Genomic DNA, 57380 nt, shown 5'->3' on the forward strand with positions numbered 1-57380 from the left:
AATAGATTTTGTGGGTATGATTACAATATAGGTGAAATTTTAATAAAGTTATTTATTATGTTATTATTTAATTATTGGATGTTTGTACCCCCCCCCCCCATAAGTCGCAAAATAAACGACTTTTTTACTAGCAACAAGCAGGAAAAAGTCACATGAATGGCGAATGACAAAAAAAGGGGAGGAGAACTCTTTGTGGTATACACCTTCGCATTGCTTGTCCACTGCTGTCGGAGCAATGGAAGAAGGGTATGCTTATGGGGTGTACATGTGTTCATAGAAGCTGGGCTGGGAGGTTCATTATGAAGCTGAAAGGAAAAATGCTCACGGGGATCGGCGTGCCGCTCCTCATCGTATTCGTCATCATGGGATTCGTCATCAACACGATGGCGACGGACGCTTTGTCGACATCTAAACAGAGGAGCATGAGCGAGCTTGGCTCGCGCTATGCGAATGCCATCGTCACGATCATTGAGTCGGCGCGCGTTGCCGTCAATACGACTGTCATGAATTGGACACAGAATCTGCCCGAAGGTGCCGCGATGCAGGAGTCCGTGCGCGAGATCGCCAAGATTGACGGCGTCGACAGCGTCGTTTTCGGGAATGCGGACGGCTCCTATGTGGCATCAAGTTCACTTGGCGCAGGCTACGATCCGAGGACGCGCGCGTGGTACAAGGAAGCGGCGGCACAGCCGGGAAAACTCATCGTCTCGAAGCCGTTCAAATCGGTCAAGGGCGATTCGGTCATCAGTCTGAGCCGCGCGATCGCGCAGAACGGCGAGGTGCGCGGCGTCCTCTGTGTCGGCATATCGCTTGAACCAGTGGGGAATCTGCTCAAGGACGTCAAGGTCGGCGAGACTGGCTCGGTCGTCGTACTCGGTCCCGATACCGAGTACATCTATCATCCGAAGTATTCGATCGAGGATAAGTTCAATGAGATTGACGGCGGCGCTTACAAAGATCTTGCTGCCAAATTGACGACGGGAAAGCCCGAGCAGATTGAAACGGAATATCAGGGTGTGCAGAAGTTCTATTCCTCCGTGCCTGTGGGAGAGACGGGCTGGACGCTCCTCGTGGCTCTGCCAGTCTCTGAGGCGAACTCCGCCGCTACGCACATGAGCTGGGCGCTGCTTGCAATTTGCGCCATAGCGCTCGCGCTTTTGCTGGCCATCACCTATGTCCTTTTGACGTCGGTGACAACGCCGATCGGTGCTCTTTCGGAGCTGATGGAAAAGATCGCGGACGGTGACCTCACGACGCATCTGACGAAGAGCGGCCGCAGCGACGAGATCGGCACGCTGCAGAACAGCTGCCGCGATATGCTCGAAGGTCTGCAGACGACGGTCAAGTCGACGAAGGCGGCCGCTGAGCAGGTGGCCGCGTCGAGTGAGGAGCTGACGGCGAGTGCTGCACAGACGGCGACGGCGGCGCAGTCCGCTGCCGAAGCTGTCTGCGTCATCGCCGAAGAGAGCGCAAACCAGAGCGGGATTGTCAATGCCGCGACGCAGAAGGTCACGGGCGTCAACCAGCAGATGAAGACGATTTCGGAGGCGGTCAGCACGGCGAAGCGCGCCGTGAACCTGACGGGCGAGGCTACGCAGGAAGGCGACGAGAAGCTCGACTTTGCCATCGAGGGTGTCGAGGGGCTTGCCAAGAGCGCGGCGACGGCGAGCGCGGCGGTCGAAAAGCTTTACGACGGTTCGAAAAATATCGCGGAGATCAACGAGGTCATCACCTCGATCGCAGGGCAGACGAAGCTCCTCGCCCTCAATGCCGCCATTGAGGCGGCGCGCGCAGGCGAGCAGGGCAAGGGATTCGCCGTCGTTGCTGAAGAGGTCCGAAAGCTTGCCGAAGAGTCCGAAGCGGCGGCGAAGGAGATCAGCGGCGTCATACAGAAGAACTCCGAAGAGATCGAGCATGTCTTCGAACTCACGCGGAATCAGCAGGGCGAGGTGCGTGAGAACGTCGGACAGGTCAAGGAAGCGGGCGAGAAATTCCATCGCATCATGGATCTCGTGGCAGAGCTGGAAACGAGTATAGAGAGCATCGTCGAGATCAGCGAGAAGGTGCAGGCCGACTGCAGCGAGACGGCGGCTTCCGTGCAGAAGATCAATGGCGTCTCGCATACAGTGCAGCAGAAAGCGACGGATGTCTCCGCCGTATCGGAAGAGCAGGCGGCATCGAACGAGGAAATCGCCGCCGCCAGCCAGACGCTCGCCGACCTCGCCGAACGTCTGCAGGCGGGCGTGGAAAAGTTCCGCCTGTGATGAGGATGAAAATCGCTCAAAGCCTTGAAAATAAAGGATTCGCGGCACTTGACAGGGGCGGATTCTGCGCTTATAATAAGCGGAAATGCGAGGATATGGACGCGGTCTGCTCACGGGGCGGATCGCCACCTGCGAGGAGGCGTTTGCCGCTTCGTTCCTCAAGGAAATCAAAGGATATATGGAGGTAACATCATGGGTGATCTTGGATTTGGCAAGCCGATTTTCTGGGTGGGTCTCGCTGCGGGCATCGTGGCGGGTGCGCTCGGCTATCGCTGCGTGCAGAAGCGCTGCGCGGCGAAGAAGGCGGCCGCACAGCCGCAGGCGTCGCTCGAAGAACTTCTGCAGCAGAAGGCGGAGATCGAGGCTCTGATCGAGGCGCAGCAGGCGTAAGATGGGCATTCTCTCGGCGTTGGGCATACCAACGAACAAGTTCGATCTCTTCCTGCGTTCCGTCGAGGTCTCGTCCTATATCCCCGGACGCATACGGCTGCACAGCAAGATGCTCGTCGGCAGCCCCAAGGTGGAGAAGGAACTTCTGACGTATCTTCGCTCGTATTCGGAGCTGAGTGAGGTGGAGACGAGCACGGCGACAGGCTCGATCCTCATCAAGTACACGCCGCAGCTTCTCCATACGAACGAGGAGCTGACGCGTGCGGAAGCGTACATCAAGGAGCACGCGAAGAATCGCAAATGAGCGGAAAAATCCGCCTGCCCCGCTGTATCGGACAGCGAGACGGGCGGATTTTTTTAGGAAGCGCTGATAAAATGAGATTGCCAAATCGGGCAGACGGACGGCCGCCTTTATTGTGCTCCCTCAATAGAGCTGCGCCTTCCAGTAGGCGAGGTCAGGCTCGTTCAAGGGCAGGTCGACGCTGTAGCCGTTGTCGTAGCGGATCTTGACGCGAACTTCATCGGCCTTCCTGAGGAGCGGAAGCAACTGGGGCGAGACGTTGAGGAAGAATTTGTTCGTGTTCTTCAGCGAGGTCTCGGGACTGTATTCCCTGAGATCGTAGCTCGGCGGTTCCTGCTTGACGATGGCGTCGATGTCCCAGGCGTCGCCATCGGCGCTTATGGTCACGAGCGGCTTTGGCTTCGCGCTGCTGTAGCGGTAGTCCCACATCGTGAGCGTCGCGCCTTCGACGCGGCCGCTTTCGTCGTAGGAGCCTTGGAAGTCGATCTTGCAGTAGGCGGAGAGGCTCTTCGCCGTACGGTGGTCGGCGGTGTAGGTGTAGCCGAAGCCGAAGGCGCCGCAGAGGATGAGGAGGAGGCCGAAGTAGAGGAAGATTTTCATAGGGGTTCTCCGTTCCGCCCGCGCCGCTTCTGCACGTCTTTCGGAGAGAGTTGTTCGCGATGCGGGCATGTTTTCTTCCTCCCATTATACTTTATGCGCCGCGCCTTGTCACTACCATTGCGCCCGTGCTCCTCCTGTGCTATAGTGGTAGGAACGATGTTCAATATTTTCGAGGATAGGAGTCCATGGAAGAAAATTTCATTTGCTTGGATATTGGCGGCACTTCGATCAAGTATGCGCTTGCTGCGGGAGGCAGGCTGCGCGAGAAAGGTTCTATGCCGACGGAAGGACGGACAGCGGGGGCGCAGGGCGTAGCCGAGAAGGTGCTCGCTATCGTCGATGCTTTTCGAGAAAGAGGCGTCGCGGGCGTCGCGATCTCGACGCTCGGCATCGTCGATCCGGTCGCGGGCAAGGTCGTCTATGCAGGACCGAGCATCAAGGATTACACGGGGATGTCGCTCAAGGATCTCGTCGAGGAAGCGACGGGACTTTCCTGTACGGTCGAGAACGATGTGAACTGCGCGGGGCTTGGCGAATACTGGCTCGGTGCAGGCCGCGGCGTGCGTTCGCTCGTCTGTCTGACGGTCGGCACGGACGTCGGGTCGTCCATTCTTTTCAACGGCAGGCTTTGGCGCGGAGCGAACTACAGCGCGGGCGAGATCGGCAGCATGCGGCTCGCGGGTGGCAGGCTAGGCGATCTCGCTTCCGTGCGTCGCATGGTGCAACGTGCGGCGAAGGCGCACGGCATTGCCGAGGAGCTTGACGGTGAGATGGTGTTCGCATGGGCGCGTGCGGGCGACGCCGATGCGGTGAATGCTATCGCAGGGTTAGTCGCGCCGCTCGCCGAGGGGATCGCGAATATCTGCTACATGCTCAATCCCGAGCGTATCGTCCTCGGCGGGGCGGTGATGGCGGAGAGGCAGTATCTGGCGCCGCGCATTCTTGCGGACTTGGAGGAGGCAGTGCCGCGCCCTTTCCGCTCCGCGACGCAGCTCACTTTCGCTGAGCTGGGTAACGATGCAGGGCTCATGGGAGCGCTCTATCACTTCCTTCAGCGTCGTAGGGATGCGCAGGAGAGGGCACAGAATCGAGAAACGGGGGAGGTGGGAAAGGTCAGATGAAGGCGATCATCAATGGACGGCTCTTGCTGCCGAACATGGAGGGAGATTTCCGCGTCATGGAAGACATGGCGCTTCTCTACGACGAGCGCATCGAGAGGATTATCGACATGGATGAGGTGGAGGCGGAAGCGGGCATCGACGAGGTGCACGATGCGCATGGGCTGTTCGTCTCGCCGGGCTTTATCAACGTGCATGTGCACGGCGCATGTGGCTGGGACGTGATGGACGCGGCGGAAGAAGCACTGCCGGCCATCGGCCGCTACCTCGCACGCACGGGCGTCGTCTCGTGGCTCGCGACGACGATGACGGCGGGCGAGGACGCGGTGCACGCCGCCTTCGAGCGCGTGCGCAGCGCAATGCGCATGACGCCCGAAGGCGCGCGCGTTCTCGGCGTACACATGGAAGGACCTTTCATCAGCAAGGCGTACAAGGGAGCACAGGCGGAGGAGGCGATCGTACGCGCCGACTACGATTGGATCGAGTCCTTCGAAGATGTCGTGCGCATCGTGACCTTGGCACCCGAGGAGCTGGACGGCAAGTATACGTTCATCGACCGCTGCCGTGATGCGGGCATCCTCGTTTCGATCGGCCATTCGAGCGCAGACTACGGGACGGCGCTTGAAGTCATAGAGAAGCATGGTGTCACGCACATCACGCACTGCTTCAATGCCATGAGCGGCCTGCACCAGCGTCATCCGGGCATTGTCGGCGCGGCGCTTGATACCAAGGCCAACTGCGAACTCATTGCTGACAATATTCACGTCGATCCTGCAGCGCAGCGCATCCTCTACCATGCGAAGGAGGGCAGGAACATCATCCTCGTGACGGATTCGATGCGTGCAGCTGGCATGGGCAGCGGCGTCTTCGAGCTGGGCGGACAGGAGGTCACGGTCAGGGGAACGCGCGCAGAGTTAGCGGACGGCACGCTCGCGGGCAGTGTGCTCGCGATGAACGAGGCGGTTCGGAACTTCGCGCGGACGACGCGCGCCCCCATCGAGCGCGTCGTCGAGATGGTCACGCGCACGCCCGCGGAGGAACTCGGCATCTATGAGGAGACGGGTTCTTTGGAGGAGGAGAAGCGAGCTGATCTCACGCTCTTTGATGATGAGCTCAACATCGCCGCGACGATCGTTGGCGGGCATCTCTCCTACATCGCTGCGCCCGACGCCTTAGATGGTGAGTGGAGGAACAGAGAGTAGGGGGAAGGCTTCAAGAAGCAAGGGAAGGGGTCTGGCGGATGGCAATACGCATGATTGTGACGGATATGGACGGCACGCTGCTCGATGTGAAGAATGGTATTTCCGAAGCGAACCGGGCGGCGCTCAAAGAGGCGACGGCAATGGGCGTCCATGTCGTGATCGCCACGGGAAGGATGTACCTCTCGGCCCTGCCTTACGCGAAGGAGATCGGCGTCACGGCGCCGATCATCTCTTGCAACGGTGCTCTCGTCAAGACGACGGCGGGCAAGGAGCTTTTCGCTTCGCCCATCGCACCTAACGTGGTGCGAGAAATTCTCAACTGTATGAAAGAGCGCGGCTGGTACGTGCAGATCTATACGGACGAGGGACTGTTCTTCTGCGAGCGTGACCGCCGTGCCTGCGCTTACGAGAAGAGTGCGGGTGTCGAGGGAAAGGCCGTTGGCTGGGATGGCCTCTATGCATTGAGGACGCGCGTCTTCAAGCTGTTGTCAATCAGTGACCGCGCCGAGGAGACGGCAGCGCGTGCGGCAGAAATCTCGTGTATGTTCGAGGGAAGGGTTCGAGCCGTGCGCTCGAAGGAGAAGTACATCGACATCATGGCTGAGGGCGTATCGAAGGCGGCGAGCATCGAACGCCTTGCTGCAAGTCTCGGGATCTCCCTGCGGGAGGTGTTGGCGCTCGGCGACTCGGACAACGACTGCGATATGCTCTCAGCCGCGGGCATCGGCATCGCCATGACGACGGGCACGCCTGCGGTGCGGGAGACGGCAGACTTTCTCGCAGAAAACGGAGCGGCGGACGGCGTGGCACGGGCTGTGTACACCTATGTACTTGAAGGAAAGGGAAAGAAAGCATGAGGGATAGCGGATGGCAATTCGGCTGATCGTGATGGATCTCGACGGCACGCTCTTGACTTCAGAAAAGATGGTGTCGGACTACAGCAAGGACGTCTTGCGACGGGCGATGGAAAAGGGCGTCGCCGTGACTCTGGCGACGGGGCGCATGCTGCTCTCGGCGAGCTACTTCGGCAGGATCATAGGGGCGAACGCGCCGATCATTTCGTGCAACGGCGCTCTGGTGCAGGCGCTCGATGCGACAGAGCCGCTCTTTTTGCGCGCCTTTTCGCCCGAGACGGTGGCGGAGCTTCTGACGTTTGCGCGGGAGAATGGCTGGTACGCGCAGTGGTACATCGGTGATGACATCTACGCTGAGGATTTCCGCCCTGAGTATTTCACCGCCTATCGTACGGTGCAGGGGTTCGCCGTGCACGAGGTTGGCGAGGATTTCTCACCGTATGTCGAGGGCGTTGCGCAGGTTGTTGTGCGCGACCTCGCAGGCGGCGTCGGCGCTATCGCCGCGTCGATCCGTGAGCGTTTCGCAGGACGCGTCGATCCGCAGCAGTCGAAGGGCTACACGCTCGATCTCGTGCCGACGGGTGTATCGAAGGCGACGGGCATCGAGGCGATTTTGCGTGCGACGGGCATCCGGGCGGACGAGGTCATGGCATGCGGCGACTCGGACAATGATCTTTCTATGCTGCGCCTTGCGGGTACGAGCGTCGTCACGGCGAACGGACAGGAGGAAGCGAAGGCGCTCGCGACATATCTTGCGCCGAGCTGTGACGAGGACGGCGTAGCAAGGGCGATTGAGAAGCTTGTTCTCTAGGGACTGAGTTTTTCAAGGGATTCTTATCAGTTTGCAGAGGTGGACAGCATGACGAAAGAGAAGGATTTCAAATTTATCATCGTGACGGGGCTTTCGGGCAGCGGTAAGACGCAGGCGTGTCGCTTTCTGGAAGACCTCGGCTATTTTGTGGTGGACAATCTGCCGCCGGTGTTCATCCCGAAATTTGCCGAGCTTTGCCGCCATTCGGCCGGACATGTGAGCCGCGTCGTGCTCGTCGTGGACACGCGGGGGCGCGAATTCTTCGACACATTCGTACATGTGCTTGAAGAGATGGATCAGGCAGGGACGCCCTATGAGATGCTTTTTATGGAAGCCTCTGATGAGGCGATCATCCGCCGCTACAAGGAAACGCGCCGCCGCCATCCGATGGCGGCGAACGCACGCATCTCCGACGGTATCCAGAAGGAGCGCCGCCGCTTGGAATCCGTGCGCAACAAGGCGACGTACATCATCGACACGTCGCAGCTGAGGAAAGTCGATCTCAAAGAAAAGGTCTGGCGGCTCTTTGGCAGTGAAGATGGACACAAGATGAGCATCAATGTCCTGTCCTTCGGCTTCAAGTTCGGCATGCCCTTGGATGCCGACATGGTGCTCGATGTGCGCTTCTTGCCAAATCCCTTCTATATCGAGGAACTGCGCAGGAAGAGCGGCGCTGTTCCGGAGGTCGCCGAATACATCGGCAAGTGGCCCGTGACGCAGGAGTTTGAGGAGAAGCTCGACGCCATGCTCGATTTCCTCATGCCGCAGTACATCAAGGAGGGAAAGCCGCAGTTCGTCATTGCCATTGGCTGCACGGGCGGCATGCACCGGAGCGTCTACATTGCCTGCCATATCTATCGTTTCTTGACGGCACGCGGCTTCCAAGTGGAGCTTGAGCATCGCGATCTCATGAAGAACGAGGTCGCCGAGCATCCAGGAGAGCTGCCTGAATAGATGGGCAACATTTTGCGCCGCCTTGTTTAGGAAAGGGTCGATCAGAAGAATGCATTTATTGAAATGGCTTTATCCGGGCATGCATTTCAAGCGTTGGATGCTCGTGTTCGGCGCGGGTGTCATGATGGTCAGTCTGGGGCTTGCCCTCGTCTTCAACTACAAGTATCTCGATATCATTGAGGAGGCCATCTTCCGCGCCGTCTACTTGTGGCGCGGAAGTTTCGATTATGTGATCACGACGATCGTCGGTCTTGTCATTGTCGTCCTGGGACTCGCCCTCATGCTCTTTGCGACGCGCTTCGTCATACGTTCCGTCATCAGCGTGCTCTTGCCCGACAACTCGGAAAAGCTTGTCGACATCATCTACGAGAAGCGTCGCCTCGACAAGGGGCCGCAGGTCACAGTGATCGGCGGCGGGCACGGGCTTTCCGTGCTCCTTCGCGGCATCAAGCAGGCGACGAGCAATGTGACGGCGGTCGTGACGGTTGCCGACGACGGCGGCTCTTCGGGAAGGCTGCGAGAGGAACTCGGCATCATCCCGCCGGGCGATCTCAGGAACTGTCTCGTCGCGCTCGCCGATACAGAACCTCTGATGGAAAAGCTCTTCCAGTATCGCTTTCAGAGCGGCACGGAACTCAAAGGACACAGCTTCGGCAATCTCTTCATCGCTGCCATGGCGGAGGTTACGGGTGATATGGAAGAGGCGCTGAAGAAGTCGTCGAAGGTTCTCGCTGTCAAGGGGCGCGTGCTTCCAGCATCGACGGCGCACGTGCGGCTCGATGCGGTCATGGAGGACGGCACGCTCGTTGAGGGCGAGTCGCATATCCCCGAGGTGCACAAGCACATCCGGCGCGTGAAGCTCTTCCCCGAGCATGTCGAGCCTGTGGAGTCAGCGCTTGCGGCGATCCGCGAGGCGGACGTCGTGATCCTCGGCCCCGGCAGTCTCTACACGAGCATCATGCCGAACCTCCTCGTCGACGGTGTGGCGGAGGCCTTGAAAAAGAGCCAGGCGCTCAAGATCTACATCTGCAACGTGCTGACGCAGCCAGGCGAGACGGATGGCTACACGGCTTCCATGCACGCTCGGGCGATTCTCGATCATGCGGGCAGGGGTGCGATCGACTACATGCTCGTCAATGCGACGCCGCTGCCACATGGGACGGCGCAGATTTTGAAGAAGGAGGGCATCGAACCCGTGGCGATCGATGAAGATGCCGTCAACGCGCTCGGCATCGGTGTCGTCAAGGCCGACCTCGTGAATGACGACGATGTTGCGCATCACGATCCGGAAAAGCTTATGAAGAGCGTGATGAAGATGGCGTACAAACTGCATCCCGGCATCGGCAAGTGAGGAGGGATTCCTATGGCGCAGCCATCGTTTTCAGCTGAGGTGAAGAACGATCTCGCGCGTCCCCTCGGGCGCAAGGCGTGCTGCCGTACGGCGGAACTGGCGGCGCTCCTGCGCATGGGCGCCGTCCTGACACTCGGGGCGAAGCGTGCCGTCGGACTCGCGTTTACGACAGAGAATGCTGCGGTCGCGCGCAAGGCCTTGATGCTTCTCAAAGGTTCGGCGGGCGTTCATACGGAATTGACGGTCAGCCGCTCACGCCGCTTGAAGAAAAACAATAGCTACCGCGTGCACGTCCTGCCGTCGCGCGAAGTCGCCGCTCTCATGGAGCGCATGGGGCTCATGCACGGATCGGCGCTCAACATGGGCACGGACAGCGCGCTCCTCAAGAAGGCGTGCTGCCGTCAGGCGTACTTGCGCGGCGCCTTTTTGGGCGGCGGCAGCGTTAGCCGCCCGGAATCTGGCTATCATCTGGAACTGGTGACGGAGAGCTACTCCTTTGCGGAGCTTCTGCTTTCGCTCCTTCGCACGATGGGGTATCCAGCGGGGCTGACCGACCGCAAGGAAAGCTATGTCGTCTACCTGAAGGAAAGCGACGCTATCATTGATTTTTTCTCTCTGCTCGGTGCGGAGAAGGCGGCTGAGGCATTCGAGGTCACGCGCAACTTGAAGGAAGTCAAGAACCAGGTCAACCGCCTCGTGAACTGCGAGACGGCGAACGTGCAGAAGTCGGTCGATGCCGCCGGCAGACAGATCGCGGCGATTCGCGCACTGAAGGCGGCGGATGCCGTTGCAGGGCTTTCTGCGGGACTCCGAAAGATGGCAGAGGCGCGCATGGAGCATCCGACGGCGACGCTCGCAGAGCTTGCGGGGCTTTTGGGCATAGGAAAATCGGGCGTCAATCATCGGTTGCGAAAGCTCGTCGCCTTGGCGGACGGGCAGGAAGGAGGAATCTGAGATGGCAAGGCGCATGATCTTGTATGCGGCAGGACTCGTTCTGCTCGTCGTCTTTTCGATCGCTGTTTACGCGCATTTTCATCCGGCGCAGGGTGTGCTCGTCCTGGAGTATCACCATATCGCCGACCGCGTGGACGATCCCGAGGGGGCATTGGTGGAGCGCTACTATGTGCCGACGGAGGACTTTGCCGCGCAGCTTGACTATCTGAAGGCCGAGGGTTACGAGACGATCACCATGCTGGAATTTTCCAAGGCGGCGAAAGGGAAGGGAACTCTTCCCGAAAAGCCTGTGATCGTCACCTTCGATGACGGCTACGAAGACAATTACACGCAGGCGCTGCCGCTCCTCGAAGAGCGCGGGATGAAGGGCGAGGTCTACGTGGTCACGAACTTCATCGGCAAGGAGGGCTATCTGACGTGGGACGAACTGCGCGACATGCAGCAGCGCGGTATCGAGATCGGCTGCCACACGGCCGACCATCTGCCGCTCGTCGGCATGTCCCGTGCCGAGCAAGAGGATCAGGTGCGCCTGTCGAAGTTGCTCCTAGAGTGGAACGGCATCAAGACGGTGTTCAGCTTCTCTTACCCGAACGGCAGCTGCAATGAAGAGATCGCCGGGCTTTTGCGAGACAGCAATTATCTGACGGCAGTCACGGGCGATGCGGGGTTCAATACGTTCCAAACCGATCCGATGTTCCTGCAGCGTGTCAACATCCCGCGACCGCGCTTCGGCCTTGCGGAGTTTCGTCTGCGCATCTTGAAGGCGGAGCTCTTCAGCATCTTCGGCATCAACCAGCACTTGCAGCACTAGGAAATCTTTCGAGCGTCTTCGCTGGACCGTGCGTTTTTGAAGGAAGTATCTGATGGGATTAGAGGAAAAAGGGGTTTTCGACGAGATGAAACGATGGAAGGCAAGGATTGCGGCGTGCTTTTTTGCGACGCTCGCGAGCATGGGCGTGACGAATCCTCCGGCTGGAGCGGAGCGTCACGGAATGGATAAGGCTTCCACGACGCGCGTTACGACGGACGAGGCGCGCGCCGTGCATGAGCCGCAGGGAACGCGCCTCTTGGGACGAAGAGCGCAGCAGGAAGCGGAGCCGTATAGCGTGCGTCTGAACTTCGGCGCAGGCCTGCCGGGTGCGCTGCGCTTCAACGAGGCGCAGCGTGCCATGCGCGAATGGAACGTCGAGACCGAGGATACGGGCGGCACCTTGCTTTTTTCCGACAGCCCCGAATACGTCACGGAGGACGGCATCCTCTACGAGGACACTGTCACGGGCGATGCGCGCATCCTCTACTATCATCTGAATAACACGAGCGTGCGCAAGAAGGTTGCCGTCGTGCTGCAGAACGAAGGCGATTCCTCCGTCGTCGTTCGCGTCACGCGCGGCGGTGCGAGCCGCCCGAGCAGCGACTACCTAGAGGTGGGCAAGGGCACGCAGCTCGCCTACTTCCAGACGAAGCGTGATGATATGCTCTATGTGCAGCGCGGCGCGAAGCGGCTTTTGGAGCCGGAGATGAATCATACGGCGCTTGAGCCGGGGCAGCTCGTCTACGGCGTCTACGATTTTCACGCTGATGGCCCTGTCAAAGTTTCCGTCCTCATGTATCCGGCGATCGCCGATCCGTTGAAATTCATTTCCAGCGCACGCATCTTGCCGAAGGATGAGCAGCGTTTGCGCGGCACGTTCCAAGGCATGAACCGTGTGATCAGCAGCAAGCCGTACAATCCTGACAGGGACGGCGTCGTCTACATCCCGATCGGCGACAATCGGCAGGATGTCTTCCGCACGGGCGTCGACGCGACGGACGGCAGCACGGTGACGAACGTCGGCAACTACGGCGTGCTCTACCGCATCCAAATCCCGACGACAGGACGCGAGGCGACGCAGTACTATCTGACGCCGTTGGGAGGCGTCTACGCGGGTGCGATGAGCGTCAACTTCGGTCACGGCTCAAGCCTCTTGGAAACGCCAGGCGGCAGACTCTTCTTCGGCGATGCCATACCGCCCGACAGCGATGCTGACCGCGCTGCACGCCTCACGGGCAAGGATCGCCTGAAGGTCGCCGCAGAGCTGTCCGACCTCGGCAGCTACCACAGCTCCGTGCAGCCGAGCTTCGAGCTGTCGCCGCCGGGTGCGTCGAACCTGCCCGTGCAGATCATCCTGATGCCGGCGGAAAAGTGAGCAGGAATGGGAAAAGCCGTCGGAAACTCTCAGTGAGAGTTTCCGACGGCTTTTTCATGGTTTTCAAAGCAGCGCGATGAAACGGTCGACATCTTCATCCTGCGTCGCCCAGCTCGTGGCGATGCGCATGACGGTCCTGCCGTCGGCGAGGTTTTCCCAGAATCCCATCTCGACCTCTTTGGAGAGTCGCGTCTTCTGCGCCTCGTCGAGCGCGAGGAAGATCTGGTTCGTCGGCGCATCATAGGCGAGCGGATAGTCCTTTTCCCTGAGGGCACTGCGGATGCGGTCGGCAGCAAGGATCGCTGTTTCTCCACCCTTTTCGTAGAGTTGGTTTGTGAAAAGCGTATCGAACTGCAGCCCCGCGATGCGGCTCTTGGCGAGCAGGGCGCCATGCTGCTTGACGATGCTGAAGAAGTGCGATACGGTATCCCTCTTCGGAAAGACGACGGCCTCGCCGAAGAGTGCGCCGCATTTCGTACCGCCGATGTAGAAGACGTCTGCGAGGCGTGCGATGTCGGCGAGTGTCACGTCGTTTGCCGGGCAGGCGAGCGCGTAGGCGAGGCGTGCGCCGTCGAGGTAGAGCAGTATGCCACCCGCACGGCAGACGGCGCTGATGGCTTCAAGCTCTGCGAGGGAGTAGAGCGCGCCGTACTCTGTTGGCTGCGAAAGGTAGACCATGCCGGGCATGACCATGTGCTCGCGGTTCGTATCCTCGTGGTAAGCGGCGAGTGCGCTTTCGATCTGTGCTGCCGTGATCTTCCCTGCTTGGTGCGCGAGCGTCAGCACCTTGTGTCCACCAAATTCGATCGCGCCCGCCTCGTGCACGCTGATGTGTCCTGTTTCGGCCGCGATGACGCCTTGATAGGAGCGGAGCAGCGCGTCGATGACGACGGCATTTGCCTGCGTGCCGCCGATGAGGAAGAAGATTTCAGCGTCGTTCGCTTGGCAGGCAGCGCGAATCTTTTTGCGGGCGGATTCGGAATAGGCGTCAAGCCCGTAGCCCGCCGTCTGCTCCATGTTCGTCTCCCCAAGACGGCGCAGAATCTCGGGATGTGCGCCCTCCATGTAGTCGGAGGCGAAGGAAAGTTTTTGCTTTGTACTGCTCATGTAGGCATCATCTCTTTCATGTCGGATGGATTCGCGCTTCTTCAAGCGAGAGATGTGTGGGACGAGGCCAGGCATTGACGCGGGCAATAGCCGTGCTTGCGCAGTTCGGAGTTCAGGTATTCGAGTTTTCGCGCGGTGACGACGATGAGGATGAGTCCCATCTTTTTCAGGCTTGCGCCGTTCATGCCCGCGGCGTCCGCGCGTGTGATGAAATCCTCGTCGTCTGCTCCGATGACGAGGGCTTCGCCCGTCACCTGCACACTCTTGGCGCTGCCCGGCCCGTGATATTCAGCATGGACTTCCAAGGCGACGTTCTTGTTCTTGGCGAGCGCGCGAAACTTCAAGCCGCCCTCGGAGAAAATGTAGAATTTGCCCTCGCGATAGGTGTATGTCAGCGGCGTGCAGCGGACGAAATCGCCGTCAGCGACGGCAAGCGTGCAGACCTTCTCGCCCTTGAGGAAGGAATCAAGTTCCTTTCGCAGATCATCCGGCGGCATCTTGATGGCATCGTTGTCCTTTTTAAGCCAAAATTTGGCAGCGGCTTCGTAGTTCATCGAATCTCCCCTTTGCTTGATGATGATGATTTTCACCCTTTATTATTGTAATCGTACTATGGCGATGGGGTTTCGTCAAGAAGGCTGCTGAAAGGCGGAGACGATTTGACAGCGGGCGAGAAGGGTGCTATACTGAAAGCAATCAAAGATACATCTGCTGCATATGTAGCAGCAAGACCCCGCGGACGCACACCGCGGGGTCTTGCCTTTCAGGCTGAAACACGTTGCCGCTAGTGTTCCAACTATTTCTGGATGCCATACCATATCGCACAAGATACGACACCAGCAATGACGCTCATCAAAAATACATCCGACGTCACATGTAGCCCCCCTCTCTGTCGCCAGTTTGGGAGCGGCAAAGAGGAAAGTATAGCATGTTTGGAGTATCTAAGCCATAGCGGTGTTGCTGAAAAAATATCAAAAAGGGTATTGACAACTTATGCACAAAACCGTATAATAAACTTCGTCAGTCACGCAGATGTTGTGTCTCGACATGCTGATGTAGCTCAGTTGGTAGAGCAGCTCATTCGTAATGAGCAGGTCGTAGGTTCAAGCCCTATCATCAGCTCCATTTGAATTTGTGCCTTCCTTCGGGGAGGCTTTTTTGTTTGACGCATGTGGGAAATCCACATATAATAACAGAGGGAAACGGAATCTCTTTATCAGAGATTCCTACATTGAATGGAGGAAACGATTATGGCAAAGAGCATCACGGAAGTCTTAGGAATCAAGTACCCGATCATTCAGGGCGCGATGGCCTGGATTGCGGACGCAGAACTTGTCGCGGCGGTATCGAATGCGGGCGGTGCCGGCGTCATTGCGGCGGGCGGACGCTCGACCGAGTGGGTAGAGCAGGAGATCAAGAAGGCACGTGATCTGACCGACAAGCCCTTTGGCGTCAATGTCATGCTCATGGCGCCGAACAAGGATGAGATCGTCGAGGTCATCTGCCGCGAGAAGCCGGCTTTTGTGACGCTCGGTGCGGGCAATCCTGTACCCTTCCTGGAAAAATTCAAGAGTGCAGGGGTCAAGACCGTCCCCGTCGTGCCGAACGTGAAGCTCGCGAAGCGCATTGAGGCGGCGGGCGCTGACGCCATCGTCGTCGAGGGCATGGAGGCGGGCGGTCACATCGGTGTCTTGACGACGATGGCGCTGATGACGCAGGTCATTCCCGAAGTCGGGATTCCCGTCGTCATGGCGGGCGGCATTGCCGACGGACGCGGCCTGGCGGCGGCTCTTCTGATGGGTGCGGCGGGCGTGCAGATGGGCACGCGCTTCCTCGTTGCCGAGGAGTGCAATGTGCATCCGAAGATGAAGGAGAAGCTCCTCGAAGCAGTCGATACGGATACGATCGTCACTGGACTCTCGATCGGCGGCGCGGTGCGCGGCATCAAGAACAAGTTCTCGCAGGATTTCGTCGCGCTTGAGTTCTCGGGCAAGGCGACGAAGGAAGAGCTCATCGAGCGCGCGACGGGCACGAACAAGCTCGCCGCCGTCGACGGTGATGTTGAGAACGGTATGATGCAGGCAGGGCAGAGCCTCCTGCCTTTGAAGAAGATCGAGCCAGTCAAGGCGATCGTCGAAGGAATCGTCAAGGAGGCGCGCGAAACGCTCGCGAACGCAGGCAAGATCGAGATCTGACGGAAGAGCGGCATTTGGCGCTCGCAATTCGTTCGCATAAGACATGAAGAAGGGCAGCCCGGCGAAGTCATTTCGGCTTTGCCGGGCTGCCCTTGTTTTTCGATAGAGATGGAAGGCTGTTGTTCATGCTTTTATGCCGAGTTTCTGACGGAGTGCGCCCTGGAGAATTTGTGAAAAGTTGAGATGACGTTCTCTGGCGAGGGCGTCCATCCACGCGGGAATGGTGAGCGTTTTTTTCACAGCGCGACTGTCGATGCGGCGCAGATACTCGGCTTCGTCCCATGTGATGAGCGTTGTGAAGTCCCTGCCGTCCGTCTTAATGTCAGATGGATGGCTGGCAGGAGGAAACGGCATCTTGTCTTCTTTCAAGGTGTAGAGATACAGCCCGAGAGCGTCGGTTGCCATGCGAAGAGCTTCGTCAATGTCGTTTCCTTGCGTGTAGCAACCGGGCAGATCGGGAAACGAGATTGAGTAGCCGCCGGCTTCCAATTCCGGGTGGAAGACTGCTGTGTATGTTTTTTTTAACATAGGGAATCACCTTCTGATAGATGAGAGTATGGAAATCTACTTCAATCCCGCATCGTGCAGGATGTTGCTCAAGATTCCCGGTTTCATATCTGTGTTGTGCAATGGCAGCACAATCAATTTTTTGATATCCTTGTGCTTGAGGATGTGATGGGAACCATGGATGCGCTCAATATACCAACCGTTTTTCTTCAAGAGTTTGAGCAGTTCTTTTGCTGTCGTTTTCATCACCTCCACGGAATTATTATAATACATATTGATACGTAGGGCAACTGAACAATTCTGCTTTACTTGATTTCTCATTGACAAAGGTCAAAAAGACAAATATAATGAAGAAAAATCAAATTGTCAAGGAAGCGCTGAATTTATCAGTGTTTCCTCAAATACCGTCTGACGCCGTGCATACCCGGCAGTTTATCTCGGCAATGCGGGCGGGGCGGCAGTTCTTTCTATCCGTATTGAGGCAGGGTGATACTATGAGCAGCAATATCGCTGATTTGATTGAGGAATATATCCTGCGGCAGTTGGCGGCACAGCAGGATGGCAAGGTGGAGCTTCGGCGAACGGAGATCGCCGATAAGATCTCGTGTGCACCGTCGCAGATTTCGTATGTGCTCAACACGCGCTTCACGCAGGAGAAGGGTTTCACGGTTGAATCGCGGCGCGGTCTGGGCGGCTTCATTCGCATCGTGCAGGTGCCGCTGCAGAATCTTGTCTATCAGGACATGCTCAAAAAATTGACGGAGGAGTCGGAACCGGAACTCGTGCAGTCGATGGTGCGCTATCTCGTGCAGCACGGCATGATTTCGACGCGCGAGGCGGCGCTCGTCATGCAGTCGGTGACGACGGCGTATGAGAAGCTCGAGCCGAAGGATCGCTTGAAGTTCATCCGATCCTTGCTTCTGACTTTGGAAAAATTCTCGTGAGGGGGGAAACGGATGCTTTGTGATGACTGCAAGAAGAATGAGGCGCGCGTGCATTTCGTCGTGCTGAAGGACGACGGCACGACGGAGATGCACCTCTGCCGCGATTGCGCGGCGCGTTACAGCAAGACGATGGCGGGCATGAGCGGCGAGGACTACTCGATCAACGATTTTATACGGGGCGTGATCCAGCGCATGCCAGATCCGTCGGCGAACGCAAAAGAGCAAGAGAGCGAGCAGGAGGAGAAGCCGACGGAAGAGGAAGCGTCCTTCACATGCCCGAACTGCGGTATGAGCTATCGCGACTTCGCCCAGCAGGGAAAGATCGGCTGCAGCGTTTGCTACGATACGTTCCGCGAGGAACTGACGCCGCTCCTGCTGCGCATCCACGGCGCAGGGAATCATCGCGGCAAGATACCGAAGCGGGCGGGCGGCACGCTTGCGCTCAAACAGCGCATCGATCTCCTTCGCGCAAGGCAGGAGCGTGCCGTGGCGAAGGAGGAGTACGAGAAGGCGGCCGAGTATCGCGACGAGATCCGCGCACTCGCCGTGCAGCTTGCCGCGCAGGAAAGGGAAAAGGCTCAGGAAGACGCTTCAGCGCCTTCCTCGGCAGAGGACAGGAAAGAAGACGAAGGGGGCGAGGCGTGATGGCGAACCCGGAACTCTTCACAGGCTCTCATCTCGCATGGCTCGCAGCGGACGGTACAGACAGCGACGTCGTCTTGGCGAGCCGCGTCTGCCTCTCGCGAAATCTGCACGAAGTTCCCTTCCCTAACCGCGCGGATCTCGTTCGGCTCGCTGAGACGGAAGGAAGCATTGCCGCCGTGCTCGGTGACGTGGAGGAGGCGCTCGAAGAGCCGTTCGACCGCGTCGAACTCGCGAAGAGCACGGCGCTTGAGCAGAACGTGCTTTGGGAGAAGCATCTCGTCAGCCGTCAGCTGCTCAAGAATCCTGCCCATCGCAGCGCCTATATCAGCAACGACCGCTCTATGAGCATCCTGGTCAACGGGGAGAATCATCTGCGCATCCAGGCGATGGCGGCGGGATTCGACCTCAAGGCGCCGTACGACAGGGCGTCGCGCATTGACGACATCTTCGAGGCGAAGCTTGACTTCGCCTTCGACGAGAAACTCGGCTATCTGACGAGCTGTCCGACGGATCTCGGCACAGGGCTTCGCGCATCGGTCATGCTCCATCTGCCGGGGCTCGTCTACACGGAGAACATCGGCAACATCCTCAACATATCGCCGCAGATCGGGCTTTCCATGAGCGCCATGTACGGTGAGGGAGCGGAGTCTGCGGGCAATTTGTTCGCCGTCGCGAACAAATTGTCATTGGGGCTGACGGAGCGCGAGCTTTGCGACAATCTGCGCATCTCGGTCGGCGAAATTGTAGAGCAGGAACGCCGCGCGAGGAAGGCTCTGCTGCTCTACGAAAAGGATCGCATCGAGGACGAGGTCTGGCGCGCCTACGGCGTGCTGCACTACGCGCGCGCCCTGGGCGACGCCGAGACGCTCGCCATCTTGAGCCGCGTGCGCCTCGGCGTCGACCTCGGCTTCATCGAGGGACTGGCGTCGAGCGTCTTCGGTGATATTTTGATTGCAAGCCGGGCAAATTATCTTTGCTCTCTGGCAGGAAACGAGAACATGTCGAAGAATGAAATAGACAGGAAGAGGGCGGAAGTTGTCCGCCGAATTTTGGAAACTGCGGCATGAGCTGTAGAAAATTCCCGCTGCACTTTGCGGCGGATGCATGGGGGCACGGCGAGGGATTCTTTCAGAATCGCTCTATCGATCGGTGCTTCCTTTGACATAAAGGTGGAATTTTTATGACGAACCGCTTTACGGGTCGTGCGCTCAAGGTGCTGGAATTCGCTCAGTACGAAGCGCAGGAGCTGGAGCAGAACTTCATCGGTACGGAGCACATCCTCCTCGGGCTTCTGCACGAGGGCGAGGGCATTGCAGCGCGCGCGCTGCGCTCTTTGGGGCTCGATTTCGGTCATGTGCGCACGCGCGTCGAGGATATGCTCGGCGGACGCGAGATGGAGGAGCGGCACGCATCGTACTACACGGATCGCGCCAAGCGCGTGATGGAGCTTGCCGTCGAAGAGGCGCGCTCCTTCGGGCACAATTACATCGGCACGGAGCACATTCTCCTCGGGCTTATCCGCGAGAATGAAGGCGTGGCGGCGCACGTCCTGATCTCGCTCGGCGCCGATCTCGACATCGTGCGTGCGACGGTCATCGACATGCTCGGCGGCACGCACGAGAGCGCGGAGCTTCCAGCACCCGATCGCCGCCGCCGCGCCGCGCCCGCGCAGGGAGAGGCCGCTGCGGGCACGCCGCTCCTCGACAAGTACGGCAGGGACATCAATCGGATGGCGCGGGAGGGCAAGCTCGACCCAGTCATCGGCAGGGAGAAGGAGATCGAGCGCGTCGTGCAGATTTTGTCGCGGCGCACGAAGAACAATCCGATCCTCATCGGTGAGCCGGGCGTCGGCAAGACGGCAGTCGCGGAAGGCCTTGCCGCACGTATCGCCACGGGCGCCGTGCCGCGCCTCCTGCAGCAAAAGCGCATCGTGTCCCTGCCGATGGCAGGACTCGTGGCGGGCGCGAAGTACCGCGGCGAGTTTGAGGAACGCTTGAAGGGCATCATCGACGAGGTCATGAAGAGCGGCAATGTGATCCTCTTCATCGACGAGATGCACACGCTCATCGGGGCGGGCGCAGCGGAAGGATCGCTCGATGCCGCGAATATCCTGAAGCCGCCCCTTTCGCGCGGCGAGGTGCAGATCATCGGCGCGACGACGTTGAAGGAGTACAAGAAGTATTTCGAGAAGGATTCGGCGCTGGAGCGGCGTTTCCAAAGCATCCTCGTCGAGGAGCCGACGACGGAGGAGGCGGAGAAGATCCTCCACGGACTGCGCCCGAAGTACGAGGCGTTTCACCACGCGAAGATTCGGGACGAGGCTTTGAAGGCGGCTGTGCGCTTGTCGCATCGCTACATTCCCGACCGCTGTCTGCCCGACAAGGCGATCGACCTCATGGACGAGGCGGCATCGAAGTCGCGCATGAAGACCGTCGTTCTGCCGACGTCCATCAAGCGTCTGGAAGAGCGTCTGAAGAAGCTCGGCGTCGAGAAGGACACAGCGATCAAGCTGCAGGACTACGAGCGTGCGGCGGCCCTGCGCGATGAGGAGAGTGCGCTCAAAGAGGAGCTTGCCGCTGCCAAGGAACGCTGGCAGGAGCGCGAGATGAAGGAAGTCACGGTCACGGCGGACGACATCGCCGATGCCGTCGGGCTTTGGACGGGCATCCCCGTGAAGGACATCGCCGCGAAGGAGTCGGAGCGCCTGCTTCATCTTGAGCAGATTCTGACAGCGCACGTCGTGGGACAGGAAGAGGCCGTGACGGCGGTCGCCAAGGCGGTGCGCCGCGCACGCGCGGGACTTAAAGATCCGAAGCGCCCCATCGGCTCGTTCCTCTTCCTCGGATCGACGGGCGTCGGCAAGACGGAACTCGCGCGCGCCTTGGCGGAATCGATCTTCGGCACGGAGGAAGCCATCGTGCGCTTCGACATGTCCGAATACATGGAAAAGCATACGGTGTCGAAGCTTGTTGGCGCCCCCCCGGGCTATGTGGGCTATGAAGAGGGCGGCCAGCTGACTGAGGCCGTTCGCCGCCATCCGTATTCGATCATCTTGCTTGACGAGGTGGAGAAGGCGCACCCCGACCTCTTCAACGTGCTGCTGCAGGTCTTGGACGACGGGCGGCTGACGGATGCGCAGGGGCGCACGGTCGACTGCAAGAACACGGTCATCATCATGACTTCGAACGCGGGCGCCGACTATCTCAAGCAGTCGACGTCGCTCGGCTTCACCGCAGGGGTGCAGACGCTCGGCGACGCTTACGAAAAGGGCAAGTCGCGCGTCTTTGAGGAGGTCAAGCGCGTCTTTCGCCCCGAGTTTTTGAACCGCGTCGACGAGATGCTTGTCTTCCGTCCGCTCGGCAAGGAAGAACTGACGAAGATCGTCGACATCATGCTGCGCGAAGTCGAGGCTCGTCTGTCGGAAAAAGGCATGGCGCTTGAGGTCAGCCCCGCGGCGAAGTCGAAGCTCGTCGAAAACGGCACGGATTTCAAGTACGGGGCACGTCCGCTGAAGCGTGCGATCCGGAAGCTCGTCGAGGACGAGATCGCCGAAAGGCTCTTGAAGGGCGATTTTGGACGTGGCGATACGATCTACGTCAAGAAGGTCGGCGACCGGCTTGATTTTGTCAGGAAACAGTCGAAGGACGCGGCGAAGGTGAAGAAGGAGAAGGCGCTTCGTGCGGGCGCAGCGCAATAAGCTTGCGCCGGACGGAGCAGCCTCTGTCTGGAACATGCTCGTCAATGCGGCGTGGGCGCCTCTGTGGCTTGTCCGTTCGCTGCTGCGCTTTCTGCGGCGCTCGCTGATGAAGCGCGGAAAGGCGGAATGAATTTGGCGAAGAAGAAAAAGACGGCGTTCGTCTGTCAGGCGTGCGGCTACGATACGTCCAAGTGGGTGGGAAAGTGCCCGGGCTGCGGCGCGTGGAACACGCTCGTCGAGGAGACGGTCGCGCCTGAGTCTGCCGAGGGCGGTCTGCGCCTCGGGCTTTCCGACGGCGCGCGTCCCGTCGCTGTCGGCGATGTCGCAGTCGAGGACATGCCGCGTTTCTTGACGGGATCGGGAGAGCTTGATCGCGTCTTGGGCGGCGGCGTGATTCCCGGCTCGATGGTCTTGATCGTCGGCGATCCGGGCGTCGGCAAGTCGAGCCTCACGCTTCGCGTGGCGGCCGAGATCGCACGGGGAGGAAAGCGCGTGCTCTATGTGACGGGCGAGGAGAGCACGCGCCAGGTGCGCATGAGGGCCGACCGCCTCGGTGCGATTGCCGACGATCTCTTCGTTGTCAGCGAGACGAACCTTGAGCGCATCACAGTGCACATCGAGACGGTCAAGCCAGAACTTCTCGTCATCGACTCTATCCAGACGATCTTTCGCCCCGATGTGACGAGTGCGCCGGGCAGCGTCAGCCAGGTGCGCGAGTGCAGCGTCGAGCTCCTGCGCCTTGCGAAGACGTATGGCATCGCCGCCTTTGTCGTCGGTCATGTCACGAAGGACGGCACGCTCGCGGGACCGCGCGTCCTTGAGCACATCGTCGATACCGTGCTCTACTTTGAGGGCGAGCGAAACGCGCAGTTCCGTATTTTACGCGCCGTCAAGAACCGCTTCGGCAGCACGAACGAGCTTGGCCTCTTCGAGATGCGCGACACGGGGCTTGCCGACGTGCCCGACGCTTCGAAGCTCTTTTTGTCCGACCGCGAGCCGGACAGCGGCACGGTCGTCGTGCCGACGGTCGAGGGAACGCGGCCCCTTCTCGTCGAGATTCAATCGCTTGTCGCCGAGACGCCTTACATGCCGCCGAGACGCACGGCGGACTCGGTCGACGTCAAGCGCATCCAGCTTCTCTTGGCCGTCCTTGAAAAGCGCGTCAAGCTTCCCATCGGTGCATGCGACGTCTACGTCAAGGTCGCGGGCGGCATCAAGATCGACGAGCCTGCCGCAGACCTCGGCCTGTGCGTCGCCATGGCGTCGTCGTTTGCCAACCGCCTCGTGCGTCCGAAGGCGATCATCTTCGGTGAAGTCGGCCTGTCAGGCGAGATTCGTGCCGTCAGCCAGGCCGACGTGCGCCTGAAGGAAGCCGCCAAGCTCGGCTTTCGCGCCGCCGTTCTGCCGCAGAAGAACGCCGAACGCCTCAAGAACATAAAGGGCATCGACCTCTTCGGTGCGGCTACTTTGGCGGAGGCTCTGCGTCTTGCCATGCCGAGAGAGTGAATAGGGAAAAGACTTCCGCTTAAATTGTTTGCAGGCAGTACAATCTGTGTTATAATGTTACACGATGCGAGAGGGCTCGGGTCATCCCGAGCTTCTTTATGTTGCTTTTATAGGGTGTTTGTTTTTAGGAGGGGGATTCTTTCATGAAGATGAAGAAAATGCTGCTCGGCGCTGTCGGACTTCTGGCTGCGGCTTCTTTCGCCGTTGCGGGCTGCGGCGGTTCGGGGGATTCGGGTTCGGCGTCGAAGACGCTGCGCGTCGGCACGAATGCGGACTTCGCACCTTTTGAGTTCCAAGGTGAGAACGGCAAGGAATACGAGGGTTTCGACATGGATCTGGCGCGTGCCGTGGCGGAAGAGATGGGCATGACGGCGGACATCCAGAACATCAATTTTGACGGCTTGATTCCGGCGCTCGTGTCGAAGAACATCGACATCGCGATCTCGGGCATGACGATCAATGACGAGCGCAAGAAGAACGTGCTCTTTTCGGAGCCTTACTATCAGTCGGGTCTGACGATCGTCGTCAAGAAGGACAATACGGACATCAACGGCTTCAAGGATCTCGCGGGCAAGACGGTCGCCGTGCAGATCGGCACGACGAGTGCGAAGGAAGTCAAGAAGAATCCGGATATCCAGGTCAAGGAGCTGAACAGCTCAGCGGACACCTTCCTTGAGCTGAAGGCGGGCGGCGTGCAGGCTGTCGTCAACGATCGCCCGGTCAACGACTATTACATCGCCAAGAGCGGCGAGAAGGACGTGCGCGTCGTCAACGAGCTTCTGACATCCGAGGACTACGGCATCGCCATGGCGAAGGACAATCAGGAACTGCAGAAGAAAGTCGACGACGCCTTGAAGAAGCTCAAGGAAAACGGCAAGTACGACGAGATTTACAAGAAGTGGTTCGGGCAGAAGGCCGAGTGAGGACAATCGTGAGGTGCAGGCATGAATTTTGATTTCGATCTGGCGGTGAATTCCTTCCCCGTCCTGCTCGTCGGTGCACTCGTGACGATAAAGATCACGGCGATTTCCGTTGCACTCGGCGTGGTCATAGGCCTCGTCGTTGGTGTGGCGCGCATCTCGCAGGTCAAGCCGTTGCGCCTTCTGGCGATGGCGTATATCGATTTCCTGCGCGGAACGCCGCTCTTGGTGCAGATCTTTTTGATCTACTTCGCGCTTCCCGTCGTCTCGGGGCAGCGCGTCGACCCGTTCTTCGCGGCGATCACGGCGTGCAGCATCAACAGCGGCGCTTATGTCGCTGAGATCTTCCGCTCGGGCATCCAGTCGATCGATAAGGGGCAGATGGAAGCGGGGCGTTCTCTGGGCATGACGTGGCTGCAGACGATGTGGCACATCATCCTGCCGCAGGCAGTCAAGCGCGTCATACCGCAGATCGGCAACGAGTTTATCGCACTTTTGAAGGATTCGTCGCTCGTCTCGGTCATCGGCTTTGAAGAACTGACGCGAAGCGGCCAGCTCATCATTGCCCGCACCTACGGCTCGCTGGAAATCTGGCCTTGCGTCGCCATCATCTATCTCGTGATGACGCTTTCCATTTCGCAGCTCGTCGCCTATCTCGAACGGAGGTTCAGAACCGATGATAAGCATTAAGGGGCTTTACAAGGCATTCGGCGACAACCTCGTCTTGAAAGGCATCGATCTCGAAGTCGCGGACAAGGAGGTCGTCGTCATCATAGGACCGTCCGGCTCGGGCAAGTCGACGCTCCTGCGCTCGATCAACTACCTCGATGTGCCGTCCAAGGGAAAGATTTCCATCGACGGCAAGGAACTGTCGGCCTCAGACATCAACCGGGTGCGCGCTGAGGTTGGCATGGTGTTCCAGCGCTTCAACCTCTTCCCGCACATGACGGTTTTGGACAACATCACGCTTGCGCCGCGCAAGGTCAGGAAGACCACACGCGAAGAGGCGGAAAAGGATGCACGAATGCTCTTGGAGAAGGTCGGCCTGGCGGACAAGGCGGAGGCCTATCCAGAGCAGCTTTCGGGCGGTCAGCAGCAGCGCGTCGCCATCGCGCGTGCGCTCGCGATGAAGCCGCGCCTCATGCTCTTCGATGAGCCGACGAGCGCTCTCGATCCCGAGATGGTCAAGGAGGTCTTGGACGTCATGCGCTCCCTGGCTGCCGAGGGTATGACGATGGTCATCGTCACGCACGAGATGGGCTTTGCGCGTGAAGTTGGCGACCGCCTGCTCTTCGTCGATGACGGGCGGATCATCGAGCAGGGCGTACCGAAGGAAGTGTTTGAGCATCCGAAAGAAGAGCGGACGAAGAACTTCCTGTCGAAGGTGCTCTGAGGTGTCGTGCATCGCGTCTCGCTGCTTGAAGAAGTGCGAGAAGCGATGCAGCGAAAATATTCTGCGAAAAAACTTCTTGCGGAAGTGGTTGAAATTGCCCGCCTTTTGTGATAGAATAGGCGAGCATACGGGCGGTCCTCTGGGAGAGAAGAGACTCTCTTACGAACGTCTGAGATTAAGGAGGAAAATAAATGAACATCATTCAGGCTTTGGAGCAGGAACAGCTGCGCTCCGACATCCCCGACTTCGCTCCCGGCGATACGGTGCGCGTGCACGTCAAGGTCGTCGAGGGAACGCGCGAGCGCATCCAGGCGTTCGAGGGCGTCGTCATCGCGCGCTCAGGTACGGGCGTTCGCGAGACGTTCACCGTGCGCCGCATTTCCTACGGCGTCGGTGTCGAGCGTACTTTCCCGGTGCATTCGCCGCGTCTTGACAAGATTCAGCTCATGCGCCGCGGCATCGTGCGTCGTGCGAAGCTCTATTACCTGCGCAACCTTACGGGTAAGGCAGCTCGCATCCGCGAGAGGCGCTGAAGCACATCATGGGGACTGCCTTGGGGAATGCCGGCTGGGCATTTTCCCTCCGCAGTCCCTATTTCCTTTTCAGGAGGTATTTTATGAGTTCGTTGGGAGAAGAAGTCAAGGATTGGCTCGTGGCGATCGCCGTCGCCGTCGTGCTCGCCTTCGTCATCCGTCAGTTCATCGTGGAGCTTTACGTCGTGGACGGCCCGTCCATGCGGCCGACTCTGCAGTCACGCGAGCGTCTCGTCGTCAATAAATTCATTTATCGCATGAGGGAGCCGGAGCGTGGCGAGATCATCGTCTTCCGTTATCCGCGCGACCCGAGCCGCGACTTCATCAAGCGCGTGATCGCCGTGCCTGGCGACACGATCGAGATCAAGGACGGCAAGGTGTTCTTGAATCAGCAGCTATTGAACGAGGACTACATTCTCGAAAAGACGCTGACGAACTATCCTCTGTCGACAGTTCCTGCCGGTCACATCTTCGTCATGGGCGACAACCGCAACAATTCCGAGGACAGCCGCTTCGCTGACGTCGGCTTCGTCCCCTACGATCTCATCAAGGGCAAGGCGATGGTCGTGTTCTGGCCGGTCGCCGAGGCGAAGTCTCTGCCTTGAGACTTGGTCTTGCATAAGGAGGCGGACATGGATTTTCAGACGGAAGGAAACAGCATCGTATACAAGAATGCGGACGGCGCCGTGCTCGCCCGCGTGGATTTTTCGGAAGTCACGTCGGGCGTCTATGACATCTTCCATACGGAAGTCGACGCTTCCTTGCAGGGACAGGGCATAGCGGGCAAACTCGTCGCAAGAGCCGTCTCGGAGATCGAGCGGCGCGATGGAAAGTTGCTGAAGGATGCTTCGTGCTCGTATGCGGCGGCTTGGTTGAAGCGACATGCAGAGAAAGGTGTATCGCAATAATCGGGCGGACGCTCTGGCGGCACGACTGCCGAGAGGAAAATCAATAAGAGTCGTTCTTAATACGGCTTCTATTGATTTTCCTCTTTTTTTGTCATACACTTTCCAAAAAGGAGCAAACATCTTGCCGGGGGAGGGGTTGAGATGGAACGAAAGAATTTTGCAGGGCGGCGTTGCCTGCCCACGGTTTTGGCGCTATTTCTTTTTTGCCTTGCATTCTTGCCGCTGTCGGCTTCGGCGCAGGAAGAGCCAGAGATTGACTTGCTTGCCGCGCTCGTTTCTTCCGCTTCGTATTCCGATGACGGCGGGCTTCTCGTACGCAGTTGGCTCGAGGAGACGGCCTGGGATTTTCAGAGCCGCAGCACATCGACGCGAGCTGCAGAGGGGCGTGTCCATCTGGCACGAAAGACGCTTACAGATGGTAGGCGCATCGCCGTGCTCTCCTTCCCCGGCACGGAGAACAAGAAGGACATCGAGGTCGATCTGCGTCTCTCCGCCGTTCCCTTTGGCGGAACCACTCCGGCAGAGTTCGCCGCTGCTGCGGCAGGAAGCGACGCTGCTGATCTGCCGCGTGTTCACAAGGGATTCAACGATTTTGTCATGGCGGCGCTCTTCACGGAGGCGATGCCGGAGCTCGGCGATCAGACGGCGGGCGAAGCGCTGGCAGCGGAGCTCAAAGAGAATCCCGAAGAGACGCTCTATCTGACGGGTCACAGCCTAGGCGGTGCGGCGTCTCTCGTGACGGCGGCGCGCCTCGCTGATCTCGGCGTGCCGCCCGAGCAACTTCACGTCGTCACGTTCGGCGCGCCCGCTGTAGGCGATGAGAAGTTTGCACGGCTTTACGAAACGAAGCTTCATTTCACGCGCATTGTCATGCAGGCCGATCCCGTCGCCGCCGTCCTGCAGTCTTTGGGCAAGGGATTCGTGCAGTTTGGCGAGAAGATCGTCTGGAAGCCTGCGACGCGAGAGGATCGCTTCAATCATGAGATGGCGCTCTACTTTGACGAGGCTCTGCGCCGCTATTACGATGCGGCGCAGACGGATTCACCACACGAACTGTTTTGTGGTACGCCGCAGGAACTGGCGGGCGGCCTTTACGTCGCGGCGCCGTCCTTTGACCTGCCCGAGGCGCTCGCACAGGATGTGCCGTACATCGAGCGTGCCGTGCACGATGCACTCGACGTCGGCTATGCGCCGACGGTCTTTTCCACGCAAGGCGGAACACAGGAATCGCTTTTCGCCGCCGCTCGTGCCGCCGGCTGCAAGTACGTCCTCGTCGAGCATTTTTCGGGCAATTTGCTGCGAGAAAGGCATGGCAGTTTCCGTCTGACACTTGAGGAGGAGATCTATACGAGCGACGGACGGCTGCTGTCTATGGAATCGCGCAGCACGAACACGGGCGATCTGCCCGCGATCGAGGCATTCCTCTATCTCATGTACAAGGGGAGCGAGACGCGCGATGCCGCATTGGGACTGTAAATGCGCGTGCAGACGGCCGATTTTTGAACCTTGTGCGCCGGAGCTGTCGCACATAAAGCATTTTTGATGAATGTTAAGCTAGAAAAGAAGGAATCGGCACATACGTCGGCTTTGACATATGTGCCGATTCCTTCTTTTATCTGTACTTAATGCCTATTGACGGACAGAAGAAATTCCGATAGCCTTAGTGAATGAAATTCATTATTAAATTGATGAAAGTTTTGCGACTAATTTTCTGCTTTTTGCAATCAAATAGGAAGGAGTCATTTCTCTACATGAATCGTTTTTTCGCAGCGCCGCTTGTTTTGGCGCTGCTGCTCGGCTTCGTCGCGCTACTCGCGATGTCTTTGGGAAGCGTGAGCGTGCCGGCGGGCGAAGTTGCTGCGATCGTCACAGCAAAGCTCATGGGAGCTGTTCCTGCTGCCGATCCCGCGATCACGGACATCATTTGGGAGCTTCGCGTGCCGCGTGTCCTGCTTGCCATGACGGCGGGAGCGGGACTCGCTCTCGCGGGTGTTGTCATGCAGGCATCGGTACAGAACTCGCTCGCCGAACCTTTTATCCTTGGTATCGCCTCGGGCGCGGCGGTCGGCGCGACGCTTTCGATCCTTTTCGGATCGGCGGCGATCGGCCTCGGCGTGCCGGGATGCGCTTTCCTCGGTGCGATTGGTGCGACGGCTGCTGTTCTCTTGCTTGCGGGCATTGGCAGGCGTGTGTCGACTGTGAAGCTCGTGCTCGCGGGCGCGGCGATCAGCGCACTCTGCACGGCGGCGACGAACTTCATCGTCTACATGGCGGCGGATGCCGACGGCATGCAGTCGGCGGCATTTTGGACGATGGGATCGCTTGCTGATGCGAAGTGGCACAGCCTCTTTCTGCCTGTGCTCATCGTAACCGCACTCGCGATCTATTTTCTCTCGCAGCTGCGCACGCTTGATGTGCTGCTTCTCGGCGAAGATCTTGCCGTCACGCTGGGCATCGACGCGAGTCGTAGGCGTCGCATTTACATGGCGCTTCTTGCGCTTCTGACAGGTGTGCTCGTCGCGACCTGCGGCATCATCGGCTTCGTTGGACTCGTTGTGCCGCACCTCGTGCGCGCTTTCACGGGCGCGTCGCACAAGCGCCTTTTACCGGCGGCACTCTTCGTCGGCGCGATCTTCCTCGTCGTCGCAGATCTCCTGTCACGCGTTCTTTTGAGCGCGGGGGATTTGCCCATCGGCATCATCACAGCACTCATCGGTGCGCCGCTTTTCATGAAGCTGCTCTTTGGCGGCGGCAGGAACTTCGGAGGCTGATATGAAGGAGATTCGCATAAAAAATTTGTCCTTCGGCATCAAGGACAAGGAGATCCTGCACGACATCGATGTGACGCTTCCTGCCGATCGTTTCGTTGCGCTTCTCGGCCCGAATGGCTGCGGCAAGTCGACGCTCCTGAAGCACCTTTACCGCGTCAACAAGATTCAGAAGGGCGCGATTGCCTTCGACGGCAGCCCGCTCGCTGATATTCCTCTCAGGGAAGCAGCGCAGAGCGTTGGCGTCATGGGACAGTTCCATCTCGTCGATTTTGATTTCACCGTCGAGGAAATCGCCATGATGGGCAGAGCGCCGTACAAGGAAAACTTCGAGAAGGACACAGAGGAAGACTACGTGCTCGTTCACGCATCTCTCGCAAAGGTAGGTATGGCGGAGCAGGCGAAGCGCAGCTTCCAGTCACTTTCAGGGGGCGAACAGCAGCGCGTCATGCTAGCGCGCTGCCTCGTGCAGGAGCCGCGCCTTCTGATCCTCGATGAGCCGACGAACCATCTCGACATCAAGTATCAGCTTCATCTGCTGCGACTCGTCAAGTCGCTCGGCGTCGGCATCATAGCCGCGCTGCATGACTTGAACCTCGCGGCGATGTTCTGCGACTGGCTCGTCGTCATGAAGGCAGGACGCATCGTCATGGAGGGAACGCCGAAGAACGTCATCACGGAGCAGATGCTCGCAGACGTCTACGGTGTCAGGAGCCGTGTGAAGTACGACGAGGCGGGACTGCCGATCGTCGACTACCGCGTGCCGGAGGCAGCCTCGTGAGGCGGCTTCGCGGTATGATGCCGCTCGTGCCGCTCGTATGCTTTTCTGTGCTCGTGCTGTGGCTTTCCTTCACTGAGGGGCGCGGCGGCGGTGCGCCAGAAGAGCGGACGGGCGAGCGCTTCTTTACGGCGGACAGCGAAGGGCGCAGGGCGGAGTTCTTCCTCGACCATGTGCCGGAGCGCGTGCTCGTCACCTATCCGGGCGCAACGGAGCTTCTGCTGACGTTGGGATTGGGAGACAGGATCGCCGGCACGGTCGCGCCCTACGGCGAAGAGCCGGAAGAGCTTGCCGCCGCCTATGCTCGCCTGCCGCTCATCGTTGCGCCCTATGTGCCGAGCCGTGAGGAGGTCTCGGCACTTCGTCCCGACCTCATTATTGGCTGGTCGCATCACTTCACGCCCGAAGCGCTCGGTGATGTGTACAGCTACTTCCAAAAGGGCGTAGGCTGTTACATTGTCCCTGCCACTGTACGAAAGGGAAGACCGACGCTCGAAGGTACGGTTTATCCGTTCATCGAGGATGTGGGGAAAATGTTCCGTGTGGAAGAGAAAGCCAGGGAGTACACTGCACAGTTGAAGTCGCGAGTCGCCGTTGTGGAGGTGCGCACAAAAGTACGCGAAAGGCGTGCGACTGCAATGATCCTGCAGTCGCACGGCAACAGCCTCTACAGCCTTTATGGGCCGGGCTACATCATTGATGACATCGCAGAGAAGGCGGGTGCGGACAATGTGACGACACGCCAGCTGCGCGCCGTAGGCCCTGAGCGCGTGCTTGCATTTGATCCCGACGTCATCCTCTATGTCAACGGGAAGAATATCTCGCTGTTGGAGGCGGAAGAGGAACTTTTCACGGACTTCAACTTGCGCAATATGCGTGCGGTGCGTGAAAGGCGAGTTATCGTCATCCCCTTCGCCGAGGTCAATAATGGAAATGGGCGCACGGTGGACGCGCTCGAAAGGATTGCCTCAGGTTTGGATGCCTGCGGGTTTTAAGCTGCCAAAGAGCAAGGCGGCTTTGCAAGGAGGAAATGATTTATGAGCAAGAAGAATCTGTCCCGTTGGATTGTGGGCGCTTTGGCTTTTGGCGCGGGCTTTGCCGCCGTGCCTTTGACGTCGGTGTATGCTGCGGAAGAGGGAGCGGTGGAAAGCGCGGCAGCGGGCGTTCCGACATCTTACACGCTCGATGCGATCGTCGTCACGGCAGGCCGTAGCGATACACAGATCGTCGATGTGCCGGCGGACGTCACGCTGATCACGCAGGCAGAGATCGAGCGCGGCAACTACAAGACCGTCTCCGACGCGCTCAAGGGCAGCAACATCAACGTCGTACAGAAGGGATTCGCCGCCTATCCCGTCATCAACGGCGACTCGCGCGTCCTCGTGATGGTTGACGGCAAGAAGGTCAACTGGGATCACCTTGTCGTCAGCGGCGATACGAATGCCGTCAACGTCGACCAGGTGGCAATCGACGACGTTGAGCGCATTGAGATCGTGCGCGGGCCGAACTCCTCGCTCTACGGCGAGCGCGCTGTCTCGGGCGTCATCAACATCATCACGAAAAGGCCGCGCACGGGCGATTTCAAGGGCAATGTCAATGTGCAGTATGGCACATGGAATGCTTGGCGCATGGGCGTCACGGCGAGTGGAGGTGACAAGGAGAATCGCTTCAAGATTGGCTATGCGAAGGAAAGGCGCGACAACTACGACTATAAGAACACGTACGGCGATAAGCACGAATTTCAAAACAGCGATATGAGGCACGAGAACATCACGCTCGGATACGACCGTATCCTTGGCAAAGACCGTCTGCGCCTGGAGTTTTCACGATACGATATGAATGATGGCTATGGTGTACTTCTGAGCAATCCGAAAACTGGTGCGTCGATGTATCAGGGACGGACGAAGGGTACCGATACAGGCTATGGCGTGACGTATATGTTCAAGTCTGAATCGGAAGGCGAGGGGACGTTCCTGCGCTACTACCGCAACGAGTCGAAGACAGACGGCGGTTTCAACAGCCAGTACAGCCACAATCTGAGCCGTGATACCGTCGAGGGACAAAAGATTTGGCAGATCAGCAATGCAAATATGCTTGTCGGCGGCTTCCTCTGGGCGCGTGAGAAGATTCATGAGGTCAGCGGCTATGTGCCGATGGACGCTTCTGCGACGACGAAATCGCTTTTCTTCGAGGACGATTGGGATCTTGGTAACGGATACGCATTGAAGTTTGGCTCGCGCTACGAGCATCATGACGATTTTGGCGGCGATCTCGCTTCGCACATCAGCATCAATAAAAAAATCGGCAAGAATACGCATATCTATGCATCATGGGGACAGGCAATTAACAATCCGTCATTGAAGATGCGTTATGCAAATACGCCCTTTTGGAAAGGCAACCCGAACTTAGAGCAAGAAACTTCACAGACCTATACGCTGGGCGCGGAAAGTCAGCTGTCGAAGAAGTGGCGCGTTTCGGGCAGCCTCTATTGGAGCAATGTGAAAAATGCCTTAAATTGGACACAGGGGCCTCTCTACGGATATTATGAGAATGTACAGACGGAAGATCGTCGTGGCATGGAACTCAATGCGATGTACCATCCGAGCAAGGAGTGGCAGCTGCGCGCAGCCTACAGTTATGCCTATATCGACTCGACCGATCCTGCGAAGGGATACCTTTCGACAAACACGCGGCCGAACGGCTACCGTTTTGGCGTATCCTATACAAAGGATCGTTGGAGCGCCGACGCAGACATGAACTATGTGACGGGACGCAGCAAAGAACGCTTCACGGATTCGAGCTACTTTACTCTCGATCTCGGCGTGAATTATCAGGTGAACGATGCTCTGAAGCTCTACCTGAAAGGCAGTAATCTCACGGATGAGTCGTATGAATCCATCGGTGCGACGGGAAGCATTTGGCAACCGCTTGGTGCCTACGCGATGCCTGGCCGCCACTTTACCCTCGGTATGACGTATAATTTCTGAGACGGAGGGGAAGCTGCTTTTCGCAGGAGAGTGGCAGAGTGCGCGACTTTTGCAGATCTATAGAAAGTTGGAGAATTAGATTTTTCATAAGTCTATTTTATATCCGCCTCCGCCCTTTTGCTAGGGTGGAGGCACTTTTTGTGTACGAAAAAAAGGGGCTGCCGCACATGATTTATGTGCGGCAGCCCCTTTTTCTTGCGCGCAGGGCCTCGTTATTGTATGATGGTAACGAATGAGAAAGGAGCGATGCTTTTTGCAGTGGGCGGAAGTGAGTGTGGATACGTCGCATGAGGCGACGGATCTTGTGTCAGAAATCTTGCAGGAATTGGGCGCTGCAGGCGTGGTTATCGAAGATCCGGCACTCTTGAACGAATACATTCGTTCGGGACTCTGGGACTATACGGATCTCAAGGAGAGCGAGGAAACGGAGGTCGTGCGCGTCAAGGCGTATTGGGCGCTCGACGAGGAGCTTGAGGGAAAGCTGCAGCGTTTTGCCGCGCGGCTGGATGACTTGACAGCTCATGGAATCGACAAGGGCGCGGGCGCGGTGTCGTGGAAGGCGGTTGCCGACGAGGATTGGGCCGAGACGTGGAAGGAGTTCTTCCACACGGAAAAGATCGGCGCGCGCACCGTCATCAAGCCGACGTGGGAAGAATATGAAGCCAAGGCGGGAGAAATCGTCGTGGAGCTTGATCCGGGCGCGGCATTCGGCACGGGGCAGCACGCGACGACGTCCCTGTGCATCCGTGCGCTCGAAGACCTCGTTCGGCCGGGCATGACGGTGTTCGACGTCGGCACGGGTTCGGGCGTGCTCGCCATCGTCGCGGCGAAGCTCGGCGCAAAAAGGGTCGAAGCCGTGGACTTCGACCCTGTCGCCGTGCGCGTCGCCCGCGAGAACGTGCGCCAGAACGGCGCAGAGGACGTCGTGCGCACGGAGCGGAGCGATCTTCTAAAGAGCGTTGCGGGCAAGGCGGATCTCATCATTGCGAACATCATTGCCGACATCATCGTGCGCCTTTTCGGCGAGGTGAAGGGATCTCTGGCGGCGGGCGGCACGATGCTCTTGTCGGGCATCATCGAGGATCGTCTGCCGGATGTCGTGGAAGCCGCCGCCCAGCATGGTTTTGCCGTTGAGAAGATCGAGCAGGAAAAGGGATGGGCGGCCGTCATCGTCAAGGGGGGAGGAGCGCGATGAGGCGCGTCTTTCTCGAAGGCGAGATCGCGGACACGATGGAGGTGCGGGGCGCGGACGCGCATCATCTGCAGCGTGTCATGCGCGCCAAGATCGGCGAGAAGCTTCTCGTCGCCGATGGTGCGGGCGGCTCGGCTGAGGCCGAGGTCGCGGGCTTTGCAGATGGCAGGGTACAGCTTCGACTCGTTCGGCGACTGTCGGAAGCAGCGGAATCGCAGGCAGAAATCGAGCTTTTCCAGTGCCTGCCCAAGGGTGACCGCATGGACTTCATCGTACAGAAGGCGACGGAACTGGGCGTCGCGTGCATCCGTCCCGTGCTCAGCCAGAACGTCGTCGTGCGCTACGACGAAAAGAAGGCGCGTGCACGCGTGGAGCGCTGGCAGAAGATCGCGGCGGAGGCGGCGAAGCAGTGCGGGCGCACGCGCATCCCCGAGGTGATGCCGATCGTGCCCTTTCGCGCGGCGATAGAAGGGCAGGGGGCAGCGGAATATGCCCTGCGCCTTTTTTTCTATGAGATGGAAGAGCGGCGGGAACTGCGCACGGCTCTTTCGCATTCGAAGGCGCGGCGCATCTTCGTGCTCGTCGGGCCGGAGGGCGGCTTCGACGAGGCGGAGGCGCAGCTTGCAGTCTCGCACGGCTTTTCTGCCGTGACGCTTGGTCGGCGCATCCTGCGCGTTGATACGGCGGCGATCGTCGCGCTCGCGCTCGTGCAGTATGAAAAAGGAGATCTTGGTTTTGCCAAAAGCAGCATTGACGACCTTGGGCTGCAAGGTCAACCAGTTTGAAACGGAGACGATGGAGGGGCTTTTCCGGCAGCGCGGCTACGCCATCGTCCCCTTCGACGAGGCGGCGGACGTCTATGTCATCAACACGTGCTCGGTCACGAGTCTCGGCGAGAAGAAGTCGCGCCAGCTCATCCGCCGTGCGCGACGCCTGAACGAGCGAGCCGTCATCGCTGTGACGGGCTGCTACGCGCAGGTCGCGCCTGAGGAGATCCGCGCGATCGAGGGCGTGCGTGTCGTGCTCGGCACGAAGGAGCGAGCGGGAATTGTCGATCACGTGGAGAGAGCGGCGCGCGAGGCGGGCGTCTTCGACGGCACGGGCGACATCATGCACGCCTCCGAGTTCGAGGACATCCCGCTCTTCGGCGCGCCCGCGAGAACGCGTGCTTTTCTGAAGATTGAGGAGGGCTGCGAGAATTTCTGCTCGTTCTGCATCATTCCCTACGCGCGTGGTCCCGTGCGCTCGCGCCTTTTGAAGAGCGTGCGGCGCGAGGCGGCGAAGCTCCTCGCTATGGGCTTCAAGGAGATCGTCCTGACGGGCATCCACCTCGGCTGCTACGGGCGAGACCTCGACGATGTGACGCTCGCCGACGCCGTGCGCGCTGTTCTTTCCCTGCCGGGACTCAAGCGTCTGCGCCTCGGCTCTTTGGAGTCAATCGAGCTGTCGGACGATCTGCTCGCACTCCTCGCGCAGGAGGAGCGCTTTGCCGGGCATCTTCATCTGCCGCTGCAGGCGGGATCGGATGAAGTGCTTCGCGCGATGAACCGTCACTACGACACGGCGAAGTTCGCCGCGCTCATTGAATGCGTCGAACGCGCCGTGCCCGGCGTCGCCATCTCGACGGATATCATCGTGGGCTTTCCAGGCGAGACGCAGGAACTCTTCGAGGAAAGCCTTGCTTTCGTCGAGCGCATGAATTTCGCACGCATGCATGTATTCCCCTACTCGCCGCGCCGAGGTACGCCGGCAGCCGCGTTTGCCGCGCAGGTTCCCGAGGTGGAGAAGAAGGAGCGCGTGCATCGTATGCAGGCGCTCGCCGCAAAGAAGAACGAGGCGTTTCACTCCGCCTTTCTCGGCACAGAGATGCCCGTTCTCTTCGAGACGGAGCGCGAGGGCGTCACAGATGGACTCACAGCGAACTACATCCGCGTCTATACGGATGCGCCCGTTCGAACGGGAGAAATCCATGCGATGCGCCTCGTGCGCCTTTATCGCGACGGCGTTTGGGGCGAGATCTGAAAGTTTATCTGCGTTCCTCTGACTTTTGCTCCGTGAACTGCTCGACGAGAGAATTGCGGACGCAGCCGCGCCCATCAGCCGCTCGATGCCCGCAGCGTCTCCTCGTGCGAGCAGTTCCCGCGCCGCAGCGGTCATCTCGGTAAAATGCGTGCGAAAAGCGCGTGTCGTGCGGGTGTTTTCCTCCATCTGCGCCGCGTTCTGCCGCGTGATCGCTGCCATCCCCGCCTCGCGTGCCACCTGTTCGCGCAGCGCACGCTGACGCAGCCGTACGCGCCAGCGTCTCGCGCGTACACCTCAAAGGCTGAGGCATCGGCGTCACCTACAGCCGCCCCGGCGACTATTTCCTGCGTCTCGACTTGGCGCGCCGCATCGGTCTCGCCAATAACGCAAGCGATGACGCCAAGGCGAAGAACCGCCTGTGGTTCATGGTAGGCAAGGTCTGGTAAGAGAAAAACAAAAGAGTGTGATACACAAAAAGCAGCTGAGCGCACGCAATCCAGCTGCAAAAATAAGCGAAATGGCAGTCGGCAGCAAGCAGCCCCCATCTCTTTGAAAGAGACGGGGGCTGCTTGTTTAAGGCTTTCTGCGAGGAAACGATAAATATGTGAAAATGAAGGAAAATCCCGAACTTGCCACCATTTTTTCCGACAATGGCATGCGGTAAGGCGCTGTTTGGCAATCGTCCGGTGCCATCTGTCTGACAACGAATCTTGCGACCGTCTTTGGTGATCTGAGCTGTGACAGAAGCCATCTTTGCCAAGTGGAGGGTGCATCGTTAGATTGTATCAAAATTTAGGGGACAGACGGAAATCCTCTTGACGATTCTTTCTAGCCTATCGCAGGAAGAGTGGTGTTTCGGGATGAAATGGAGGTGAGCGTGTAGGGGGATTCTCCTAGAATCTTAGCCCGAGGGAGAAGCCGCAGGTCACATCTGGTGTGTGAAATCCTTCGGGTTTTTCTATGGGCGCGGCAGCGAAAACATCGTAGGAAATATCGTTGACCGTTCCACGAACGCCGAGCGCCGCGCCTGCGAGCACATGCCCGTTGTAGAGATCAGCGCCGTAGCCGTAGACGGCGCCGACATCAAGTCCGAGATAGAGTTCCGCCTTTTGCTTCGGGAACTTCGTCGCAAATTCATTTCTAAGATACCAACCGTTCGTTCCCATCAGCGTGGTCTCGCCGTCGAAGCCGCGCACCGTGTAGCGTCCGCCCATGCTGATCATATCCACGCCATAGAGTCTTTGCTCGTTCATCGTCCATTGCCCGTGAAGAGACGTGGTGAATGTTGCAGGGCGATGACCGAACGTAAACGGATGGATGTAATCCATATCAAAGAGCCATAGTCGATAGCGCGTCTTTGGTGCATCGGGATACGTTTTCTCCTCCTGTGCGCCCAGCCAACCGAGTCCGAAGCGGTGCGCGATGCGGAAATAGAGCGTGTCCCGGTCGATGTAAAGCCGCTCCGCATAGCCGACCTCCAACGATGTCTGGTGCATCGCCTGGATGGGAAGCTCCACATCGTTGATGAAACTATGGGAATTGCGCTTCTTCAGACGAATATCCATGCTCGTCTTCATGCTTGACGAACGATGCAGCACATAATCCCAGGAAAACGTCGAGATATTCGTATCGCCCGCGCTGATGAAATCGTAGGGACGGCTCTCTACCGTCTGATGATATTTCGAGCGCTGGTAAGAGAGCGTAAACGTATGCGCCCCGTAGGGAATCGTGTAGCTGATATTATGCCCGCGCGTGCCCTTCGCATAGCCGTCTTGTGCGCCGTCGAGATTCATGCCGACGCGCAGAATATCGTTCCTATGAAATATCTGGTCGACGCCGACATTGCCGTAAAGCTGCAGCTTTCCCGTATCCTTGAGACCGGAATCATCGAGGGAGATTGTACCGTAGACATTCTTGCCGCGTGTCACCGTGAGCAGGACATCCGTCATTTGCGGCTCCTGTGCCGGCAGGAGCTTCACGGTAATATCCTGCGAAGGCAGACGCTTCGCCTGCTCAAGCCCTTGCTCGATATCGCGCACATTCAAGACATCGCCCTCGCGAAATGGGAAGAGGTTGTAGGTATAGAGTGTATCACTGCCCTCGGCAAAGCGCACGGCATGAATGCGGCCGATCTGCAAAACAAGGCGGAACTCTCCCGAAGAAAGATTTTGCTCAGGGATAACGACACGGCTCGTAGAAAAGCCACGCTCCATAAGTTCTCGATTCATCTTGCCGACGGCTTCATTGATCTCCTTGAGAGAAAGCTCGCGTCCTTCATAGTCACGGGCGATGTGGCGCAGGAAATAGAACTTCCCAGAGTCATTTTCAAGCACGACCTTGGCGATGGGGAAGCGGACGTTCTCATCGGCAGGAAGAGATGAAGAAGGAAGAGCGGGCGTATCGACCTCCGTGCGTTCTTGATGCAGCCGCTCCTGCCGCGCCGCCTCCTGTTCTCGTGACTGGTCAAGCTGCTCTTGCTGTGAAAGTGGAGCAGCATTGGCGGGAGAGACGGATAGGGGGAGGATGACTACTGCGAGTAGGAGGGCAGATGGGAATTTGTCTGGGATCAAATGGATTCACCTCGTGGGGATAAAAGATGCTTTATTGTGACTGGAGTACACGGAAGGGTGTGATGAGAATAACTTTATCACTTTTTCGTAGTTGAAGTTAAGGAAGATATAGTAGTATAAGTGTTCCCGTTAGAAAAAAATAACTTGTAAGCAGAATAAACTTTATATATCCCTGATTTATGTTGTGAAAGAGTTGCAATTGATATTCTGAACAAGAATAATTGGGCATCTTAGAAAGATCACGTAGCAGTACTCGTATATATCGACGAAAAAAGATGCTTGAAAAGCCAGCGAAATAGCAGGCTGCTCCTAGAAATTCTTTAGTATATCCTAGCTCAGATCCTCCAATCCATCCGGTTATAAGAAAAGGTAAGAAACCCTTTAAAATAAATCGCAAATGTTCGCGCTTGACTGCAGGAGTATATTGCGATTTCCATCTTAGAAATGGATAGATTCCAATTCCTGCAAGAATAATGATAGAGAGCGTAAACATCCAATACCCAGGATTGTTCTGCATATATATTGATGACCATAAGAGTTTCATTTTAGCTTGATACCTCCAATTATACCATTTATTTTGTATTCTTGGGGATATTTTTCTTTATTTCATATTTAAACCAATCACCAATCGTTGCACCAGCAACACTACCGAATGGGCCGCCAAAAAACCCCATCGTTTCTCCGAGGAGTGCTCCACCTATCGAAGTTCCTATGGGAATTACATCAGCTGTCCATGCAATCCCCAAGCGACCACCACTATAAGTATTCCAATCTTGCTTCATATCTCGAATCGTCCAACCAAGACCAACTACGCCTCCTGTCTTGAGATAGATGGAAAGCGGTTTTACCCAGTAACCGCTCATTTGTATTGCGGTTGGCAGACGATTGGATACTTCTGTAGTGCTATTTGTAGCAATGGAAGAGAGCCAACTAAAATCGTCTTTGTTCGCACTATCCGATAATTTGAGATTTTCACCGGTGAATACCTTTGGGGCGTGTGCTTCTTTGACGCCTTTATAGGGGCGCATGTGTGGCGGTTGTACATCGATCAGTTTCCCAGATTCTTTATCTGCTATTACATTGATGGGGGGGCATGGGGGCAAGCGCCATTACCGTCCAATCTTGCTTGCGGAGTAATTCGTTATACCCTTTGAAAAATTGAATGGCGCTTTCTTTAGTGACGCCAGCGTTCACAAGATAATTGATTGCTTTGGGATAGTTATCAATATTTTCCGATTGCATATTCTGCATATCAGAGAGGGCGGGTTCAGACTCCGATAGGATTTCATACATCCCTTGAATATATTGGGCGATTTCCATCGAAGAAAGAGCTTTTCCATCCTTTTTTCGCAAGGTCTGTAGAGCAAGAGCATCAATGCCGTAGTGCGTTGGATATTCCATCAAGAAGAAATTCCACTTCGTCCCGCTCGCCGCCGCACTTGCACCAGAACCCGCATTCCCACCGACCGCCTTAGCTGCCGCAGCCCCTACAATCGCGCTGACGATCTGTGCGGTGCCGGGATCCTTGATCTTCTTGATCTCGCCGATGATCGCCTCGTTGACTCCTGCGCCAATGGCGCCAGAAGTAAAGCCAGCGCCTGTGATCTGGCTCATGATGCCGCCAATGATGGCATGGACGGCGACTTTTCTGCCGCTGCCGTCATCGGGGAGGTTGTGGGCAAGACGGAAGGCCTCTTCGCCGAAGGCTTTGGCAAGTTCCTGTTGCTCTTCAATTTTTTGCTTGTCAAAGATGCGCCCAAGCTCGTTAAGGTTGTGTACGGTGTCTCATCTTAATACTGAAATTTCCTGTATTTGATGTTCTCGTATTTCTACTTTTTCTTAGGCAAGAGAAAATTAGGTTGTGCCGTAAAAACATCTACACCTTCATCTATAGAATCAAGCAGTAATTCTAAATCATTAAAGTATGCCTTTCGATAGGGAAATTTTGACCATGACAAAGAAACTTGCGTTGCAAATTTCGGCAAATGCCTTATATTTCGTGTATACCTATCATAAATAAATGGTCTATAAAACTCAGGGCTTTCCTCTCGTACCAGATCTATAATAGATGAATCATTTTCCCAGAAATGAACACCTCCACTCCCTCTGGGGATCATAGTCACTAAAACTCCTCTTCCTGAATACCCATCTGATATCCATATATGATCAGAGATTCTCATTGTCCCAAAAGTATCTAATGTGATTAATTCTCCCCTCTCTTCAGCTAAGATTAACTCGTCATCTGACATCACCCCCTCTAAATACTGATCCTTTTTCAATGTAAAAAGGGGTTCTACGCTATTGTCCGTTAAATATAATACCTCTTTGGATTCGGTTTGTATTAGTACACCATGTTTATATGGACTCATAAAAAAATATTGCCGCGGATAGCGATATCTATTCATCTCTTTTCCCTTTTTATCATAAAAGAAGATGGTTTGCTGTGTGTCAAGAATAATATTTTCTTCGGTAACAATCATGGACATACCAAGTTGCATTGTCAAAGTTATCGGAAGAATGACAATCCCGTCGGTATTTAATTTCACAATTCGTATCTCTTTTTGATTTGTTATCAGTAGAAAAACTGCTCCTTCTTGATCCATGGCGGCATCTAAGAGCCTACAATTTTGGAATAAACGTATATTATCTAAAGAAATACATGTATATTCATCTACATAATTCGGATTAAAAAAACAAATGCTTTTCTCTCCTCCTACAGAACGCGAACCAACAATCGCCCCGTCGTAGGTTGCACGCGCACATATCTTATGGTAAATAAATCGCGAAGTAAAAATCAGCAAGACTGTGCACAATACGATGCATATTGATTTTTTCATCGGATAACCTCACTAACTAATCCCATTCCATTAAAAAGTTCATAGTCGGTAGCCAATTTGTTCCCTGTCATATTAGGTTCATGAGATTCAACTAACCAAGACCAACTTTCTCTTGCAATATCAGTCTGGTTTTGTAACCCGAATCCGATTGCATCAATTGTCGTTGTCACACAGCTATTGTCCCATAAGTGGTAGTCGTTTACTCCCGTAGGAGCTTGATAGTAATACGAAACAACCTTATCCTTCGACAATCTAATTTCTTTATCGGTACGAACATATCCTCCGAAGTAGTGATCAATCGCATAGTTATACGAATATACGACATCGTTTGCATTCACATATGTCGGATTAAGCATATAAATGGTTTTCTCTGCGCTATATGGATTGAAATTATTGTCTATAACATACACTCCTCCTCCAGTATAATTTGCTGGGCCATGTCCACTTAAACTTGGAAATAAACGTCCAACATTATCGCCATATCGACCATAATTGCCCTCTTCATAATGCCCATCAGAGTACAATACGACTAATGAAGCATGCCCAATCACATCTGATTCTATCGCTATTCCAACCTGTACAGGATAACTATCTGGATGGTCCTCTCCAAAATGATTCCACTTCGTCCCACTAGCCGCCGAAGTCGCACCAGCCGCTGCATTCCCACTGACCGCCTTAGCCGCCGCAGCCCCTACAATCGCGCTGACAATCTGCGCTGTACCGGGATCCTTGATCTTCTTGATCTCGCCGATGATCGCCTCATTGACTCCTGCGCCAATGGCGCCTGAGGCGAACCCCGCGCCTGTGATTTAGCTTATTTCCTCCGTTTCAATATTTTCAAATCCTTGGTTTACTGCATTCGTATACAAGGCAGATATGATCTTATCATCAACAGAAGAAATATCTACATATACACTATCTGTTACAATAACTTCTAAATAAGCTCCATTTAGCTTGTCCGTTTTGTTCTCGAGGGAAGATTTTAAGCTGAATATACCTGATACGATATAATACCTACGCGACATGAGTACTGAAAAGAAATCTTGGTTTGAAAAATACTTGAAATCAAATAAATCAACCATTTCACCGTTTATATTGTGCCATGCCTGAAGATCACCAATTATCGCTGTACCATAAACCTCCCATGTACCATCGACCATATCCTTTATGGGGGAAAGTATACGATATAAATATTGTCCCCATCCATTTGGAATGATGAAACTTATTTTTTGTATATGATTCAAAGTTCTCACCTATTTTCTGTGCGCATTACCATCTTTATCCCATTTCCATGTGTGTTCATGCGGAACTTCGGGATGTGTTTTAGGATTTCCATGATCTGTAAAATCTACATCTTTTTTTGCGCGTCCATTCCCATCATACCACCGTCTTGTGATGATTCGCCCTTTTTCATCTACACGGTCTATAGATGAATTTGGCTTGCCAGTTCTCTTAAAATCTTTGGAATTATTGGTAGATGAATGCTCATCGGCAGGGGGATAGACTTTATCTGCCTGCTCTTTTTCGACCCCCTTTGCAAAGAACCTGTTGCCATCAGAGAAGACCTGCCAGGGCCATTGCTCCTTAAAATCGAACAAAGAAATTGTATTGGGTTCGTATTTGAAATCCAGTACATTGGGAAAATGTGTGAAAGGAGATTGATCTGCGGGAGTCACTTGTATAGGAGGCAAAAAATAGAAATAGGTTCCATCGCTCGAATTTGGTTGAAAATAGGGCATCCTAAGATTCTGCAGAGCAGTTTCCAGAACCGAATCCGCTTTGTCAAATATCCAGCTTCCATCCTGCTGTAGTTTCGCTACAACCTCATTCGTATCTATTTTCTGAATGCATTGTACTCCTTCAGAGATTGCAATCGCATATCCTGCTTTACGGAGTGCCTCTCCTAAATTTTCAACAGCCTTGGCAATTCTAGGTGCTTGTGAAGCGACAGATTGAGCTACGATTAGGAAATTATTCTTCGTCCCACTCGCCGCCGCACTTGCACCAGAACCCGCATTTCCACCGACCGCCTTAGCCGCCGCAGCCCCTACAATCGCGCTGACGATCTGTGCGGTGCCGGGATCCTTGATCTTCTTGATCTCGCCGATGATCGCCTCGTTGACTCCTGCGCCAATGGCGCCAGAAGTAAAGCCAGCGCCTGTGATCTGGCTCATGATGCCGCCAATGATGGCATGGACGGCGACTTTTCTGCCGCTGCCGTCATCGGGGAGGTTGTGGGCAAGACGGAAGGCCTCTTCACCGAAGGCTTTGGCAAGTTCCTGTTGCTCTTCAATCTTTTGCTTGTCAAAGATGCGTCTAAGCTCATTCAGAGCGTTGCTCGTATCGCGGTTTAGGGCAGAGATATCCTGTGTGGGATTGTCGCGGATGTCGATCGTTCCCGGTGCAACGGCAGAAGTTGTCGTGCTGTTCGCATCGTCCTTGGTAGGCATGGAAAGGTTGGGGGAGAGGCCTATGGTGTTATAGACCTTGTTCTTCTCTTGTCGGCTCATCTTGTCATAGCTGCCGTAGTGGTGATATTCGGCGCCTATGCTCTTTGCGCTGTAGTCCGCACCGTTCTTCAAACCGCTGAAAGAGAACGTCCTTGTGCTGAGGCGATTCTTCTCCTTATTCGCTTCGCTTGCAATGACGGCGCCCTTGAGGTCGGTGTTCTTTTCGACGTAGATGTCGAAGCCGCCTTTTCCAGCGAAGATACCAGACTGGCCTCTGGCGCTTCTATAGTGGGAGTCGATCGTCCCTCTGCCCGCTGAAAGGCCGAACGTGGGCTTGGAGAATTTTCCCGAGCGAATATCCCACGAGAGATCGAAGCCTGCCGATGTGTTCTTCTCCTCGTAGGTTTCTGCAGTGATTGAAAATGGCTTAGCTGGGAAATTTAAAGGTTAGTTGGAAATATAAACCTTTATGCTCTGCATCATATGTCAAGAATTCGCCGTAAAAATCCTCTTGTCTTGCAATGAGGAAATATCTTCCTCCAGCTTTGTAAGATATAAGGGAGATGAGTCCGGAAAGAATATCTCCTGCATATGCACGATGGAATGTAGTAACATTCATTTCAATAACTATTTTATATATCTTTTCTTTGATTATAAAATGATACTGCTTAATTTCATTATTTGCAGAAAGAAATGTCTTTAGTTTTTCTTCTACATTGTTCGCCACATCATAAGAGACGGTTATTTCATCTAAAAGTTTAGAGCCGACCATAAGAACCATCACTCCGTTCTTTAGAAATAATTTGTTTGAGGGGATTTTACCATACCAGTTTTTTGTTAGATATTAAACAGGACATTTTGGGATATCTTTTGTAAAATCATGTGAAAGTTACTTGAAAATAAAACCCCTCATGTTCTTCGCGGTATGTCAAATACTCACAAAAAACTTTATTTTCTTTTTCGGTAATAGAGTATCGCCCTCCAGTACGATACCCTATAGTTGAAATCAGATATAAAAAAAGTTTTCGTGCCAGATCACATTTCGGGCGATCTCCATCGTTCAACTCAATCGTTATTTTGTAAATTTTGTCTTCAATGCACCAGGTATGGTTTTTTATCATAGGGTGGCAGAAGAACAGATCCCTTAGCTCCAAGTCCACACCGTCCACGACATCGTAAGAAATAGGTGGATTATCAAAAATCATATGTTTATCCATAAAGTCTCGCTCCTAGTTCTTTGGAATATATTTTTCATTGTTTGCACTTGCTGGATGGGAATATACTGTAATAACCTTTGTACCATCTTCATTGGTAATGACAGTATTTCCTCGTTTGTCTTGGTAACGCCAGCGGATTTCACCATTTAGATGAAATTCTTTTTTGCGGTTTTTCTTGTTGTTCAAGATAATATCATCAATATTCTTAAGTGTAAACCTTCTTTCATTAGCTTGATCGGCTGCATGGTATGAAAGCTCAACACCAGACGGGGTCTTGTCGCCACCTTTCAGATCTGTTTTTGCGCTATTACCCAAGGATTCGATAAATTGCCTCGTATCCTTTTGCATATTATCCAGCGAATTTTTTGTTACTACGAGGCCGTATCCTGCAAGGGCAGCGCCTTCAGCGGATATAGAAAGTGATAGTCCACCAGTTTCTGGGGTGGCTATAAGTCCGCCAGCCCCCATTGATATTCCCGTACCGATTCCCCATGAGCCAATGCCGCCAGTTACACTATCTCCAATGATCTTGAAGAGATGATAGGTAGTGGTATTTCGGTTGTCGATGCGGCGTCCTGTCCAGCCTTGATAGAGGCTCTGACCGATGCCGCCAGATAAATTGTTATCTATAGCAACGATAAACCCCGCACTTCCGTCAAGAAGAGGTTGAGCTATATCCGAAGGTGTAACAGAAATCCTGCCTAAGCGAATTTGTGGTAATCCGTCGAAGGTGACATAATCGGTATTCTTCTTGTTGATAATATCGGCAATTTCATCGGGCGAGAGGAGTCCTTCTTTTGATAGACGTTCTTCCTCTTCGTTATCTTGTTGATCTTTCTCTTTATCGAGTTTTCGATATTCCTGCTCGATTGCCTCTTTTTCAGCTTCCGTTGTAGCAGCTTGCAGCCGACGTTCTTTCTCTAGAAATTGCGCCTTTGTCAATAAGTTGTTCTTCGTCCCACTAGCCGCCGAAGTCGCACCAGAACCCGCATTGCCACCGACCGCCTTAGCTGCTGCAGCGCCTACAATCGCGCTGACAATCTGTGCTGTACCGGGATCCTTGATCTTCTTGATCTCGCCGATGATCGCCTCATTGACGCCTGCGCCGATGGCACCAGAAGCAAACCCCGCGCCTGTGATCTGGCTCATGATGCCGCCGATGATGGCATGGACGGCGACTTTTCGGCCGCTGCCGTCGTCGGGGAGGTTATGGGCGAGGCGGAAGGCTTCTTCACCGAAGGCCTTGGCAAGTTCCTGTTGCTCTTCAATTTTTTGCTTGTCAAAGATACGTCCAAGCTCGTTCAGCGTGTTCGCCGTATCGCGGCTGAGGGCAGAGATGTCCTGCGTGGGATTCTCGCGGATGTCAATCGTTCCCGGTGCAACAGCAGAAGTTGTCGTGCTGTTCGCATCGCCCTTGGCAGGCATGGAAAGGCTGGGGGAGAGGCCTATGGTGTTATAGACCTTGTTCTTCTCTTGTCGGCTCATCTTGTCATAGCTGCCGTAGTGGTGATATTCGGCGCCTATGCTCTTTGCTCTGTAGTCCGCACCGTTCTCCAAATCGCTGAAAGAGAACGTTCCCGTGCTGAGGCGGTTCTTTTCCGCCTCAGCTTCGCTTGCAATGACCGCGCCCTTGAGGTCGGTGTTCTTTTCGACGTAGATATCGAAGCCGCCTTTTCCAGCGAAGATACCGGACTGGCCTCTGGCGCTTCTATAGTGGGAGTCGATCGTTCCTCTGCCCGCCGAAAGGCCGAATGTGGGCTTGGAGAATTTTCCCGCGCGAATATCTCACGAGAGCTCGAAGCCTGCCGATGTGTTCTTCTCCTCGTAGGTTTCTTTTTCCTGCAAGATCTCGATCTGATTGTTAGATACCAAAAGTAAAAAATACATATCCACCCATCAAAGCAGCACTTAATAAAGCTAAAATACTTCTAAGTCGTATCAAATATCTATACCGATAATTAGATAACGATTCCAGAGGATATTCCTCTCGATGAAATTTTTCTTCTTCTAAAACAATTTTTGATTCAAAAAAGAAGACTGCACCTAATGCAAAGGTAAGAATCCCAGGTCCCATCCAAAAGAATTTTACACGTTCTACTCCTTCACTCCAAGCGGCGAAAGATAAAGCCATGCAAAAGCATGAAGCAATAATCGCTAGACAGGAAAACCAATGACTGAATACGTACCATTTTCGATAAAGGTAGGTTCGTTCAAATTTTTTATAGTAATAAAAATATGCCATTTTCCCAGCGGCCCAAAGGCAATAAAAGTAAATAGCGTATTTCATGGGGTTTCCTCTTGTTTTTCTTCATCACTCCGTGCCCAGTTCTTTTTAATTCTATTTGCGCCCTCTGCAATAGCAATATTAGCGAGAATTGTTGCTTCAATTGTTAATCCTGCTGATTCTATCAAAAAACCATCTGCAATGGAAGAAAAAATAAATGCGCCACTATTAATCAATGTCACCTTTCCAAAATCAAGACCACTATATTGTCCATAGTCTTGATACATATCATAGCCGAATCCTAAGGGAGCAAAAATACCCCATTTTAGAGCTTTTGCTGAATTGTTGGAGAACGTATTGTATAATGTCACGGGACGATCTGCTTCTGCTTTAAATGTTTCAATGGCAACCGTTTTCCCAAGACTTTTCTTGTCCCCGTCATCCGTTGTTCCTTTTTGTTCTTTCGACGGCACGACGATAGTATCGGGAAGATTTTTGTACACGTTTCCATCTAAAGTGTAATGCTGCTCTCCGTAAAGTGCCTCGAAATTTTTTTCTTTTTGACGAGCAATTTCCTCGTTGTCTGTTGAGCGTATGGCATATTCGTCTTTTGCCATATCTTTCCGCATACGATCTTCTTGGGCTTTGTCGACTTTTGCCCATCGTTCGCGGATGGCAGATTTTTCATCTTCTGTGACAGCTTTTGAAAGCTCTTCCTGCATTCTTCGATACTGCCACTCAAGAAGATAGTTCCACTTCGTCCCGCTCGCCGCCGCACTTGCACCAGAACCCGCATTCCCACCGACCGCCTTAGCTGCCGCAGCCCCTACAATCGCGCTGACGATCTGTGCGGTGCCGGGATCCTTGATCTTCTTGATCTCGCCGATGATCGCCTCGTTTACGCCTGCGCCGATGGCACCCGAAGCAAAGCCTGCTCCCGTGATCTGGCTCATGATGCCGCCGATGATGGCGTGGACGGCGACTTTTCTGCCGCTGCCGTCGTCGGGGAGGTTATGAGCGAGGCGGAAGGCTTCTTCACCGAAGGCCTTGGCAAGTTCCTGTTGCTCTTCAATTTTTTGCTTGTCAAAGATACGTCCAAGCTCGTTCAGCGTGTTCGCCGTATCGCGGCTGAGGGCAGAGATGTCCTGCGTGGGATTCTCGCGGATGTCAATCGTTCCCGGTGCAACAGCAGAAGTTGTCGTGCTGTTCGCATCGCCCTTGGCAGGCATGGAAAGGCTGGGGGAGAGGCCTATGGTGTTATAGACCTTGTTCTTCTCTTGTCGGCTCATCTTGTCATAGCTGCCGTAGTGGTGATATTCGGCGCCTATGCTCTTTGCGCTGTAGTCCGCACCGTTCTTCAAACCGCTGAAAGAGAACGTCCTTGTGCTGAGGCGATTCTTCTCCTTATTCGCTTCGCTTGCAATGACGGCGCCCTTGAGGTCGGTGTTCTTTTCGACGTAGATGTCGAAGCCGCCTTTTCCAGCGAAGATACCAGACTGGCCTCTGGCGCTTCTATAGTGGGAGTCGATCGTCCCTCTGCCCGCTGAAAGGCCGAACGTGGGCTTGGAGAATTTTCCCGAGCGAATATCCCACGAGAGATCGAAGCCTGCCGATGTGTTCTTCTCCTCGTAGGTTTCTTTTTCCTGCAAGGTCTCGATGTTGAGATTGCCGCCGATCTTTGCTGTGACCTTGTCGCCCTGCACTGTGCTGCCGAGGATGTTCGTATCCTTGCCGCTTTCAATCTGCAGGGCGTCTTTCGCAGCGATCTCCGTCGGGGTGTAGGTCGAGGCATTTTCCCGGCTGTTTCCCTGTGCCTTGCTTGCGTGCAGGGAAAGCCCGGAAAGTCCTTGCGGGCTGAAGGAGACACCGATCCCGGCGGAGCTTGCTTTGTTCTGCGTCGTCGTGCGGTTGCTGTTTTCTCCGGCGGTCAGCTGTATATTCTGCTTTGCTGTCAGGGCGACGTCCTTTCCTTCGACTTTAGAGCCTTGGATGGTAAGATCGCGCTCTGTTGCGGCGAGGTCTGCTTTTTCCCCTGCAGCGATTTTGCTTCCTGCATATTCCCTTGTGACGCTCTCGGTGCGGCTGTAGGATTTGCTCGTGCCAAGGTTGAGGTTCAAGGAGAATCCTGCGGCATCTTTCAGCGGGTTTTGTCCCTTGCCGAAGTTTTCATGGATGAGGCGGCCGGCCTTCCAAGCGTAGACGGCTTTCAGGCGGTCGTCTTTCACTTCGCCCATGCGCTGCAAAGGTGCGGCGATCTCCTGTCCGAGGCTCAAGAGTCCATGCCCGAGGCTGACGGTCAGTCCCGTCGTTCGGCTCTCCTGCGTCAAGACATCGCGGTAGATGTTTTCCCTGCCGTCGATCTGCGTCTCCTTTGCCGTGATGCTCGCATTTTTTCCTGCGAGGATGCTGGCCGATGTGAGGTGTGCGGTATCTCCCGCAGCGATCTTGACGTCGCCTGCAAAGCCTGCGATGTTCGTTCCCGCCTGTGTAAGCGCAGAGCTGTCGCGCTCGCTCTTGACCTGCTGCGTGCCGATGGTGAAGCCGAGACCGCCGGAGGAGAAGATGCCGGAGGTCTTTTCTTCCTTGAAGCTGTCCGTATGGGCGTAGTTCTCTTCCGATGCCGCAGTGAAGTTTCTTCCTGCAGCGATATTCGTGGTATTGTCCGCGAGGACGTTTGCCGCCTGCAGCGTCACGTCCTGTTTGGCGGCGAGGTTTACATCTTTTCCTGTGACTAGCGTGCCGCGCGCCTCGTCCGCCGCATTGTCGATGCGGATGGTTGTCCGGGTGCTCGACAGGAAGCCGCTTGCCGTATGGCGATGACCGTAGTGATCTTCGGCAGTTTCGCGTCCTGCGGTGAGGGTGATGTCCTTTCCGGCGGTGAGGGAGGTCGTGCCTTCCGTGCTGGCGATGGTAGCGGCTCTTGCTTTCAGATCGTTTCCGGCAGCTATGGAGATGTTTCCATCGGCGCGAATCTCCGTGCCAAGCTCTGTGCCGCGCTTGGTGCGCAGGTAATTCTCTGCATTCTCCGTCATGTCTTTTTGGCTTTGGAGCTTCTTTGTGTCAAGCGTGATGTTTTCTCCCGCTGAGAGGAGGACGTTGCCATTCTTGCCAAGCGCGGAGAGCGTTGCGCCGACAAGCTCGACGTTCTTTCCTGCGCTTGCGACGAGGACGCCCTCCGCGCCCTTGACAGCGATGCCTGCCGTCGTATTTAGAACATCCTGGTTCGTCCGATGCTCCGTCGTGCTCTTTGCAATAATATTGTCTTTCGCATCGAGGAAGACTTTCTTATCGCCGATGATATTTCCCTGCACATTGATGTCGTGATCGGCTTTCAGGGCTATATTCTCCGCACGCATCAGACCTGTAGTTTCGATCTCTCCCGTTTTGGCGATGATGTTCTCCCCGTAGAGTGTGCCTGCATTCTTGAGGGCGTCCTTGGTCTCGACGACGATGTTCTTCGCCGAGACGAGGCTGCCGCCTTCGGTGAGCTTGAGACTGCTCGTATTCTTGGTATAGAGGATGGGGTAGACGGCACGTTCTTTTTGACCGTTGACTTCGACCTCGCGCTCTTCGAGCCAGATCATATCCGAGGTGAGAGAAGCGACCTGCTCCTTGGAGAGGGCGACGCCCGGGGCGAGGTTCATCTCTTTGGCATAAGAAATGCCCGCATCCATCAATGCTTTGAATGCGGTTTCATCATCGGTATAGCCTTCCAGATGGCGTTTGCCCGTCTGCCTTAGAACCTGATCGGCAAGAAGCTGCTGCTCGTAGAAGCCGTCGCCGATGCGCTTGGGAATCTTGTCTTGATCCCATTGCATTTGGCGGTACATGTAGTCTGAGGAGAGGAATTTCCGCTTGTTGGTAAAGGCGGGATCCGTTTCTACGAGATACTTTGCTGTGGATTCCGGATGGACGTGGTAGAGGGAACTGACGAAGAGGGATTCCATCGCCGTACCATCGTTGGATTTGGATGCGTTCGTGTGGGAGAGTCCGAAAGGGGAAAGAGCGTTTTGCACGCGCTGTCTCTGTGCATCTTGGATGTCCGCCTTTTCGACGGATGCAGCATTGTCGCCCTCGTAGGTCTGCACGCCGATGGGGGAGGGATTGCTCTTGGTGATTTCGGGCGTCATAAAGACGATGTCATGATATTTCCGTACTTTTCCTTTATGGAGCCAGTTCCTTCTTTCGGTATAACTGCCCTGTGTCGTTCCGAAGGTGACGGCGAGTTCCTGCTGTTTTTTGGCGTCTTCTTTGACCGCCCCCGTTGCATGAAGCGTTCCTCCTGCAACGATGTTGCTGTCCTCGTTTTCAACGGCGCTGTTCAAAAGGATGTTCGCGCCTGCACGGATACTGCCGGGGAGAGAGGAGGTAACATGCTCCTTCGAAAGGATCGAATGACTGCGAATAACAGTGAAGTGGATGATCTTCTGCCCTGCCGCTGTGTCGATCTTTTGATTGTACGCTTTTGCCTCTGCATTATATGCCGTAATCTTTTCGTTGAGTTTTGCAAGAATCGCTTTGTATGCTTCATCCCATGCAGAACGTGCAGGATCGTCTGCAGCGGGGCGGTCCGTGCTCATGGAGGCGATGCCGAATTGTTTGAAGATCGGATCGTCGTAAGCGTATGTCGGCGCAAGGGTGCCGATCAGTTCGTCCGGAATGGGCTTCTCGCCCGCAACACGTTCTTCCTCCGAGATTTGCTCAATGGGCTTGTACTCCGCAGGTTCAAGAATCACCTTTGGCGCGACATAACTGTGGTATGCGCCGTAGCCGCTGTTGATCTCGCGAAATTCTTCTGCGGGAAATGCCTGCCCTTGTTCGATATGGCCGCCCTCATCAATGCGCAGTTTCACGGGATTGTCTTTCGTATCTGTAATGACGCGCTTGGCAGAGAAGGCGGCGTTCTCGTTTTTTGTCAAAGGCGCGGCAATGGAAATGTTGCCCTGCGCCTCGATGCGTGCGCCGCGATTGGCGACTTCTTCTTTTGCCGCAAGCGAAAGATCGCCGCCGGAGTAGAGCAGGGCATTCCCGTTGTTTTGGATGGAGTTTGCTTGAAGAGCGAGAGCTTCCCGTGCGGCGATGACGCCTGAGGGAAGGGCGGCGAGCTCGGCTTTGACGGCATCTACAACCTTTTGCTGTGCATCGTAGGCGGATTCGGCGGTTTGGATGTTTGCTTTGTAGACGGCAATGTCCGCATGGGATGTGAACTTTGTGACGTCGACGCGATGCGCGGCTTCGAGGAGCTCGGCCTTTTCCTTGAGGATGCGCATCTCTTGTGCCAGGCGCGCTTCAAGATTGGCATTCTTTTCGTTTCGGATATGCGTTGCCTGCACATGGATCGTATTGCCGTAGATTCTGCCCGTGGCGTCGTTCTTGAGATTCGAGGCGGTGATAGCGGCTTCTTCGTCGGCTTGCATGAGGCCACGATTCTCCGTATCTGCCGTATGAATGGCGAGGCTTTTTCCGGAGATTTCTCCCGCAGCCGTTTGCGTAAGGTTTCCTGTCGTTGCAAGGGAGAGTGTGCCGCCGGCTTCCAGCTTTCGCTGATTGTAGACGTTTCCCCGGAGATTTGCCGTGAGGTTTCTTCCTGCATGGAGATTGCCGAAGTTTTCTGTAGCAGTTTCGTTGGAGAGGCCGCTTTTCACTGCGATGGTCATATCCCTGCCGCTGGAGAGATTGCCGGCAAGGGGCATGGCGTCCGCCTCGACGGACAGGTCTTTGCCGCTTTGAACGGTGCTGTTTTCAACAGTCAGAGCATTTTGAGAAACGAGGGAAATATCCCCGTTACCCGCGATGCGGCTGTTTTGCGTGCGGATGTTTTCGGCGGATACGACGATGTCTTTGCCACTGAGGAGTTGGGCATTGTTGTTGTCAAATTCTTTTGCCGTAACAGTGAGCGTACCGGCATCGTTTGTTTTGCCCGAGGGAGCGATGGCGGCGGCGAGCGTGCCGGTATTGGCGATGGCTGAGGCATGGATTGCCGTATCTGCTCCGCCGACGATCTTGCCGCTGTTTTGCAAGGAGGAAGACGTCAAGACCGTGTTTTCCTTGCTGTAAACAGCGCCGCTGTTTTCTATCTCGTCTGCATGAATGCGGGTCGAACCGTCCGTGTAGAGGTTGCCCGAGGTCTTGAGATTGCCGTTGACGTCGAGGGAGGTGGCTTCCGTGCTTGTGATCTGTCCTGCGAGGTTGACGCCGAGGCCTTTTTCCGTGCCGACAAGCTCGATGCGGTTCGCGTACATGCCGCCGATGGCAGCGAGATCGAGGGCGTACGCCGGCGCGTTTTCCGTGCCTTTTATGGGCGTGATCGTTCCATCTGCATAGCGGATTTCGTTGGCTCCGGCAGCGAGTCTGGCGTTTTTCGCCCAGAGTCCGGCATTGATTTCGATGGCGCGGGCATAGATTTCAGCGGAATCTGTGCTTTGGGCATTGAGGCCGTTTCCTGTGACGGAGAGCTTGCCGCCTTCCACACGAATGGCGGCGAGATTGCCCGATGCATCCATCTCGGTGCGCCCGGTCGCAAGCGTCACCCTCGCCGTATTCAAAAAGCCGGCGCCGTCTGCCAGAATCCCGTTGGGATTGGCGATGACGACGCCGGCTTTGTCTCCTGCGACCTCCAAAAAGCCGCGCAATTCAGACGGGTTGGCGCTTGTGACTTCGTTGACGATGATTCGCGCCGTGCCTGCGGCGAGATTCGGATTCCCCTGCACGTATCCCGCAAGCTCGGTGGAGGTGAGGCCGTAGCTGTTGTTGAGGATGGCGCCGCGTTCAGGAACATTGAAGAATTCATAGCGATTGACAGACACGCCGCCTGCCGTGGGCGTTGTGATCTGAACGAGGGGATTGCCGCTCGCCGTCTCTGTTACAAGGGGGCGTTCCGCAACTGGGGCGTTGTTGTCCGGAAGAATTTCCTCCGCAAAAGCAAGCATCGGCTGCACAGAGAATGCGCCCAAGGTGAGCCAGCTCGTAATCTTTCTTGCCAGTTCCTTCTTTTTCACGCGATAAGAGCCTCCTTGAATGATGTAAAACACGAAATGAATGAGGTCATGATAGCATGTTTTAATGATTCTTTCAAGAGAGCAAAATGGGGAAGGAAAAGGGTAGATGTAGTCTTATAGTCTATGGAGTCTGTTAGCGTATGTACAGCTCTTCGAGCAGTCTTGTCCGACATCCAGATTCCATGACCAATTTTTAGATTCCTGTGTCCAGTTTTTCGCACAGGGGTGTGCAAAATCTCGACCTAGGGGGTGCAAATGCACCCCCTTTCGCTATGCCGATAAGCCTTGATTTATGCGGCTTTGCAGCGCATACTCGCTTAACGATAAGCAGGGGGGTGCAAGGGGGTGCATCGTTAAGAGGGTATAGGGGGTGCATCGTTAGATTGTATCAAAATATAGGGGAAAGACGGAGCTTTTCTTCCCAATCTTTTCTCTGGCGGCAGGTTTTTCGCCGTGAAAGTCGAATGATGGTGGTAAGGGCGAAGGATTACAGCGATTTTTGAAAGGAGGTGGAAAAGATGGCAGACTGCATTTTTTGCCGCATCGCGGCGAAGGAGATTCCCGCGACGGCGGTCTACGAGGACGATTCCGTCATCGCCTTCAAGGATCTTGAGCCGCAGGCGCCCGTGCATGTACTCATCATTCCGAAGAAGCATATCAAGAGTTTGCTCGGCTTGACGCAGGAAGACAGGGCACTCGTTGCGCACATCCATGTCGATGTCGTGCCGCAGCTCGCGAAGGAGCTTGGACTTGTGGAAAAAGGCTTCCGCGTCGTCGTCAATACGGGCGAGGAAGGCGGGCAGACCGTCGGACATCTGCACTTTCATCTCTTGGGCGGACGTTCCATGCAATGGCCGCCTGGTTGATGGTTGACATCAAAAAGGGAAATCATGTATAATGTTAACGTGCACGATGCAGCGTTGGCAATTTTTATGCCTGCCTTCCCGTGCGCCCCAAATCTAGTGGAGGGGGGGAAGAACAATGGCAAATGAGGTCAAAGTAGGAAAGAACGAAACGATCGACAGTGCTCTCCGCAGATTCAAGCGTACCTGCCAGAAGGCTGGTACTTTGGCAGAAGTTAGGAAACGTGAACATTACGAGAAACCGAGTGTCAAGCGCAAGAAGAAGTCCGAGGCGGCTCGCAAGCGCAAGTTCCGCGCATGATGATTCGTAATGGAAGCGTGTGAGAGAAGCTGAAACAAAAATCCGCAAAGCTTATGCTCTGCGGATTTTTTTCTTGCGCCATCTGGCGGAATCCTGATGAAAGCGACAGAAAAAATATCTGATCCAAGAAGAAATAAGAAAAAATAATATAAATGTGCAAGGACTCTTTCCAAACTTACGATAATCTGCTATAATAAGCGCAGGACAATTCAATAAGTGAAATTTAGGCGGAGTCTGTTCAACCAAGGACTCCGTCTATTTTTCGGTCGGCTGTCCGTCGTTTCCTTGCCTCTCCAGCTTGACGGGGGAGGGCGGACAGAAGGTGCAGGAGACTGACCGTAGGCAGTCAAATTCAAGGAGGTTTTTATGGAACAGGAAACAATAGCTGGTATCATCTTCGTTGCGATGTATGCGGTGATCGTCTCTGAGAAGATTCATCGCACGATCATTGCGATGATCGGCGCAATTCTCATGATCGTCATGGGCATCATGACGCAGGAGACCGCCGTCCACCACATCGACTTCAACACGCTCGGGCTTCTGATCGGTATGATGATCATCGTCGCCATTACGAGCAAGACAGGACTCTTCAACTTTATTGCCGTCTGGGCGGCGAAGAAGGCGAAGGCCGACCCCGTGAATCTCTTGGTCTACTTGTCGTTGATCACGGCCGTTTGCTCGGCGTTTCTCGACAACGTGACGACGGTTCTCTTGATGGTGCCGGTCACGTTCAGCATCACGACGAAGCTCCATGTCGATGTCATGCCGTATCTTTTGGCGCAGGTCATCGCGTCGAACATCGGTGGTACGGCGACGCTCATCGGCGATCCGCC

General features: G+C 55.6%; 56 protein-coding genes and 1 tRNA gene (1 of these 57 running past the window's edge). 39 read left to right on the forward strand and 18 right to left on the reverse strand.

Features of this window, described 5'->3' with window-relative positions:
- Positions 1–299: 299 nt before the first annotated feature.
- The 3 genes from RWS31_RS00005 to RWS31_RS00015 all read left to right on the forward strand — a co-directional run bounded on the left by RWS31_RS00005 (position 300) and on the right by RWS31_RS00015 (position 2958).
- A complete protein-coding gene (locus RWS31_RS00005) occupies positions 300–2264 on the forward strand; it encodes a methyl-accepting chemotaxis protein (RefSeq protein ID WP_314595096.1) in 1965 nt (654 codons plus the stop codon).
- Between the two features lie 192 nt (positions 2265–2456).
- Positions 2457–2654: an RNA-binding protein gene (locus tag RWS31_RS00010; RefSeq protein WP_314595098.1), complete on the forward strand. Its 198-nt coding sequence runs from the start codon at positions 2457–2459 to the stop codon at positions 2652–2654.
- 1 nt (position 2655) lies between these two features.
- Positions 2656–2958, forward strand: a complete 303-nt coding sequence (locus RWS31_RS00015; protein ID WP_264918786.1) for an HMA2 domain-containing protein — start codon at positions 2656–2658, stop codon at positions 2956–2958.
- Positions 2959–3078: 120 nt separating this feature from the next.
- Here the strand turns inward: RWS31_RS00015 and RWS31_RS00020 are convergent, their stop codons facing one another.
- Positions 3079–3555, reverse strand: a complete 477-nt coding sequence (locus tag RWS31_RS00020; protein WP_294175158.1) for a hypothetical protein — start codon at positions 3553–3555, stop codon at positions 3079–3081.
- Between the two features lie 185 nt (positions 3556–3740).
- Here RWS31_RS00020 and RWS31_RS00025 point away from each other — a divergent pair, with 185 nt between their 5' ends.
- The 9 genes from RWS31_RS00025 to RWS31_RS00065 are packed head-to-tail and all read left to right on the forward strand — an operon-like array spanning position 3741 to position 12985.
- Entirely contained in the window at positions 3741–4676 is a 936-nt protein-coding gene (locus RWS31_RS00025; protein WP_314595099.1) for an ROK family protein, read from the forward strand.
- Positions 4673–5875, forward strand: coding sequence for an N-acetylglucosamine-6-phosphate deacetylase (nagA, locus tag RWS31_RS00030; RefSeq protein ID WP_314595101.1), 1203 nt, complete (start codon positions 4673–4675; stop codon positions 5873–5875). Before RWS31_RS00025 ends, nagA begins: the two co-directional genes overlap by 4 nt.
- 38 nt (positions 5876–5913) lie before the next feature.
- Positions 5914–6732 carry a Cof-type HAD-IIB family hydrolase gene (locus tag RWS31_RS00035; protein ID WP_314595103.1) on the forward strand — a complete coding sequence of 273 codons (819 nt, stop codon included), beginning with the start codon at positions 5914–5916 and terminating at the stop codon, positions 6730–6732.
- 10 nt (positions 6733–6742) lie between these two features.
- Positions 6743–7540: a Cof-type HAD-IIB family hydrolase gene (locus tag RWS31_RS00040; RefSeq protein WP_314595105.1), complete on the forward strand. Its 798-nt coding sequence runs from the start codon at positions 6743–6745 to the stop codon at positions 7538–7540.
- 48 nt (positions 7541–7588) lie between these two features.
- A complete protein-coding gene (gene rapZ, locus RWS31_RS00045) occupies positions 7589–8494 on the forward strand; it encodes an RNase adapter RapZ (protein WP_314595106.1) in 906 nt (301 codons plus the stop codon).
- Positions 8495–8543: 49 nt separating this feature from the next.
- Positions 8544–9845, forward strand: a complete 1302-nt coding sequence (locus RWS31_RS00050) for a YvcK family protein (protein WP_314595107.1) — start codon at positions 8544–8546, stop codon at positions 9843–9845.
- Between the two features lie 12 nt (positions 9846–9857).
- Positions 9858–10799 carry a DNA-binding protein WhiA gene (whiA, locus tag RWS31_RS00055; protein ID WP_314595108.1) on the forward strand — a complete coding sequence of 314 codons (942 nt, stop codon included), beginning with the start codon at positions 9858–9860 and terminating at the stop codon, positions 10797–10799.
- Between the two features lies 1 nt (position 10800).
- The gene (locus tag RWS31_RS00060) at positions 10801–11610 is read left to right on the forward strand and encodes a polysaccharide deacetylase family protein (RefSeq protein ID WP_314595109.1); all 810 of its coding nucleotides are present in this window, start codon (positions 10801–10803) and stop codon (positions 11608–11610) included.
- Between the two features lie 52 nt (positions 11611–11662).
- Positions 11663–12985 (forward strand): copper amine oxidase, encoded by a 1323-nt coding sequence (locus RWS31_RS00065; RefSeq protein ID WP_314595110.1) that lies wholly within the window; start codon positions 11663–11665, stop codon positions 12983–12985.
- 63 nt (positions 12986–13048) lie between these two features.
- Here the strand turns inward: RWS31_RS00065 and RWS31_RS00070 are convergent, their stop codons facing one another.
- Together RWS31_RS00070 and RWS31_RS00075 are read right to left on the reverse strand one after the other, a co-directional pair.
- Positions 13049–14092, reverse strand: coding sequence for an aminotransferase class V-fold PLP-dependent enzyme (locus RWS31_RS00070; RefSeq protein ID WP_314595111.1), 1044 nt, complete (start codon positions 14090–14092; stop codon positions 13049–13051).
- A 41-nt stretch (positions 14093–14133) separates the two neighbouring features.
- Entirely contained in the window at positions 14134–14646 is a 513-nt protein-coding gene (locus tag RWS31_RS00075; protein ID WP_314595113.1) for a pyridoxamine 5'-phosphate oxidase family protein, read from the reverse strand.
- A 495-nt stretch (positions 14647–15141) separates the two neighbouring features.
- Here RWS31_RS00075 and RWS31_RS00080 point away from each other — a divergent pair.
- Positions 15142–15217 (forward strand) — tRNA-Thr (locus RWS31_RS00080).
- 125 nt (positions 15218–15342) lie between these two features.
- A complete protein-coding gene (locus RWS31_RS00085; protein WP_314595115.1) occupies positions 15343–16287 on the forward strand; it encodes a nitronate monooxygenase in 945 nt (314 codons plus the stop codon).
- 123 nt (positions 16288–16410) lie between these two features.
- Here RWS31_RS00085 and RWS31_RS00090 read toward each other — a convergent pair whose 3' ends face one another.
- Positions 16411–16815, reverse strand: coding sequence for a type II toxin-antitoxin system HicB family antitoxin (locus tag RWS31_RS00090; protein WP_314595117.1), 405 nt, complete (start codon positions 16813–16815; stop codon positions 16411–16413).
- 36 nt (positions 16816–16851) lie between these two features.
- The gene (locus RWS31_RS00095) at positions 16852–17040 is read right to left on the reverse strand and encodes a type II toxin-antitoxin system HicA family toxin (RefSeq protein WP_009645541.1); all 189 of its coding nucleotides are present in this window, start codon (positions 17038–17040) and stop codon (positions 16852–16854) included.
- 248 nt (positions 17041–17288) lie between these two features.
- Here RWS31_RS00095 and RWS31_RS00100 point away from each other — a divergent pair, with 248 nt between their 5' ends.
- The 21 genes from RWS31_RS00100 (at position 17289) to RWS31_RS00200 (ending at position 37346) form a co-directional block, all read left to right on the forward strand.
- On the forward strand, positions 17289–17738 hold the full coding sequence (locus RWS31_RS00100; RefSeq protein WP_009645558.1) for a CtsR family transcriptional regulator: 450 nt from the start codon (positions 17289–17291) through the stop codon (positions 17736–17738).
- 12 nt (positions 17739–17750) lie between these two features.
- The gene (locus RWS31_RS00105; RefSeq protein ID WP_314595121.1) at positions 17751–18383 is read left to right on the forward strand and encodes a UvrB/UvrC motif-containing protein; all 633 of its coding nucleotides are present in this window, start codon (positions 17751–17753) and stop codon (positions 18381–18383) included.
- Positions 18383–19450: an ATP--guanido phosphotransferase gene (locus RWS31_RS00110; RefSeq protein ID WP_314595122.1), complete on the forward strand. Its 1068-nt coding sequence runs from the start codon at positions 18383–18385 to the stop codon at positions 19448–19450. The genes RWS31_RS00105 and RWS31_RS00110 overlap by 1 nt, the downstream gene beginning before the upstream one ends.
- A gap of 113 nt (positions 19451–19563) precedes the next feature.
- A complete protein-coding gene (locus RWS31_RS00115) occupies positions 19564–22080 on the forward strand; it encodes an ATP-dependent Clp protease ATP-binding subunit (protein ID WP_314595124.1) in 2517 nt (838 codons plus the stop codon).
- The gene (locus RWS31_RS00120; RefSeq protein WP_314595126.1) at positions 22061–22210 is read left to right on the forward strand and encodes a hypothetical protein; all 150 of its coding nucleotides are present in this window, start codon (positions 22061–22063) and stop codon (positions 22208–22210) included. The genes RWS31_RS00115 and RWS31_RS00120 overlap by 20 nt, the downstream gene beginning before the upstream one ends.
- 2 nt (positions 22211–22212) lie before the next feature.
- Positions 22213–23586: a DNA repair protein RadA gene (gene radA / locus RWS31_RS00125; protein ID WP_314595128.1), complete on the forward strand. Its 1374-nt coding sequence runs from the start codon at positions 22213–22215 to the stop codon at positions 23584–23586.
- Positions 23587–23729: 143 nt separating this feature from the next.
- A complete protein-coding gene (locus tag RWS31_RS00130) occupies positions 23730–24509 on the forward strand; it encodes a basic amino acid ABC transporter substrate-binding protein (RefSeq protein ID WP_314595130.1) in 780 nt (259 codons plus the stop codon).
- A 21-nt stretch (positions 24510–24530) separates the two neighbouring features.
- Positions 24531–25196 carry an amino acid ABC transporter permease gene (locus RWS31_RS00135; protein ID WP_314595132.1) on the forward strand — a complete coding sequence of 222 codons (666 nt, stop codon included), beginning with the start codon at positions 24531–24533 and terminating at the stop codon, positions 25194–25196.
- On the forward strand, positions 25183–25899 hold the full coding sequence (locus tag RWS31_RS00140; RefSeq protein WP_314595134.1) for an amino acid ABC transporter ATP-binding protein: 717 nt from the start codon (positions 25183–25185) through the stop codon (positions 25897–25899). The genes RWS31_RS00135 and RWS31_RS00140 overlap by 14 nt, the downstream gene beginning before the upstream one ends.
- Positions 25900–26090: 191 nt before the next feature.
- A complete protein-coding gene (gene rplS, locus RWS31_RS00145; RefSeq protein ID WP_314595136.1) occupies positions 26091–26432 on the forward strand; it encodes a 50S ribosomal protein L19 in 342 nt (113 codons plus the stop codon).
- 83 nt (positions 26433–26515) lie between these two features.
- Positions 26516–27037 (forward strand): signal peptidase I, encoded by a 522-nt coding sequence (lepB, locus tag RWS31_RS00150; RefSeq protein ID WP_314595137.1) that lies wholly within the window; start codon positions 26516–26518, stop codon positions 27035–27037.
- A 27-nt stretch (positions 27038–27064) separates the two neighbouring features.
- Positions 27065–27340 carry a GNAT family N-acetyltransferase gene (locus RWS31_RS00155; RefSeq protein WP_314595140.1) on the forward strand — a complete coding sequence of 92 codons (276 nt, stop codon included), beginning with the start codon at positions 27065–27067 and terminating at the stop codon, positions 27338–27340.
- A 141-nt stretch (positions 27341–27481) separates the two neighbouring features.
- Positions 27482–28816: a lipase family protein gene (locus RWS31_RS00160; protein ID WP_314595141.1), complete on the forward strand. Its 1335-nt coding sequence runs from the start codon at positions 27482–27484 to the stop codon at positions 28814–28816.
- A 275-nt stretch (positions 28817–29091) separates the two neighbouring features.
- On the forward strand, positions 29092–30111 hold the full coding sequence (locus RWS31_RS00165; protein ID WP_314595142.1) for an iron ABC transporter permease: 1020 nt from the start codon (positions 29092–29094) through the stop codon (positions 30109–30111).
- 1 nt (position 30112) lies between these two features.
- Positions 30113–30889, forward strand: a complete 777-nt coding sequence (locus RWS31_RS00170; RefSeq protein WP_314595144.1) for an ABC transporter ATP-binding protein — start codon at positions 30113–30115, stop codon at positions 30887–30889.
- Positions 30886–31881 (forward strand): ABC transporter substrate-binding protein, encoded by a 996-nt coding sequence (locus tag RWS31_RS00175; RefSeq protein WP_314595145.1) that lies wholly within the window; start codon positions 30886–30888, stop codon positions 31879–31881. Before RWS31_RS00170 ends, RWS31_RS00175 begins: the two co-directional genes overlap by 4 nt.
- Before the next feature lie 42 nt (positions 31882–31923).
- Complete coding sequence (locus tag RWS31_RS00180; protein WP_314595147.1) at positions 31924–33873, forward strand: TonB-dependent receptor; 1950 nt, start codon at positions 31924–31926, stop codon at positions 33871–33873.
- Between the two features lie 232 nt (positions 33874–34105).
- Entirely contained in the window at positions 34106–35068 is a 963-nt protein-coding gene (gene prmA, locus RWS31_RS00185; protein WP_314595149.1) for a 50S ribosomal protein L11 methyltransferase, read from the forward strand.
- Positions 35065–35850 carry a 16S rRNA (uracil(1498)-N(3))-methyltransferase gene (locus tag RWS31_RS00190; protein ID WP_314595151.1) on the forward strand — a complete coding sequence of 262 codons (786 nt, stop codon included), beginning with the start codon at positions 35065–35067 and terminating at the stop codon, positions 35848–35850. Before prmA ends, RWS31_RS00190 begins: the two co-directional genes overlap by 4 nt.
- Positions 35801–37087, forward strand: a complete 1287-nt coding sequence (gene mtaB / locus RWS31_RS00195) for a tRNA (N(6)-L-threonylcarbamoyladenosine(37)-C(2))-methylthiotransferase MtaB (RefSeq protein WP_314595153.1) — start codon at positions 35801–35803, stop codon at positions 37085–37087. Before RWS31_RS00190 ends, mtaB begins: the two co-directional genes overlap by 50 nt.
- A 25-nt stretch (positions 37088–37112) precedes the next feature.
- Positions 37113–37346 (forward strand): hypothetical protein, encoded by a 234-nt coding sequence (locus RWS31_RS00200; RefSeq protein ID WP_314595155.1) that lies wholly within the window; start codon positions 37113–37115, stop codon positions 37344–37346.
- 78 nt (positions 37347–37424) lie between these two features.
- Here RWS31_RS00200 and RWS31_RS00205 read toward each other — a convergent pair whose 3' ends face one another.
- From RWS31_RS00205 to RWS31_RS00220, 4 genes are all read right to left on the reverse strand, one after another.
- A complete protein-coding gene (locus RWS31_RS00205; RefSeq protein ID WP_314595157.1) occupies positions 37425–37847 on the reverse strand; it encodes a hypothetical protein in 423 nt (140 codons plus the stop codon).
- A gap of 133 nt (positions 37848–37980) precedes the next feature.
- The gene (locus RWS31_RS00210) at positions 37981–39657 is read right to left on the reverse strand and encodes a ShlB/FhaC/HecB family hemolysin secretion/activation protein (RefSeq protein WP_314595159.1); all 1677 of its coding nucleotides are present in this window, start codon (positions 39655–39657) and stop codon (positions 37981–37983) included.
- A gap of 572 nt (positions 39658–40229) precedes the next feature.
- The gene (locus RWS31_RS00215) at positions 40230–40685 is read right to left on the reverse strand and encodes a hypothetical protein (RefSeq protein WP_314595161.1); all 456 of its coding nucleotides are present in this window, start codon (positions 40683–40685) and stop codon (positions 40230–40232) included.
- A gap of 37 nt (positions 40686–40722) precedes the next feature.
- Positions 40723–41271, reverse strand: a complete 549-nt coding sequence (locus RWS31_RS00220) for a hypothetical protein (RefSeq protein ID WP_314595163.1) — start codon at positions 41269–41271, stop codon at positions 40723–40725.
- A gap of 18 nt (positions 41272–41289) precedes the next feature.
- On the opposite strand from RWS31_RS00220, the gene RWS31_RS00225 reads away from it, so the two are divergent.
- Entirely contained in the window at positions 41290–41451 is a 162-nt protein-coding gene (locus RWS31_RS00225; RefSeq protein ID WP_314595165.1) for a hypothetical protein, read from the forward strand.
- A 35-nt stretch (positions 41452–41486) separates the two neighbouring features.
- Here RWS31_RS00225 and RWS31_RS00230 read toward each other — a convergent pair whose 3' ends face one another.
- The 9 genes from RWS31_RS00230 to RWS31_RS00270 all read right to left on the reverse strand — a co-directional run bounded on the left by RWS31_RS00230 (position 41487) and on the right by RWS31_RS00270 (position 55383).
- Positions 41487–42494 (reverse strand): hypothetical protein, encoded by a 1008-nt coding sequence (locus RWS31_RS00230; RefSeq protein ID WP_314595166.1) that lies wholly within the window; start codon positions 42492–42494, stop codon positions 41487–41489.
- A complete protein-coding gene (locus RWS31_RS00235) occupies positions 42491–43045 on the reverse strand; it encodes a hypothetical protein (RefSeq protein ID WP_314595167.1) in 555 nt (184 codons plus the stop codon). Before RWS31_RS00235 ends, RWS31_RS00230 begins: the two co-directional genes overlap by 4 nt.
- Positions 43046–43303: 258 nt before the next feature.
- The gene (locus RWS31_RS00240) at positions 43304–43747 is read right to left on the reverse strand and encodes a DUF2691 family protein (protein WP_399553713.1); all 444 of its coding nucleotides are present in this window, start codon (positions 43745–43747) and stop codon (positions 43304–43306) included.
- Positions 43748–45076 (reverse strand): hypothetical protein, encoded by a 1329-nt coding sequence (locus tag RWS31_RS00245; protein ID WP_314595171.1) that lies wholly within the window; start codon positions 45074–45076, stop codon positions 43748–43750.
- A gap of 295 nt (positions 45077–45371) precedes the next feature.
- Positions 45372–45716, reverse strand: a complete 345-nt coding sequence (locus RWS31_RS00250; protein WP_314595173.1) for a hypothetical protein — start codon at positions 45714–45716, stop codon at positions 45372–45374.
- Positions 45717–45822: 106 nt separating this feature from the next.
- The gene (locus tag RWS31_RS00255) at positions 45823–46161 is read right to left on the reverse strand and encodes a hypothetical protein (protein WP_314595175.1); all 339 of its coding nucleotides are present in this window, start codon (positions 46159–46161) and stop codon (positions 45823–45825) included.
- 12 nt (positions 46162–46173) lie between these two features.
- On the reverse strand, positions 46174–47646 hold the full coding sequence (locus RWS31_RS00260; protein ID WP_314595177.1) for a hypothetical protein: 1473 nt from the start codon (positions 47644–47646) through the stop codon (positions 46174–46176).
- Positions 47647–48022: 376 nt separating this feature from the next.
- Entirely contained in the window at positions 48023–48448 is a 426-nt protein-coding gene (locus RWS31_RS00265; protein ID WP_314595179.1) for a hypothetical protein, read from the reverse strand.
- The gene (locus RWS31_RS00270) at positions 48445–55383 is read right to left on the reverse strand and encodes a hemagglutinin repeat-containing protein (protein ID WP_314595181.1); all 6939 of its coding nucleotides are present in this window, start codon (positions 55381–55383) and stop codon (positions 48445–48447) included. Before RWS31_RS00270 ends, RWS31_RS00265 begins: the two co-directional genes overlap by 4 nt.
- Positions 55384–55901: 518 nt before the next feature.
- Between RWS31_RS00270 and RWS31_RS00275 the strand changes: the two genes are divergently transcribed.
- The 3 genes from RWS31_RS00275 to RWS31_RS00285 all read left to right on the forward strand — a co-directional run.
- Positions 55902–56249, forward strand: coding sequence for a histidine triad nucleotide-binding protein (locus tag RWS31_RS00275; RefSeq protein ID WP_314595183.1), 348 nt, complete (start codon positions 55902–55904; stop codon positions 56247–56249).
- Between the two features lie 115 nt (positions 56250–56364).
- The gene (rpsU, locus tag RWS31_RS00280) at positions 56365–56547 is read left to right on the forward strand and encodes a 30S ribosomal protein S21 (protein ID WP_006193396.1); all 183 of its coding nucleotides are present in this window, start codon (positions 56365–56367) and stop codon (positions 56545–56547) included.
- A 366-nt stretch (positions 56548–56913) separates the two neighbouring features.
- Positions 56914–57380, forward strand: partial view of an ArsB/NhaD family transporter gene (locus RWS31_RS00285; protein ID WP_314595184.1) — the beginning only. Its footprint extends 814 nt past the window's final position; 467 of the gene's 1281 nt are visible here — the first part of the coding sequence; its start codon is at positions 56914–56916; its stop codon lies beyond the right edge, outside the window.

The organism is uncultured Selenomonas sp. (assembly GCF_963528755.1).
In the GTDB taxonomy this organism is placed as follows: Bacteria; Bacillota; Negativicutes; order Selenomonadales; family Selenomonadaceae; genus Selenomonas.

Coding starts and splice junctions, on each gene's coding strand:
- RWS31_RS00020 (WP_294175158.1), bottom strand. CDS start 3,555: ATGAAAATCTTCCTCTACTTCGGCCTCCTCCTCATCCTCTGCGGCGCC.
- RWS31_RS00070 (WP_314595111.1), bottom strand. CDS start 14,092: ATGAGCAGTACAAAGCAAAAACTTTCCTTCGCCTCCGACTACATGGAG.
- RWS31_RS00025 (WP_314595099.1), top strand. CDS start 3,741: ATGGAAGAAAATTTCATTTGCTTGGATATTGGCGGCACTTCGATCAAG.
- RWS31_RS00090 (WP_314595117.1), bottom strand. CDS start 16,815: ATGTTAAAAAAAACATACACAGCAGTCTTCCACCCGGAATTGGAAGCC.
- RWS31_RS00215 (WP_314595161.1), bottom strand. CDS start 40,685: ATGCGCCCCTATAAAGGCGTCAAAGAAGCACACGCCCCAAAGGTATTC.
- RWS31_RS00040 (WP_314595105.1), top strand. CDS start 6,743: ATGGCAATTCGGCTGATCGTGATGGATCTCGACGGCACGCTCTTGACT.
- RWS31_RS00275 (WP_314595183.1), top strand. CDS start 55,902: ATGGCAGACTGCATTTTTTGCCGCATCGCGGCGAAGGAGATTCCCGCG.
- RWS31_RS00260 (WP_314595177.1), bottom strand. CDS start 47,646: ATGAGCCGACAAGAGAAGAACAAGGTCTATAACACCATAGGCCTCTCC.
- RWS31_RS00250 (WP_314595173.1), bottom strand. CDS start 45,716: ATGGTCGGCTCTAAACTTTTAGATGAAATAACCGTCTCTTATGATGTG.
- RWS31_RS00220 (WP_314595163.1), bottom strand. CDS start 41,271: ATGAGCCAGATCACAGGCGCTGGCTTTACTTCTGGCGCCATTGGCGCA.
- RWS31_RS00095 (WP_009645541.1), bottom strand. CDS start 17,040: ATGAAAACGACAGCAAAAGAACTGCTCAAACTCTTGAAGAAAAACGGT.
- RWS31_RS00005 (WP_314595096.1), top strand. CDS start 300: ATGAAGCTGAAAGGAAAAATGCTCACGGGGATCGGCGTGCCGCTCCTC.
- RWS31_RS00190 (WP_314595151.1), top strand. CDS start 35,065: ATGAGGCGCGTCTTTCTCGAAGGCGAGATCGCGGACACGATGGAGGTG.
- rpsU (WP_006193396.1), top strand. CDS start 56,365: ATGGCAAATGAGGTCAAAGTAGGAAAGAACGAAACGATCGACAGTGCT.
- nagA (WP_314595101.1), top strand. CDS start 4,673: ATGAAGGCGATCATCAATGGACGGCTCTTGCTGCCGAACATGGAGGGA.
- RWS31_RS00135 (WP_314595132.1), top strand. CDS start 24,531: ATGAATTTTGATTTCGATCTGGCGGTGAATTCCTTCCCCGTCCTGCTC.
- lepB (WP_314595137.1), top strand. CDS start 26,516: ATGAGTTCGTTGGGAGAAGAAGTCAAGGATTGGCTCGTGGCGATCGCC.
- RWS31_RS00265 (WP_314595179.1), bottom strand. CDS start 48,448: ATGAAATACGCTATTTACTTTTATTGCCTTTGGGCCGCTGGGAAAATG.
- RWS31_RS00035 (WP_314595103.1), top strand. CDS start 5,914: ATGGCAATACGCATGATTGTGACGGATATGGACGGCACGCTGCTCGAT.
- RWS31_RS00180 (WP_314595147.1), top strand. CDS start 31,924: ATGAGCAAGAAGAATCTGTCCCGTTGGATTGTGGGCGCTTTGGCTTTT.
- RWS31_RS00110 (WP_314595122.1), top strand. CDS start 18,383: ATGGCGAACCCGGAACTCTTCACAGGCTCTCATCTCGCATGGCTCGCA.
- RWS31_RS00075 (WP_314595113.1), bottom strand. CDS start 14,646: ATGAACTACGAAGCCGCTGCCAAATTTTGGCTTAAAAAGGACAACGAT.
- RWS31_RS00060 (WP_314595109.1), top strand. CDS start 10,801: ATGGCAAGGCGCATGATCTTGTATGCGGCAGGACTCGTTCTGCTCGTC.
- RWS31_RS00105 (WP_314595121.1), top strand. CDS start 17,751: ATGCTTTGTGATGACTGCAAGAAGAATGAGGCGCGCGTGCATTTCGTC.
- RWS31_RS00010 (WP_314595098.1), top strand. CDS start 2,457: ATGGGTGATCTTGGATTTGGCAAGCCGATTTTCTGGGTGGGTCTCGCT.
- RWS31_RS00140 (WP_314595134.1), top strand. CDS start 25,183: ATGATAAGCATTAAGGGGCTTTACAAGGCATTCGGCGACAACCTCGTC.
- prmA (WP_314595149.1), top strand. CDS start 34,106: ATGAGAAAGGAGCGATGCTTTTTGCAGTGGGCGGAAGTGAGTGTGGAT.
- whiA (WP_314595108.1), top strand. CDS start 9,858: ATGGCGCAGCCATCGTTTTCAGCTGAGGTGAAGAACGATCTCGCGCGT.
- RWS31_RS00255 (WP_314595175.1), bottom strand. CDS start 46,161: ATGGATAAACATATGATTTTTGATAATCCACCTATTTCTTACGATGTC.
- rapZ (WP_314595106.1), top strand. CDS start 7,589: ATGACGAAAGAGAAGGATTTCAAATTTATCATCGTGACGGGGCTTTCG.
- RWS31_RS00015 (WP_264918786.1), top strand. CDS start 2,656: ATGGGCATTCTCTCGGCGTTGGGCATACCAACGAACAAGTTCGATCTC.
- RWS31_RS00085 (WP_314595115.1), top strand. CDS start 15,343: ATGGCAAAGAGCATCACGGAAGTCTTAGGAATCAAGTACCCGATCATT.
- RWS31_RS00065 (WP_314595110.1), top strand. CDS start 11,663: ATGGGATTAGAGGAAAAAGGGGTTTTCGACGAGATGAAACGATGGAAG.
- RWS31_RS00115 (WP_314595124.1), top strand. CDS start 19,564: ATGACGAACCGCTTTACGGGTCGTGCGCTCAAGGTGCTGGAATTCGCT.
- RWS31_RS00165 (WP_314595142.1), top strand. CDS start 29,092: ATGAATCGTTTTTTCGCAGCGCCGCTTGTTTTGGCGCTGCTGCTCGGC.
- RWS31_RS00050 (WP_314595107.1), top strand. CDS start 8,544: ATGCATTTATTGAAATGGCTTTATCCGGGCATGCATTTCAAGCGTTGG.
- RWS31_RS00225 (WP_314595165.1), top strand. CDS start 41,290: ATGGACGGCGACTTTTCTGCCGCTGCCGTCATCGGGGAGGTTGTGGGC.
- RWS31_RS00170 (WP_314595144.1), top strand. CDS start 30,113: ATGAAGGAGATTCGCATAAAAAATTTGTCCTTCGGCATCAAGGACAAG.
- RWS31_RS00155 (WP_314595140.1), top strand. CDS start 27,065: ATGGATTTTCAGACGGAAGGAAACAGCATCGTATACAAGAATGCGGAC.
- RWS31_RS00160 (WP_314595141.1), top strand. CDS start 27,482: ATGGAACGAAAGAATTTTGCAGGGCGGCGTTGCCTGCCCACGGTTTTG.
- rplS (WP_314595136.1), top strand. CDS start 26,091: ATGAACATCATTCAGGCTTTGGAGCAGGAACAGCTGCGCTCCGACATC.
- RWS31_RS00100 (WP_009645558.1), top strand. CDS start 17,289: ATGAGCAGCAATATCGCTGATTTGATTGAGGAATATATCCTGCGGCAG.
- RWS31_RS00130 (WP_314595130.1), top strand. CDS start 23,730: ATGAAGATGAAGAAAATGCTGCTCGGCGCTGTCGGACTTCTGGCTGCG.
- RWS31_RS00230 (WP_314595166.1), bottom strand. CDS start 42,494: ATGAAAAAATCAATATGCATCGTATTGTGCACAGTCTTGCTGATTTTT.